Genomic DNA, 55466 nt, shown 5'->3' on the forward strand with positions numbered 1-55466 from the left:
CCGCGCTGGTCGCCGACCCGCGCACGAACGAGCAGCTCGCGTACGACCTGCTGATCGACGTGCTGCACACCGGGTCGCTTGCCGACGCCGCGTCGGTGTTCGGTGCCCGGCAGGCCGGCGTGCGGGTCGTCGTCACCGACACCAGCCGCACCGGGTCCGGCGTCGCGGTCATCGAAGACACCAACACCACGGTGCCGGCCGCGTTCGCCGCACAGCACGCGTGCGACACCGGCACCACCACCATCACCATCGACCCGGACGGCAACCCGCTCAACCTCGGCCGCGACACCCGCCTGTTCACCGCGAAACAACGCCTCGCGCTCGCGCAACGCGACGGCGGATGCGGCTGGACCGGGTGCGACAGACCACCCTCCTCCTGCGAAGCGCACCACATCGACCCGCACTCCCACGGCGGCAGAACCGATGTGGACCGCGGCATCCTGCTGTGCAGGTTCCACCACATGAACCTGCACCACCACGGCTGGCGGATCACCCGTCACGGAACCGGACCCTTCATCCTCCACTCCCCCGACCCCGACATCGAACCCGTCATCCTGCACCAACGCCTCGAACGCCGATACGCGTTCGGCGACCTCCAACCACCACCCACCCGATTCCGAACCACCACACCCGAGGCCGCCGCATGAGATTCCGACCAGCCGCATGAGAGGAGCGCCAGTGCCCCACCGGACCCAACGCGAACGCTCGCGCCTCGGGCACGACCAATTAGGGCAAGCGGGGTGCCCGATCCCACGGCGAGAACGCGCATTCCGGAGCCCGGACGCTGCCCCGGTAGACTCGATGCTCGTGAGTGAACGCGTTCTGGTCAGCCAGCTGAAGGCCCTTGATGACGGCCCCGTCTCCGTGTCGGGATGGGTGGAGACCGTCCGCGATCAGAAGAAGGTGCAGTTCGTCATCCTCCGCGATGAGACCGGCGCCGTGCAGCTGGTGAACCCGGCCACGCGCCCGGCCGAGGACGGGAGCGAGCAGGATGCCGCCGCTCTGGCTCTCACCGACCTCATCTCGAACCTCGCCCACGGCACGTTCCTGACCGTCACCGGCACCCTGAAGCACGACGAGCGCGTCAAGCTCGGCGGCGTCGAGATCAAGATCGGCGCGCTGGAGGTGGCCGCGGCATCCCTCCCGGAGACGCCGATCGCCACCGACTCCAGCCTCGACAAGCGCATGGACTGGCGCTTCATCGACCTGCGCACGCGCCGCAACAACCTGATCTTCCGCATCCAGACGACCCTCGAGCACGCGATGCGCAACTACTGGGTCGAGCGGGACTACATCGAGATCCACACCCCCAAGCTGATGTCGAGCCCGTCCGAGTCGCGCGCCGAGCTGTTCCAGCTCGAGTACTTCGGCGACCAGACGGCCTACCTCGCGCAGAGCCCGCAGCACTTCAAGCAGATGGCTCAGGCGGCCGGCTTCGGCAAGGTGTTCGAGATCGCCGACGCCTTCCGCGCCGACCCGTCGTTCACCAGCCGCCACGCGACCGAGTTCACCTCGATCGACGCCGAGATCAGCTGGATCGACTCCCACGAAGACGTCGCCCGCATGCAGGAGGAACTCCTCGCCACGGCGTTCCAGGCGGTCAAGGACAAGCACGGCGCCGAGATCGAGGAGCTGTTCGGCCTCGAGGTGACGGTTCCGGCTCTGCCGTTCCCCCGCATCCCGCTCGCCGAGGCGCGCGAGATCGTCAAGGCGCGCGGCTACGAGATCCCCCGCACCGACGGCGACCTCGACCCCGAGGGCGAGCGCCAGATCTTCGCGCACGTCAAGGAGACGTACGACCACGACTTCGTGTTCGTCACCGACTACCACCCCGAGATCCGGCCGTTCTACCACATGCGCAACCCCGAGACCGGGATGACGAACAGCTATGACCTGATCTACCGCGGCACCGAGATCACCACCGGTGCACAGCGCGAGCACCGCGTCGAGGTGCTCGAGGCGCAGGCCGTCGAGAAGGGTCTCGACCCGGAGGGGCTCGAGCACTACCTCGACTTCTTCCGGTACGGCGTGCCCCCGCACGGCGGGTTCGGGATGGGCCTGGCGCGACTCCTGATGCTGCTGCTCGGCGAGTCCTCGATCCGTGAGGTCACGTACCTGTTCCGCGGCCCGACGCGCCTCGCGCCGTAGCATCCGCTTCTGCGCCTGTCCGAGACAGGCGGATGGCCCAGAACAGGACGATTCCGCGCGAATCGTCCTGTTCTGGGCCATCGTGCTGTTTCCGGCCGACCGGGTTCAGCATGACGCCCAGGGCCGTCGCCTACGGGCATCCACCCGACGCGAGACGTCCGCGTCAGGGCGCGCCTTGACCCGCCCGGTGGACGCGGGGGTCAGCCGGCGAGCGCGCTGCGCAGCCGCGCGGCGTCCAGCCGCCAGTGGGCGTGCAGGTGCCCGTCGATGAGCACGGCCGGGATCTTCTCCCACCACTGCTCGTAGAGCGCGGGGTCGTCGAGGATGGATGCCTCGATGACCTCGATCTCGTCGGCCCGCGCTTCGGGGAGGTCGGCGAGCACCTGGTCGACGATCTCGTGGGCGACGTCGCACAGGTGACAGTCGGGCTTGCCGATGAGGGTCAGCGTGGTCATGTCACGAGGCGAGGGGGAACCCCGCCGCCGCCCATTCGCCGGTGCCGCCGTCGACGTTCGTGGCGTCGTAGCCGCGCGCCTCGAGGGCCTGCACCACGCGGGCGGAGCGGCCGCCGACCTGGCAGATCACATCGAAGGCGCCGTCGGGCAGCTCGTGCAGGCGTTCGCCGATGACCGACATCGGGAGGTTGACCGCACCCGGGACGTGCCCGGCGGCGAACTCGTCGGCCTCGCGCACGTCGATGAGCGGGACGTCCTCGCGCTCGCGCAGCTGCTGGACCGTGATCGACTTCATGAATCCTCCTGACGGATGCGGCAAACACGAAGCGCCCATCCGGGACGGACAGGCGCTCGGTGTCGGTGCCGCTTACTTCTTGTTGCGGCGCTGGTGGCGAGTCTTGCGAAGCAGCTTGCGGTGCTTCTTCTTCGCCATGCGCTTACGGCGCTTCTTGATGACAGAACCCACGGAAAACCTCACTAAGTCGGGGTCTGGACGCGATGATCGCGCCCGGGATCGGGCAAAACGGAAAAATGCCTCGGAACAGTCTAGCCGACGTCGCTGGCAGGACGTTGCAGCAGTTCCGTGACGGCCGACTCGGGCACCCGGTAGCTGCGCCCGAAGCGCACGGCGGGCAGTTCTCCCGCGTGCACCATGCGATAGACCGTCATCTTCGACACGCGCATCAGCGCGGCGACTTCGGCGACGGTCAGAAAGCGCACGTCTGCGAACTCCGACATCCGGTTCCTCTTCCCCAGTCGATTGACCACACTCTATGGCTCCGCGGGGTGCGTGTAAACCCGAGTGGCTCGTGTGACCCGCACTCAGGAGCCGGCGGCATCCTTCGCCTGCCGCTGGCGGGCGCGTTCGCGCGCCTCGCGCAGCGCCGCGCGCTCTTCCTTGTGCGCGGCGCGCAGCAGCTTCTCGGCCTCGCGGACCTTCTTGCGGGTCTCGCGCACGCGGCGGTCGGATGCCACCTCCGGCGCCTCGGGCAGCGGCCCGCGCGAGGGCGCCGCGGCGGTCCCCACGGCGAGGGCCTCGAGGTGTGCGGCGATCCCGTCGATGATGCGGTCGAGCCCGAAGCGGAACGGATCGCTGCCCGACGAGAGCACCCCTGCGGCGATGGCGCGGTGCAGCGACGGGTATTCGTCGGCGGTCACCAGGCGGGCGAGGAGGCCGTCGGACTCGTGCCCGACCGCGTCGTAGTCGCTGCCGGTCTCGGCCGCGCGGCGGGTCATCCCGGCGACGGCCATCGCGTACCAGTGCGCGTAGCCGGTGAGCATCAGCATCAGCGACAGGCGCTCGTCGTCGTCGAACGGCGTGTCGTCGAAGACCTGGATGCCGGCATCCATCCACGCGGCGGTGCCGGGCGTGGGCGAGATGCCCGCGATCGGGATCTCGATCGCCCACGGGTGGGCGAGATAGGCGGAGAGCAGTGCGTCGTGGAACGCGATGGCGCGCTCGCGCCAGCCCTCCCCCGTGATCGGTCCCGGCGCCCCGACGGCGGCCTCCTGCATGAGCAGGATGAGGTCGTCCTTCGCGCTGATGTACCGGTACAGCGACATCGGCGTGTATCCCAGCCGGCTGGCGACCGCGGCCATCGACACGGCGCCGAGCCCTTCGGCGTCGGCGAGTTCGACGGCCGCCTCCACGATGCGCTCGACGCTCATCTCGCGCTTGGGTCCGCGCTGGGGGCTCGCGGCGACGCCCCAGGCCAGCGCGATTCCGCGCGGCAGGTCGTCGAGATCGGTGTCGCTCATGGTCGCCATCCTAGGCTTGTGTATGTCATAAACAGTATGTTACGGTCATAAACAGTTTCGGTCATAAACAGAGAGGATGCCGAGATGTCCCCTGCCATCGATGTGCACGACCTGCACGTCTCCTACGGCACGCAGAGCGTGCTCGCCGGCCTCGACCTGACCGTCGCGCCGGGTGAGGTGTTCGCCCTCCTCGGCCCCAACGGCGCCGGGAAGACGACCGCCATCTCCGTCCTGACCACGCTCGCCGTGCCGGCATCCGGCACCGCCCGCGTGGCGGGGTTCGATGTGGTGACCGATCCCGTCGAGGTGCGGCGGCGGATCGCGCTGACCGGTCAGAGCACCGCGGTCGACGACTCACTCACCGCGACCGAGAACCTCACGATGCTCGGCCGGCTGTCCGGCCTGTCGTCGCGCGCCGCCCGTGCTCGCGCGAGCGAGCTGCTCGCGCAGTTCGCCCTGACGGATGCCGCCTCCCGGCGGGTCAAGACGTTCTCCGGCGGCATGCGGCGCCGGCTCGACCTCGCCCTGAGCTTCGTGGTGACGCCGGAAGTGCTCTTCCTCGACGAGCCCACGACGGGAGTCGATCCGCGCAGCCGCCTCGACCTGTGGAGCGTCATCCGCACGCTCGCCGACGCCGGCACGACGGTGTTCCTCACCACGCAGTACCTCGAAGAGGCCGACCTGCTCGCCGACCGCGTCGCGATCCTCGACGGCGGACGGATCGTCCAGACGGGCACGCCCGAACACCTGAAGTCCCTCGTCGGCAGCGACACCCTCGTGCTGAGCGGCACCGACGGCGACGCCCTCGGCGAGATCCCCACCGACGGCACCGTCGCCGGCCTCCGCCGCGCGCTCGACGCCATCCCGGCGGCCGAAGCCGGCGCGGCCGTCGCGCTTCGCCGGCCCACCCTCGACGACGTGTTCCTGAACCTCACCGCGTCGCCGGCCGACGCCCGCATCCCCGAGGAGGTCGCATCATGACCATCGCCCTGCCCACGCCCCGCCCGCGGCTGCGCGGCATCACCGCCGAATCGGTGTTCGTGCGGCGCAGTCTCACCCAGTCGCTGCGCGACGGGGAGTCGCTCAGCATGTCGATCATGCTGCCGGTCATGATCATGCTGCTGTTCACCTACGTGTTCGGGGGCGCGCTCGAAGCCGACGGGCGATACGTCGACTACGTCGTGCCCGGCATCATCCTGCTGTGCGCCGGGTTCGGCGCCGCGACCACCGCGACCTACGTCGCCCGCGACATGACCACCGGCATCATCGACCGGTTCCGCACCATGCCGCTGCGCGCGAGCGCCGTCCTGACCGGCCACGTCGTTGCCAGCCTCGTGCGCAACCTCGTCGCCACCGCCGTCGTGATCGGCGTGGCGTTCGCCGTCGGATTCCGCCCGTCCGCCGACGTCGTGTCGTGGGTGCTCGCCCTTCTCCTGATCGCGCTCTACATCCTCGCGATCACGTACCTGTTCGCCGCGATCGGGCTCGCCGCCGGCAGCCCCGAGGCGGCCAGCGGCTACGGCTTCATCGTGATGTTCCTGCCGTACCTGTCGAGCGCATTCGTGCCGGTGGACACCATGCCCGCCTGGCTGCAGTGGGTCGCCGAGAACCAGCCGATCACCCCGATCATCGAGACGATCCGCGGGCTCCTCATGGGCACCCCGCTCGGCACCGAACCCTGGTGGGCGCTGGGGTGGATCGCCGTGATCGTCGCGGTGTCGGCCGTGTGGGGCGCGTGGCTGTTCCGGCGGTCGCGCCGCTGATCCGGTGCGCGACGGGCGTCGTCAGGGACGGCCCGGCAGATTGCGCAGCACGCTGTCGAGAGCGTGCTTCGCGGATGCCGCGGCCCTCCCGACGACGTCTGCCGCGTGCAGGGCCTCTTCGGGAAGGGCTCCGGAGATCTGCTCGGCGAGCGCGGCGTGGTCGGTCTCGAGGAACGGCACCAGCCACGCGTCGATCTCATCGAGCGGGTGCGTGGACAGCGAGTAGAACCGGTGCTGGCCCTCTTCGCGCACCGCGACGAGTCCGGCATCCCGCAGCACGCGCAGGTGCTTGGACACGGTGGGCTGACTGACGCCGAGTTCGCCCACGATCTGCGACACGCTCGATCCGTCGGGGTAGGCCGTCGCGCGGTCCAGCAGCAGACGCAGGATGTCACGACGCGTACCGTCTGCGATCACGTCGAAGATATCCGCCATGAACACAGGTTAGCCGGGGTCCCGCGGCGGCGCACGGCGCCGGGCTAGCATGTCGGGGTGGTGGGGACCGGGGATGACGCACGGAGGCCGGGGCGGGGCGACTCTCCGGCCGGGCGCGCGGTGGCACCCCTGATCGCCGCCCTCGGCGCGATCCGGGGCTGGCTGCGGCGCATGACGACCGCATCGCCGTCCCGGTTCGCGGTGCTCGTGTTCCTCACGCTGATCGCCGCCTTCACGGTGCTGCTGTCCCTCCCGATCGCCGCGGCCGACCACCACCGCACCGATTTCGCCGACGCCCTCTTCACGGCGGTGTCGACGATCTGCGTGACCGGGCTCTCCACCGTCGACATGGGATCGCACTGGTCGCCGTTCGGCCACGTCGTCATCTATCTCGGGGTGAACGTCGGCGCACTGGGTGTGCTGACCCTGGCATCCATCCTCGGACTGGTGATCTCGAAGCGCCTGGGCCTGCGCGCCCGCCTCATCGCGGCCAGCGACTCCAACCCGATGCGGGCGCATGCGGGTCCGGTCAACGAGAGCCAGACCGTGCACCTCGGCGAGGTCGGCGCGCTGCTGGCGACGGTCGCGCTGTCGACCCTCATCATCGAGGCGGCGCTGGCCGTGCTGATGTACCCCGCCCTCCTCGCCGGAGGCGTCGCCCCGCTCACGGCCCTCTGGGAGGCGCCGTACTACGCGGCGATGGCCTTCACCAACACCGGTTTCACGCCGAACACCGAGGGCTTGGCGCCCTTCACGCACGACTACTACTTCCTCGGCCTGCTGATGCTCGGGGTGTTCCTCGGATCGATCGGGTTCCCGGTGATCCGCAACCTGATGATCTTCAAGTGGCGCGTGCGCCGCTGGAGCCTGCACACCAAGCTCACCCTCATCACCACGACGACCCTGTTCCTGGCCGGCGGGCTGGTGTTCCTGCTGCTGGAGGCCGCGAACGCGAAGACCCTCGGCAGCGAGGGCGCGTTCGACACGTTCTTCCAGTCGTTCTTCCTCTCGGCGATGACCCGCTCGGGCGGCTTCTCCACCGTGGACATCGGGCAGCTGCACGGGTCGAGCCTGGTGGTCGGGTCGATGCTGATGTTCGTCGGCGGCGGCTCGGCGTCGACGGCCGGCGGCATCAAGGTGACGACACTGGCCGTGCTGGCACTCGCCGTCGCGAGCGAGGCACGGGGCCGCAGCTCCGTGCACGCGTTCGGTCGCCGCATCCCCAGCGACGTGCAGCGGGTCGCCCTGTCGGTGGTCGCGTGGGGCTCGACCATCGTCGCGGTCTCCACGGTCACGATCGCCCAGCTCACCCAGCTGCCGGTGGAGGACGTGCTCTTCGACGTGATCTCCGCGTTCGGCACCGTCGGCCTGTCGACGGGCGTCACCGCGGAGCTGGACGATCCCGCCAAGTACGTGATGGCCGCGACCATGGTGATGGGCCGCGTTGGTACAGTGACTCTCGCCGCGGCGGTCGCCGCGACATCCCGCAAACGGCTCTTCGAGCTGCCCGTCGAAAGGCCGATCGTTGGTTGAGGAGCTGCGCAAGGACGCACCGGTGCTGGTCCTGGGTCTGGGGCGATTCGGATCGGCGTGCGCCGCCGAGCTGACCGGCCTCGGACGCGAGGTGCTCGCGGTCGACGACAGCATGGAGCGCGTGCAGAAGTGGGCGGACATCGTCACCCACGCCGTGCAGACCGATGCCCGCGACATCGACGCCCTCAAGCAGATCGGCGCACAGGACTTCTCGGTCGCGATCGTCGCGGTGGGCTCCTCGATCGAGGCCTCCGTGCTCATCACCGCGAACCTGGTCGACCTCGGCGTCCCCCAGGTGTGGGCGAAGGCCATGACGCCGTCGCAGGCGAAGATCCTCACCCGCGTCGGAGCGAACCACGTCATCTTCCCCGAGCGGGAGGCCGGCGAGCGCGTCGCGCACCTCATCAGCGAGCGGATGCTGGATTTCATCAAGTTCGACGACGACTACGTGCTCGCCAAGCTGTACCCGCCGCTGTTCATCCGCGACCGGGCGCTGGCGGAGTCGGGCGTGCGCTCGAAGTACAACGTCACAGTGGTCGGCGTGAAGACCCCCGGCAAGCCCTTCCGCTACGCGGAGCCGGGCACGATCGTCACCAACCACGACATCATCGTGGTCTCCGGCACCAACCGCGACATCGACCGCTTCGCGTCGCTGCCGCGCTGACCGGAACCCGGGTCAGGCGCCCTGGGCGAGCTCCCGGGCACGGGCGAGGGCGGCATCCGTCGCATCCGCGAAGACCGCGTCCAGGCGCGCGGCCTCGAGCACGGCGATCGCCCGCTCGGTGGTGCCCTTGGGGCTGGTCACCTGACGGCGCAGCTCGACCGGGTCCTCCCCCGACGCCCGCAGCAGCTCGGCGGCGCCGATGAAGGTCTGCTCGGCCATGAGACGTGCGGCGTCCCGGTCGAACCCCTTGCCGACCGCCGCATCGGTGAGCTTCTCGATGAGCAGGAACACGTAGGCGGGGCCGGAGCCCGAGATCGTCGAGAGCGCGTCGATCTCCGATTCGGGCACCTCGATGACGGTGCCGACAGTTTCGAACACCTCCCGCACGACGGCCAGGTCGGCCGGCGTCGCGGTGGTGCCGGCCGCGAGGCCCGTGACCGCCCGCCCGACGAGTGCGGGGGTGTTGGGCATGGAGCGTACGACGGGGATGCCCGCTCCGAGGATCCCCTCGAACGTCGCGATGGTGACCCCGGCCGCGATCGACACGACGATCGTGCCCGGGCGCAGGTGGGGCGCGATCTCGCGCAGGAGGTCGGGCACCATGGCGGGCTTCACGCCGACGACGACGACGTCGGCGGAGGCCGCGGCATCCTGATTGCCGGTCGGTGCCTGCTCGAGCGCCACGCTCACGATGCCCGGAACTCGGATCCCCTCGGCGCGCGCCGCCGACCGGTTGGTCACCGTGATCTGGGTGCCCAGGCCCGAGCCGGCCACCCCCTTCGCGATGGCACCGCCCATCGAACCGGCACCGAGGAACGCGAGCGGGGGCAGCTTCTGGTCAGGCATGGTCGTCATCCTATGCGGGCATGCGGCGGACACGGACACGCCTGCGGCGGCCGCGTACCCTCGAGGGATGGATGCCCGAGGCCCCGCACCGACGCCCTCTGCCGCACACTCCAGCCACCCGCGACCGGTCGCGATCGTGACCGGCGGATCGCGCGGCATCGGCGCCGCGACGGCCCGGCGACTCGCCCGGGACGGCTGGGACCTGGTGCTGACCTACCGCACGGACGCGGAGGCCGCCCGCCGGGTCGCCGAACTGTGCCGGGAGGCCGGCGCCGACGCGGTGGTCGTCGCAGCCGACCGGACGGGGGCTCCGGATGCCGCGATCGAGGCACCGTTCGACGCGGCGCACGCCGCCTTCGGGCGCCTCGACGCCGTCGTCGACAACGCCGGCACGACCACCCGCTATGCGCCCCTCGCCGACACCCCCGCCGAGGAGATCCGCACCACGATCGACGTCGACTTCACGGCCGTCGTGCTCACCGCCCGTCGCGCCGTGCAGGAGTTCACCGCGACCGGGACGCCGGGCGTGATCGTCGCGGTCTCCTCGGGGGCGGCGACGATCGGCAGCCCCGGCGAGTACACCCACTACGCCGCCGCCAAAGCGGCCGTGGACGCGTTCGCGATGGGACTCGGCAAGGAGGTCGGCCCGCTCGGCATCCGCGTCGTCGCCGTCGCCCCGGGCCTCGTGGACACCGAGCTGCATGCGCGCACGGGCGATCCCGGCCGCACCCAGCGCATGGCGGCCGGCATCCCGCTCGGGCGCGCGGCGACACCGGAGGAGATCGCCGGGACGATCGCGTGGCTCGTGGGGCCCGAGGCGTCGTACGTGACCGCCACCACCCTGCGCGTGGCCGGCGGTCGGTGACCCGGCCGGTCCGTAGACTCGACTGCATGAGCGCATCCGGCGGCACCCGAGCCATCATCGCGGCCTTCCTCGCCAACATCGGCATCGCCCTGGCGAAGCTCGTCGCCTGGCTGATCTCCGGTTCGGCGTCGATGCTCGCCGAGGCGATCCACTCGCTCGCCGACAGCGGCAACCAGCTGCTGCTCATGTTCGGCGGCCGGCAGTCGCGCCGGGCCGCCGACCGCGATCACCCGTTCGGCTACGGCCGGGAACGGTACGTGTACGCGTTCGTCGTGTCGATCATCCTCTTCTCGGTCGGTGGCGTCTTCTCGATCTACGAGGGCGTCGAGAAGATCACCCACCCGCACGAACTCACGAACTACTGGGTGCCGCTGGCCGTCCTCGTCATCGCCATCTGCCTCGAGTCGTTCTCGCTGCGCACAGCCGTCAAAGAGAGCAACCACCACCGCGGCAAGGGCCAGTCCTGGTTCTCGTTCGTCCGGCATGCGAAGGCGCCCGAGCTTCCGGTCGTCCTCCTCGAGGATGTCGCGGCCCTCACCGGTCTCGTCTTCGCCCTGCTCGGCGTCGGCCTGACCTGGCTCACCGGCAACTCGCTGTTCGACGCCCTGGGCACCCTGATGATCGGCCTGCTGCTCGTGATCGTGGCGATCACGCTCGGCATCGAGACCAAGAGCCTGCTGGTCGGCGAGGGCGCGACCCGCGGCGACCACGAACGCATCGTCGACGCCATCACCGACGGCGGCGAGATCCGCAAGCTCATCCACATCAAGACGCTCTATCTCGGGCCGGACGAGCTGATGGTCGCCGCCAAGCTCGGGTTCGCCTCCGACAAGATGCTCGGCGAGGTCGCCCGCGACATCGACGACATCGAGGGCCGCATCCGCGCCGCCGTGCCCGCCGCGCGGGTGATCTACCTCGAGCCGGACGTGTACCGGCCCGCCGACGACCCGGCGCCGCCCACCGACCAGTTCATCGTGCGCTCGACCGACTGAGCAGGAGCATCATGGAGTACTGCATCTTCACGGAGCCGCACGGCGGCGCCTCGTACGGCGACCAGCTCGCGTACGCGCAGGCGGCCGAGCGCCTCGGGTTCGACGGCTACTTCCGCTCCGACCACTACCTCAACCCCGGTCCCGGTGACGGGCTGCCCGGTCCGACCGACGCCTGGACGACGCTGGCCGGCCTCGCGCGTGAAACCCACCGCATCCGGCTCGGCACCCTCGTGTCGCCGGTCACGTTCCGCCACCCCGGCATCCTCGCGATCCAGGTCGCGCAGGTCGACGAGATGTCCGGCGGTCGAGTGGAGCTCGGGCTCGGCGCCGGCTGGTTCGCGCGGGAGCACGCGGCGTACGGCATCCCCTTCCCGGCGAAGCGCTTCGACCTGCTCGAGGAGCAGCTGCAGATCATCACGGGGCTGTGGGAGACTCCGGCGGGCGGGAGCTTCTCGTTCGACGGCGCGCACTACACGCTGACGGATTCCCCGGCGCTGCCGAAGCCGGTGCAGTCGCCCGTGCCGCTCATCATCGGCGGCAGCGGCCCCCGGCGCACACCCGACCTCGTCGCCCGGTTCGCGACCGAGTACAACCTGGGATTCCCGGACGACGCCGACATCCCGGGACTGATCGCGAACGTCCGCGCCGCGTGCGAGCGCGTCGGTCGCGACCCGACGACCCTCCGGCTGTCGCTGGCGATGACGACGTTCGCGGGCCGCACGGCCGCGGACGTGGAGCGCCGTGCCGCCCACGCCGGGACGATGGCGGCCGCCGCCCGTGCCGAATCGAACATCGTCGGGGATGCCGCCGAGATCCGCGACCGCGTCGACATGTACCGGTCGCACGGGATCGAGCGGGTGTACTTCCAGCTGCTCGACCAGCAGGACCCCGACCACGTCGAGTACCTCGGCGAGGTGCTGGCCGGACTCCCCCGCTGACCGCCGGAACCCGCCGGGCAGGATCGGGCGCCGCGGTGCGCGGCCACCGGCGGACGCGTGGCGTAGCGTGATCCCATGATGTGGACCCCCGACGAGCTCCGCCGCATCGGCGAAGCCGACGAGCTGCAGCTCTCATCGACCCGGCCGGACGGCACCGACCGTCCCTTCGTGACGATCTGGGCGGTGACGTCGGGCGGCACCGTCTACGTCCGCTCCGCCTACGGCCCCGACAACCCGTGGTATCGGCGTGCGCTCGCGGCCCGGCGCGGGCGCATCCGCGCCGGTGGAGTGGACCGCGAGGTGACGTTCCAGCCGATGGCCCCGCTCGATCTGCCGCTGCAGCTCGCGGTGGACTCCGCGTACCACCTGAAGTACGCCAAGCACCCGCCGCGCATCGTGAGCACGGTCGTGGGGCTCGTCGCGCAGCAGACGACGATCCGCATCGACCCGCGCTGAGCCCGCGTCAGCGCCGCGGATCGAAGAATTCGCGCAGCAGGGATGCCGCGGCATCCTGCTCGAGACCGCCGACCACTTCGGCGCGGTACGGCAGCCGGCGGTCGCGCAGCACGTCGTACATCGAGCCCGCGGCTCCCGCCTTGTCGTCCCAGGCTCCGAACACGACCCGCCCGACCCGGGCCTGCAGGATCGCGCCGGCGCACATCAGGCACGGCTCGAGGGTCACCGTGAGGGTGCAGCCCTCCAGGTTCCACGAGCCGAGCACGGCCGCCGCACGCCGCAGCGCGAGCACCTCGGCGTGCGCGGTCGGGTCGCCCGTCGTCTCGCGCTCGTTGCGGCCCTCGCCGAGGGTGCGACCGGCGGCATCGGTCACCACGGCGCCCACCGGCACCTCGGCGGCGTCCAGTGCTTGCCGCGCCAGCACGAGGGCGCGGTCCATCGCGGCGAGATCGGCGGTGTCCGGGGTCACATGTCGAGCGTACGGCTCTCCCGGGAAAGCCGGTGCTCCCGGTAATCTGGCGGTATGCGTGTGCACGTCGCCGACCACCCCCTCATCACCCACAAGCTCACGGTGCTGCGCGACAAGCGCACCCCGTCGCCGGTCTTCCGCCAGCTCACCGAAGAGCTGGTCACCCTGCTGGCCTACGAGGCCACCCGCGAGGTGCGCGTGGCCGCGGTGCAGATCGAGACGCCGGTCACGACCACCGTGGGCGTGCAGATCGACGAGCCGCGTCCGCTCGTCGTGCCGATCCTCCGCGCGGGGCTCGGGATGCTCGAGGGCATGACCCGGCTCGTGCCGACCGCCGAGGTGGGGTTCCTCGGCATGGTGCGCGACGAGGAGACCCTCAAGCCCACGACGTACGCGGAACGGCTGCCGGAGGACCTCAGCAACCGGCAGTGCTTCGTGCTCGACCCGATGCTCGCCACCGGCGGTTCGCTGGGCGCGGCGATCGAGTACCTGTTCAAGCGGGGCGCGCAGGATGTCACGGCGATCTGCCTGCTCGCCGCTCCCGAGGGCGTCGCGGCCATCGAGAAGCAGGTCGAGGGGCACAACGTGACCCTGGTGCTCGGCTCGCTGGACGAGCGCCTCAACGAGAACGGCTACATCGTCCCCGGTCTCGGCGACGCCGGCGATCGGCTCTACGGCACGGTCTGACCGGCCGGAGAACCGGCGAGGGCGTCTACTCGGCGGCGCGGCGCCCGGTCTCCTGCTCCCAGAACTCGAGCTGCTGCGTGAGTGCCTTGGCGAGTTCGAACACCTGCTCCGGGGGGATCCGGATGCGGCTGACGACGCGTGCGGGCACGACGGCGACGGCTTCGCCGGTGTCGGGGTGGGTGCCCTCGCGGGGCGGCTGCGCGACCGTGACGAAGTCCATCACGAACGTCGTGGGCGTGTGCCACACGTTGGCGAAGTCCGCGAAGTAGCCGGGGATCTGCTCGGGCGGCAGATCGATCTCGAACTGATTCGGAATCTCTTCGGTCATCGGCGTCCTCTCGTCAGCTCAAGTCTGACAGCGCGAAGGGCGCTTCGGTGCGGGACGCGGCATCTGCATCCACCGCGCCGACGAGTTCGGCGAACGCACTGAGGCGCGCCACCCCGTCGGGCGTCCGGGGAAGATCGTCGAGGAGTCCCGGTGAATAGAGCACGTACGCGGCGTACTTCGCGCGCGACACCGCGACGTTCAGCCGGTTCTGCAGCAGCAGGAACTCGAGGCCCCGCGGGGCGTCCCGCCCGCTCGATGCGGCGAGCGACACGATCGCGACGGCGGCCTCCTGACCCTGGAATCTGTCGACGGTGCCCACGGGCACGGCACCGAACCCGGCCGCGGCGAGCGCCTCCTCGACGAGCACCTGCTGAGCGTTGTACGGGGTGACGACGATGAGGTCGGATGCCTGCAGGGCCCGCGCCGGGAGGGGCTCGCCGTCGACCGCGTCGATCCATCGCCGCCCGACGAGGTCGCGGACGAGCCCGACGACGCGCTCCGCCTCTTCGGGCGACTGGGTCGCATTGCCCTCGTGTCGCACCGGCACGGCGTGCACGCCCGCGTCGATCCCCTCGACGACGCGGAGCGCGGCCGAGGGATGCGACGCGAGCTCTCCGGCGTACGACAGCCGCGAGACCGGACCGGCCACCGCCGGATGCATCCGCCACGACCGGGCGAGGAAGAACCCCCGGTCGGCGGGCATGACCTCGTGGCCGTCCATCACCCAGCCGAGCGCCGACGTGTCGACGGGGGCCGGATGCGTGCCCTGGCTGACCTGCGGCAGCTGCTGCGGGTCGCCGAGGAGCAGGAGCCGCTGGGCGGCGACGGCGACCGCGATGGTCGACGCGAGCGCGAACTGGCCGGCTTCGTCGATGACCACCAGGTCGAGGGAGCCGCGCGGCACCCGACCGGGATGACTGAAGTCCCACGCCGTCCCGCCGACGACGAAGCCCGTGTCGGCGTGTGCCTCGGCGAACGCGGCCAGGCCGTTCTTGGGGAACACCGTGAACGTCGCCTCGGCGTCCTTGGTCGCCTTGCCGACGAGCTCGGCGGGCACTCCCGCATCGATGACCTTGTCGAGCATGTGCTCGACGACGGCGTGCGACTGGGCGACGACTCCGATGCGCCAGCGGTGCTGTTGCACCAGGCGCGCGATGACGTGCGAGCCGACGTAGGTCTTGCCCGTTCCCGGAGGCCCCTGGACGGCGAGGTAGCTGTGCTCGAGCGCACGGAGCCCGGCGACGATCGCCGTGATGGTCTCGGCCTCGTGGTCGAGGACGGCACCGCGCAGGCGCGGCGGGCGGCGGGCGAGGATGTCGGTGGCCGGGTCTTCGGGCAGTGCCGGGAGGGCGTCGACCACGGCATCCGCCCATTCGTCGATCGCCGTCTGCTGCCCGCCCGCGAGGGGCGGGGCCGACGGGGTGAGTGCCAGGGGAAGGGCGTCCCACGTCTGCCCGTCGATCGCCGACTCGGCGACGACGACGCCGTCGTCGTGCACTTCGACGACCTCGACCATGTGCGCGGTGTGGATCCAGCGCGGCATGGGGACGCTGTCGTACGGCGCCGGGAGCTCATACAGGGCGAATGGTCGGCCGCCCTCGGTCAGCTTGGTGCCGGGCGCCAGTTCGCCCTGCAGCTCGATCAGCCGGCGGACGCTGCGCACGCCGGGGTGCCAGTCTTCGACGACGCGCGACCTCGTCGCGTCGGTGACGACGACGTCGCGGGTGTCCTGCCACGTCGAGACCGGCTCGCGCAGGCGCTGGTAATGCGACGCCCAGAACGTCTTCGCCTCGCGCGGGTAGTAGTCGATCGCCGCAGAACCGAGCTCGAGGGCGTCGATCTCCGCCTGCTCGGCCGCCGATGCCGCAGCCTTGGCGAGCAGCGTCGCACGCGGGGACGTCTCGTAGACGGCGAGATCCGGCTCGATGTCGCGGGTGGGCTGCAGGCCGGCTTCGATGGCACGGTCGACGAGCCAGTTGCGCAGCCGCCGGGTGGAGACGCAGTCGTAGCGGTTGTAGTCGGCGAGGTCGTCGAGGATCGCCTGGGCCTCGGCGTCGCGGGCATCCGCCTGCAGCGCACGCGCCTCGACGTACTTCACGATCGAGTCGTCGCCGCGCTGCACGTCGCTCGTGCGCACCTGGTCGCCCATGTACAGCGGTTCGAGCTTCTTGATCGAGTACGACCGCGACCCGATGCGCAGCGCGCGCTTGACCACGGGATAGAGGTCGACGAAGACGCCGTCGCGCAGGAGCTGGTCGAGCAACTGCTCGCCCACGCCGTACCGCCGCCCCATCTCGGTGAGGTGCGCGGTCTCGTACGGCGCGTAATGGTAGATGTGCATGCCCGGGAACTGCGCGCGCCGCAGCCGCACGATCTGGAGGAAGCGTTCGAAGGCAGCCTTCTCGTCGGCGAAGTCGTGCGCCCACAGGGCCGAGTACTGCTCGACGCCGTCGACCCACCCGAACAGGTAGTCGATGCCCCACAGCCGGCCGTCGCCCTCGGTGTAGAGGGGGTCGCCCTCGAAGTCGAAGAAGATGTCGCCGGTGTCGGGGCGCGGCAGCGCCCCGAGCGCCGTGGGGAAGACCACCTCGTACGACGGCACCGGGGGCTCCGCCGGGGCATCCGCCTCGGCGGCCTCGGCCGGGCGGGGCACGCCCGCCGGGCTGACGAGCTGCAGGCGGGCCTGGGTCTGCAGCAGGCCGAAGGTGTCGGCGTTCATGCGGTCGGGAACCGAGGCCGCCGCGGCCAGATCGTCGATGGTGCGCAGTCCTGCCGCCCGCATGCGCTCACGCTGCACGGGCCGCACCCCGGCGACGAGCAGCAGGTCGCGCGATGCCACCACCTCGAGGTCGCACGTGGGGCATCGCCCGCACGCGACGACCCGGAGCTCGCCGCGTTCGTCGCCCCAGGCGATCGGATCGCCCGCGATGCCGGCGGCCACGTCCCGGTCGGCGATCAGCGCCCGCAGGCGTGCGCGCCGCAGCAGGAAGACCGGGCGGAGGTCGGCGAGCGCGTGCGCGGAGACGGTGCCGTCGCCGAGGAGCAGCTCGACGTCGTCGGCCCGGGGCACGCCGAGCCGCTCGAGCTGGTCGGCATATGCCGCGAGCTGCATGAGCGCGGTCACCCGCGCGTGGCGGGCGAGCTTGGTGTCTTGCACGACCCAGCGGCGGTCGGCGTCGCGCACGAGGAAGTCGGCGAAGCCGACGAACTCGCTCGTGGCGAAGGCGGCCTGGTAGACGACCTCCACCGCGTCGTCGGCCAGGGCGGCGATCGTCTGCGCGACGGCGGCCGCGAGCCCCTCGGCGTCGGACGAGCGCGTTTCGGCGATCTCGACGACCGCGGCGCCGAACCGGTCGCGGTACCGCTGCAGCACGCGGCGCTCGTGCTCGGTGCCGAGCTCGGCCGCCCGCTCGAGAGTGGCGTCGAAGGGGTCGTCGACCGGCGCGACGCGCCCCAGCTTGGCGTCGATGGCGCGCAGCCACGCGAACTCGCACTCGGCGGCGGCCTTGAGGTCGCTGGCGCTCCAGATCACGCGGTTCTCGGCTTCGACGTATCTCACGACATCGACAGTAGCCGGGGCATCCGACATCGCCCCGCGGTCAGAGCAGGTGGGTGGGGATGCCGCGCGCGGCGGCGGCCTGGGCGAGCGCCCGGTCGGCGGTCGCGAGCCGGGCGCCGTACCGCTGTGCGGCATAGACGTCGAGGGCGTCGTCGAGGGGCAGCCGGACGGCCGCGCGCAGCTCGGCGATGGCCAGGGCGTCCGCGCCGGTCACCGGCATGATGGTCAGTTCCAGCCGGTCGAAGGCGGCCGCGACGGTCGCGCCGAGTCCGGCGAGCACCGGATGCACCAGCACCGCGGTCGCGGTCACCGCCGTGATCGCGAAGGCGCCGTGGCGCTCCCGGGCGATGAACCGCGATGCGACCGGGTGCAGGCTGTCCGCGCTGTCGAAGTGGGCCGTGAGCACGCGGCCGTCGAGCACGATCACCGCGCCCAGTCCCCCGTCCCGCCGGCGCCGGCCCGCGGATAGACGCTGCGCACGATGCCGGCGGTGTCGCGCACGGCGGCCGCGCGGGCGCCGGAGCGGTCGGCGGCGACCTCCCCCGCCCGCGCCGCGCCCAGTTCGATGAGGCGACGCAGCAGCACCGCGCGATCGGCTGCGTGCTGCGGCCAGACGAGGGCTGCGGCATCCAGCGCGCGAGCGATCTCATCGGTCTCGGTGACGCTGTGGCGGCGCCTGGAGGTCGGCATGTCCACAGCCTAATCCGGCAGGGCACGCGGGCTGGCAGACTTGGATCATGGCACTGCCCTTCGAAAGCGCCTACCGGCACGGCTTCGCACGCGTGGCCGCGTGCACGATCCCGCTCGCGGTCGCCGACCCGGCCGCGAACGCCCAGGCGGTGCTGCAGGCTGCGGCCGAATGCCACGAGGATGCCGTGGCGATCGCCGTGTTCCCCGAACTGTGCCTGACCGGCTACGCGATCGACGACCTCGTGCTGCAGGACGCCGTGCAGGAAGCCGTGGTCGCCGCCGTCGCGCAGCTCGTCGAGGCATCCGCGGAGCTGCTCCCGGTGCTCGTGGTCGGCGCACCACTGCGGCACGGCCATCGTCTCTACAACTGCGCGGTCGTCATCCATCGCGGGGCGCTCCTGGGCGTCGTGCCGAAGTCGGCGCTTCCCACGTACCGCGAGTTCTACGAGCGCCGCTGGTACGCCCCCGGCGACGACCAGCGCGGGCAGGAGATCGCCGTCGGCGACCTTCGGGCCCCGTTCGGCGTCGACCTGCTCTTCTCCGCGCGCGACATCCCGGGGCTGGTCCTGGCCGTCGAGATCTGCGAGGACATGTGGATCCCGGTCCCCCCGTCGTCGCGCGCCGCCCTGCACGGCGCCTCCGTGGTCGCGAACCTGAGCGGCAGCCCCATCACGATCGCACGCGCCGACGACCGGGCGCTGCTGTGCCGGGCGCAGTCGCTGCGCAGCCAGTGCGCGTACCTGTACGCGGCGGCCGGCGGCGGGGAGTCCACGAACGACGTGTCGTGGGACGGCCAGACGATGATCCACGAGCTCGGCTCCCTGCTGGCGGACACCGAGCGCTTCCCGACCGGGCCGCGGCGCTCGGTCGCCGACCTCGATCTGGACCGCATCCGGCAGGACCGCCTGCGCCAGGGCACGTTCGACGACAACCGGCGCACCCAGGCCGATCTCGGCGACGACGTGTTCCGCACGGTCGAGTTCACCGTCGACCCGCCCGCGGCCGACATCGGTCTGCGACACACCCTCGACCGCTACCCCTTCGTGCCGCCCGACCCGTCGCGCCTCGCGCAGGACTGCTACGAGGCGTTCAACATCCAGGTCTCGGCGCTGGTGCAGCGCATGCAGGCCATCGGCGGCCCGAAGGCGGTGATCGGCGTCTCGGGCGGCCTCGACTCCACCCACGCGCTGCTCGTCGTCGCCCGGGCCATGGACCGCATGGGCCGCCCGCGCAGCGACATCCTCGCGTACACGCTGCCCGGCTACGCGACCAGCGACCACACCAAGTCCAACGCGGTGCGGCTGGCCGAGGCGATCGGCGCCTCCATCGAGACGATCCCGATCGAGCCGGTGACCAAGGCCCTGCTGGAGGGGATCCGGCATCCCTTCGCGTCCGGCGAGCCGGTGCACGACGTCACGTTCGAGAACGTCCAGGCCGGCGCGCGCACCGATCTGCTGTTCCGTCTCGCGAACCGGCACGGCGGCATCGTCATCGGCACGTCCGACATGTCCGAGCTCGCCCTCGGCTGGGCCACCTACGGCGTCGGCGACCACATGAGCCACTACGGCGTCAACGTGGGCGTGCCGAAGACCCTGATGCAGCACCTGATCCGCTGGGTGATCGCCGCCGGCGAAGTCGATCGGGCGACCGCCGACGTGCTGCAGTCGGTGCTGGACACCGAGATCAGTCCCGAGCTCGTCCCGCCCGGACCCGACGGCAAGGTGCAGTCGACCGAGGACCTCATCGGTCCGTACGCGCTGCACGACTTCACGCTCTTCCACGTGCTCCGCTACGGGATGCGCCCGTCGAAGATCGCGTTCCTCGCGCAGCACGCGTGGGCGGATCCGGACGCCGGTGCCTGGCCGCCCGGGTTCCCCGCCGACGAGCGGTTCGGCTTCGATCTCGACGAGATCGTGCACTGGCTGCGCGTGTTCCTGAAGCGCTACTTCGGGTTCGCGCAGTTCAAGCGCACGGCGATCCCGAACGGACCCAAGGTGCTGCCCGCGGGGTCTCTGTCACCGCGCGGCGACTGGCGCGCACCGGCGGACGGCAACGCCCGCGCCTGGCTCGCCGAGCTGGATGCCGCCCTGCCCGACCTGCGAGGAACATGACCCGGAGCGCGACCGTCGTCGGCAGCGGACCGAACGGGCTCGCCGCATCGGTCGCCCTCGCCCGCGCCGGCTACCGGGTGCGCGTCATCGAGGCGGCCAGTGCTCCCGGCGGAGGCGTGCGCACCGCATCGCTGACGCTCCCGGGATACCGCCACGACGTGTGCTCCGCGGTGCATCCGGCCGCGCTCAGCTCCCCGTTCTTCCGCGCCTTCGGGCTGGACCGGATCGACTGGATCGTGCCGGAGATCTCGTTCGCGCACCCCCTGGACGGGGGGCGAGCGGCCGTGGCGTGGCGCGACCTGGATCGTACGGCCGACGCCCTCGGCGAGGACGCCGACCGCTGGCGGGCGGTCGTCCGTCCGCTGAACCGGGCGCTGGCGGGGGTCGCCGATTTCACGGGCCATCAGCTGATCCGGATGCCCCGGCATCCGCTGACCGCCCTGCGGTACGGCCTGCGGGCCCTGGAGCTCGGCACCCGGCTCGGGTACGGCACGTTCCGCACGGCGGAGGCGAACGCCCTGTACGCGGGGGTGGTCGCGCACTCGAACACCGCCCAGCCCACCGTCGCCGCCGCGGCATCCGCCCTGTTCCTCCTCGCCCACGCCCATTCGACCGGCTGGGCGTATCCGCGCGGCGGGGCCGGGGCGATCGCCCGGGCGCTGATCGACGACCTCATCGCCCACGGCGGAACCGTCGAGTCGGGGCACCGCATCACCGACCTGTCGGCGCTGGACTGGGGCGATCCGGATGCCGGCGACCTCCTGCTGCTGGACACCTCGCCGCGGCTGGCGCTGACGCTGCCCGACGTTCCCGCCGTGTGGGGCGAGACGGTTCGCGGCTACCGGTACGGGCCCGCCGCGGCGAAGGTCGACTTCGCTCTTTCCGGCCCGGTGCCCTGGGCGAACCCGGACGTCGCGAACGCCCCCACGGTGCACCTCGGCGGCACGCGTGCGGAGGTCGAGACGAGTGAGAACGCGGTCGCCCACGGCAGCGTGAGCGAGCATCCGTACGTGCTGACCGTCCAGCCGTCCGTCGCCGATCCCACCCGCGCCCCCGACGGCCACGCGGTGCTGTGGGCGTACATCCACGTTCCGGCGGGGTCCGGCCTCGACCCGACGGAGCACGTGATCCGGCAAGTCGAGCGGTTCGCCCCGGGCTTTCGCGATCGCATCCTCGCCTCGCACGCCGTGTCCGCTCAGCAGCGCGCGCACGAGAATCCGGCCGCGATCGGCGGCGACATCCTCGGCGGGGCGTTCACCTTCGCGCAGGCGTTCCGTCGCCCGGTCGTGTCGACGACGCCGTGGCGCACGCCCATGCGCGGCGTGTACCTCGCGTCGGCGGCCACCCCGCCGGGCCCCGGGGTGCACGGGATGCCCGGCTGGCTCGCGGCGCGCCGGGCGCTGCGGGATGCCGGCGAGCGCGCCGAGCTCGAGGACCTCTTCGGGTGATGCGATGGACGGGTTCGCCGCGCCGGATTTCGAATTCGCCCGGGAGGTGCTCCAGCGCGGTGTCGCCGCGCTGTTCGCGGTCGCGTTCCTCTCGACCCTGAACCAGTTCCCGGCGCTGCTCGGCGAGCACGGTCTGCTCCCGGCCCCGCGGCTGATCGCGTGGGTGCGCGCCGCACCGCGCCGGCGGTCCCTGCTGCGCCCCACTCTCTTCCGGTACCTGCGCTACACGGACCGGCGGCTGCGGGGGCTGTGCGCCGGCGGCATCGTCGTCAGCGTGCTGCTCGTGGCCGGCATCCCCCAGCTCGGGCCACCGTGGGTTCCGATGGCGTGCTTCCTCGCACTGTGGCTCGGCTACATGTCGATCGTCTCCATCGGCCAGACGTTCTACGGGTTCGGGTGGGAGATGCTGCTGCTGGAGGCCGGGTTCCTCACCGCGTTCCTCGGTTCGCGCAGCCAGCCGCCGCCGGTCGTGGTGATCGTGCTCTTCTGGTGGCTGGTGTTCCGCCTGGAGTTCGGCGCCGGGATGATCAAGATCCGCGGCGGCCGGGAGTGGCGCGACCTCACCGCGCTGATGTTCCATCACGAGACCCAGCCGATGCCGGGTCCGTTCAGCCGGCAGGCGCATCTGCTGCCCGCGTGGTTCCACCGCGGCGAGGTGCTCGGCAACCACTTCGCGCAGCTGGTGGTGCCCTGGTTCCTGTTCGCGCCGATCCTCGGGTACTGGCTGCCCGGGCCCGCACCGGCCCTCGTCGGGGATGCCGCGGCCGCCGTCGTCATCGCCACCCAGCTGTGGCTCATCGTCACGGGCAACTTCGCGTGGCTGAACTGGGCGACCGTGGTGCTCGCGTTCTCCGCGGTTTCGGTGCCCGGCGCGGGGACGCCCGGCATCGGCATCCCGCTGGGGTGGGTGGTCGTCACGAGCGCCGTCGGCGCCCTCTACGCGGTGCTCAGCTGGTGGCCGGCCCGCAACCTGGCAGCGCACCGCCAGCTCATGAACGCGAGCTTCAACCGGTGGCAGCTGGCGAACGCGTACGGCGCGTTCGGCACGGTCACCAAGGTGCGGGTCGAGTACGTGATCGAGGGCACGCGCGATGCGGATCCGGATGCCGCCGCCTGGCAGGAGTACGACTTCAAGGGCAAACCCGGCGATGTGCGGCGGATGCCGCGTCAGTTCGCCCCGTATCACCTGCGACTGGACTGGCTGATGTGGTTCCTGCCGCTCGGGCGGTCGTTGGAGGACTGGTTCACGGTGCTGCTGGTGCGGCTCCTCGAAGCGGACCGGGCGACCCTGCGACTGCTGCGCACCGACCCGTTCGACGGGGAGCGGCCCCGCTGGGTGCGGGTGATCTCCTACCGCTACCGTTTCACCGACCGGGCCGAGTATCGCCGGTCGGGCGCGCGCTGGGAGCGAGACCGGCGTCACGTGCTCGTGCAGCCGATCTCGCTCCCGAAGCGGTGAGGGTCAGGACACCCAGGGAGAGACCGCCCACGTGATGCGGGCGAGGGAGGCCTGTCCGGTCAGCGACGGGTGGAAGTAGTCCGTGGTCGAGATCTCGGACTTCGAGAAGGCGTAGTTCGCGACCGCGCCCTTGTCCCACGTGCAGGTCGTCACGGCCTGGCAGGCGGCCGCGAGCACCGCGTTGAAGTCGTCCACCCGCTGCTGGACGGCGGCGCGGCGCGCGACGTCCGCCGCGCTGGTGCTCGTCGGGTTCGCCAGCATCGACTTGCACACACCCAGGAGCGCCCACACGAACCGGGCGCTGAAGCTGCCCTTCTCGAGGTTGTAGAGCCGCATCAGGCTCGGGATGCTCGCCACGAAGATGTGCGCGGTGCCGGCGTTGCGCAGCGTCGTGAGCGCGGCGGTGACGTTCGCCTGGAACGTCGCGGTCGGGGTCATCGTGCTGACCGACGAGGTGCAGGCGTCGTTGGCGCCCATCTCGATCGTGACGTACTGGGCGCCCTGACTCACCGCCGTCGCAGCCTGCCCGGGAAGAGCGGCGGACGCGGCACCGGACACCGCATCGTTGTACGCGACCAGCCCGGTGTCGCCGGCGAGGCGCAACCGGGTCGCGTGGGACTGGACGGTCGTGTTCGTGCCGGTGGACCAGCTGTTGGCCGGACATGACGACAGCGACGAGCACGTCGTGGCCGCCTGCGTGATCGAGTCGCCGAGAGCGGCCATCTTGGCCGGGTAGCTCGGCGCCGCGGATGCCCCTCCCGCGGTGAACACGAGTGCGACGACGACGACCGCGCTTGCGGCCGCGGCCGCGACGGATCGAGCGAATGATGGACGTGCGCGCATGGTGACCCCCAGAGTCGAGCGCCGACGGGGTCACCGACGATCCCGCCGTTCGGCGGCATCCTACGCCCCCGCATCCGCAAGCGATACGGGGCGTCGCGTTACTTCTCCTCGTCGCGTTTGCGGAAGATGGCCGGGGGGTTCTCGGTGGCGGGGCGTTCGGCGACGACGGGGAACTTGCCGGTGTGTCCTTCGCGGGCGGCGGCGGCTTGCTGGATGCGTCCGCGGAACGTGTACCAGCCGATGATCAGCAGCGGGATGATGACGATCAGGGACGCCAGCACCCACCGCCCGGTGGGGGTGAACGCCATGGTGACGAGCACGAACGCGAGGAACGCGAGGGTCAGCCACGCGGTGAACGGGGCACCGAACAGGCGGAACGCGGGGCGTTGGATGCGGCCCTGGTTCGCCCATCGGTGCAGTTGCATCTGACACAGGATGATGGTCGCCCAGCCGCCGATGATGCCCAGCGCGGACACGTTCAACACGATCTCGAACGCCTGCTGCGGCACGACCGCGTTCAACCCCACCCCGAGCAGGGTGATGCAGGAGGTGAGCAGGATGCCACCGTACGGCACCCCGTTGCGACTCATCCGCATCGTGAACACCGGTGCGGACCCGTTCACCGCCATCGACCGCAGGATACGGCCGGTGGAATACAGGCCCGCGTTCAGGCTCGACATCGCCGCGGTCAGCACCACGAAGTTCATGATCGACGCCGACACCTCCCCCGCCTGCGGGGAGCCGATGTGGGAGAAGAACGTGACGAACGGGGACTCGTCCGCCGAGTAGGTGTTGTACGGCAGCAGCAGCGACAGCAGCAGCACCGAACCGACGTAGAAGATCGCGATCCGGATCACGACCGTGTTCACCGCGCGCGGCATGATCTTCTTCGGCTCCGCGGTCTCCCCCGCCGCGGTGCCGACCAGTTCGATCGCCGCGTACGCGAACACCACCCCGCTGATCGCCAGCAGCGGCGCGAACGCCCCCATCGGGAACCAGCCCCCGTTGTCGGCGATCACCGTCAGCCCGGTCGGACCGACGTCGGTGTGTCCGACGAACAGCAGGAAGATGATCCCGATGATCAGGAACACCACCAGCGCGGCGACCTTGATCAGCGCGAACCAGAACTCCATCTCCCCGAACACCCGCACCGACACCAGGTTCAGCGACAGCACCACGATCAGCGCGACCAGCGCGATCGCCCACTGCGGCACCGCCTGCAGGAACGGCACGTACGGCGCCCAGAACTTCACGTACAACGCCACCGCGGTGACATCCACGATCGACGTGAACGCCCAGTTCAGGAAGTACAGCCAGCCCGCCGTGTACGCCATCTTCTCGCCGTAGAACTCCCGCGCGTACGACACGAACGACCCCGACGACGGACGATGCAGCACCAGCTCGCCCAGCGCACGCAGAATCAAGAACGCGAAGAACCCGCACACCGCATACACCAGCACCAGCGACGGACCCGAGGATGCCAGGCGCCCGCCGGCCCCGAGGAACAGACCCGTGCCGATCGCACCGCCGATCGCGATCATCTGAATCTGACGCGGCCGCAGAGTCTTGTGGTACCCCTCCTCCTCGTTGGAGAAGTCCTGCGCCGCCAGCATGACGTCGCCGACGAGTTCCCGCGAGTTCTCCAGCGCCTGCTCCGGATCGTGATGCGGATCGTTGATGGCCATCGTCGTTCCCTCCTCCGAGGCCGCCGACGTCGGCGGCCTCCCCATCATGGCGCCGGATCGTTGCCGCCACCACCCGCCCCGCGGCTTTTCGCCCGCTTTGAGTATCGCGAGACCGAAATTGAGTAGTGGGCTGCCCGGATCCGTGCAGCGCACCGTCGCATCCGTGTCGATCGCTACGATGGACATCCGATCATCAGGAGGATGCCGTGTCCGACGACCGCCCCACGGAAGAGCCCGAACCGACCGGCGTGCCGGCTCCCCGCACTCCCGAGGAGCCCGTCGCCCCCGACGCGCATCCGACGACGCCGCTGCCGCCGTTCGGCGACCAGCCGACGGAGCCATTCATGCCCGCCGCGGCTCCGGTGCCGCCGCCCGTCCCGCCCGCCGGCTACGTGCCGCCCGCCATGCCCGTCCCGCCGCCCGCGCAGCCCGGGGCACCCACGGCCCCCGACGCCGGCTGGGCAGAGGTGTGGTCGCCCGGGCAGACGCCGGAGTGGCACGACGCCCAGTTCACGACGGGCGGCGTCGCGACCGCCCCGTCGCGCCGGGGACTGGCCGTCACCGCACTGATCATCGGCATCGTGGCGGTCGTGGTGGCCCTCCTCGGGTTCATCCCGATCGTGGGCTTCGCGTTCCTCGGCCTCGGCGGCCTGCTGGGTGTGGTCGCGCTCGTCCTCGGCATCATCGCGGTGTCGTCGAAGAACCGCGAGGGCCGCGGGATGGGCATGACCGGGCTGATCCTCGGCGCGCTCGGCGTGCTGCTGTCGATCGTCGCGATCGTCGCCCAGCTGCTCTTCCTCGCCGCGATCGCGAGCACGGGCGGCACGTCGACTTCGTCCTCCTCTTCATCCCAGGTCGCGCCGACCCCGGAGGCGGGCGCCAGCACGGCCCCCACCCCGCAGGCGTCCCCCACCGCGACCGGCACGTACGACGAGAAGGCCTATCTCGCGGCCGTCAAGCCGCAGCTGCTCGCGCTTTGGCAGACCATCCGCCCGGACGCGACCTCCCTGCCCTTCGACGACGAGTTCCTCATCACGGCCGGTCAGGAGATCCAGTCGAACAGCGGCAGTGCGAGCGACCTGGCATCGATGCGGGACGCCTTCGTGAGCGCGGCGGTCGGCCAGAGCAAGGGTGTGCTGTCCGAGGCCAAGGCGGGCGAGATCTTCGACATCCTCGCGTCCGCGGCGAACGCCCACCTGGCCGGATAAACGCCCCGGGCGGCGTCAGACGGCGTCGACCGTCGCGCGCTGCTCGATGCGGCTCGGCCCGTGCGACCCGGCCGTCACCCGCAACTGCGCGGGCAGCTGCTCACGCATCGCCTCGACATGGCTGATCACGCCCACCGATCTCCCGCCGTGCCGCAGGGTCTCGAGCGTGTTCATCGCGATCTCGAGGGTCTCGGCGTCGAGCGAGCCGAACCCCTCGTCGACGAAGAGGGTGTCGAGCCGGATCCCGCCGGCCCGCGCCGTGACGACGTCGGCGAGACCGAGCGCGAGCGCGAGGGATGCCAGGAAGGTCTCTCCTCCGGAGAGGGACGCCGCGGCGCGCGGCACCCCGGTGAAGGCGTCCATGACTTCGATGCCGAGACCGGAGGCGGCGCCCCGCGCCGCGCGCGCGTCGGTGTGCACGAGCCGGTAGCGACCCGAGGACATGTCGTCGAGGCGCACGTTCGCCTGGGCGACGATCTCTTCGAGCTCGGCCGCGAGCACGAACGCCTCGAGGGTCATGCGGTGGGTGTTCGCGCCGCGGCCGCCGATCGCGTCGGCCAGCGCGGCGATGCTCTCGGCTTCGGCGACGAGCGGCCCGACGGACTCGGCCTGGGTGCTCGCCCGCCGGTGGACGTCGTCGAGGGTCGCCGCGGTGCTCGCCGCACGGGCACGACGTTCGACCGCGTCCCGGTAGTCGCGGTCGGCCGCATCCAGCCGTGCCTGCAGCACGGCCAGGTCGACCGGCTCCTCGGGCAGCATGCGCAGTTCGAGGTCGAGCAGCCGCGCCCGCGTGGCGGCGAGCTTCTGCCCGTGCTCGTCGACCCGGGCGGCGAGGCTCGTGCGCGTCTGCTCGTCGCGCAGTGCTGCCGCGGCAGCATCGGCATCGGCGAAGCCGGACGATTCGATGCGCTGCACGAGGTCGGCGCGGGCCTCCTCCGCGGCCGCGCGGGTGACCGTGAGCGTGCGAAGCGCCGCGATCACCGACGTCGCCGACGTGCGCAAGGCGCTCGTCTCGGCGATGCGTGCGGCGACGCTCGACGCGCTGCCGCGCGCCTCGTCGACACGGCGCTCGGACGCCTGCACGGCCGCCCCCTGCGCGGCATGCTCGGCGCTCAGCGAAGCGATCTGCTCGGACAGCGCGTCGCGACGCTGCATCGCGGCGGTCTGGCGGGCGTCGAGCTGCGCCCGCTCAGCGGTCAGGGCATCACGACGGGCACGCTGCTCGGCAGCCGTGCTCGCCTGGGCACGAAGCGTCGCGAGGCTCTCCTCGAGGTGCGCGACCGTGGCGCCGCCGGAGCGTTCCGCGAGCTCGTTGCGCCGGGTGCGGGCGGCATCCGCGGCCTGCTGCGCCCGCGCCTCCGCCTCGCGTCGCTCGGCGCGATCACCCTCCGCGGCGGCGACCGCGGCGTCGGTGATCGGCTGGGCCGGCGGCTGCGCGGGCCGCGGGTGCTCCACCGCCCCGCACACCGCGCACGGCTCCCCGGGGCGCAGCTCGGCGGCGAGTTCGCCGGCATGGTTCTGCAGGCGCTGCTGCAGCAGGACCACGACGGCGCGACCGGCCGCATCCGCGCGCTCCGCGGCTGCCGCGTACACGCGCTCGGCGCGCTCGACCTGCTGCTGGGCCGCGACGAGCTCGTGCGCGGCGGCGAGCTTGGCCGCCCCCTCCTCGATGCGCAGCAGCAGCCCCGCTTCGGCGCCCGCCGCCTCGGATGCGGCGGTGATCTGCTCGTCGAGTTCGCCCAGCCGGTCGGGGGCGCTCTTCAGCTCCGCTTCGATCTGGTCCCGTTCGGCCCGGAGGTCTCCGATGCGAACGGTCAGCTGCGCGATCTGGTCGCGCGCGGCCGGCAGGCCCTTTTCGAGCTGATCGATCTCCTGCCAGGCCGAGAGCTGCGCGATCCATCGATCGACGTCGCTCTGCAGCTGCGCGTCGGTCGCGTCGGCATCCGGGTATCCGGTCGCCGCCAGCAGCGCACGGGCATCCGTCGATCGGCGCTGGGCCTCGAGCAGCTCGGACGAGCGCCGCGCGTCGACCTCGATCGTGGCGCGAAGCGCCTCGGCGGCCTGTGCGTCGGCGAGTTCGCGCCGCGCGACGGCGATCTCGGCGGCATCCGCTTCGAGCTCGGCCAGGCGCACCCGCTCGGTGCGCAGGTCGGACTGGGCCTCGGCGGTCTGCTTGCCCTCCCCGAGGGTGAGCTCCGCCCAGGTGCGCAGCTTCTGGGCCTGCTCGACCGCGGCCTCGCTGGTCTCGACCAGGTGCCGCGCCCGATCGCACGCAACGGCGAGCGCGGCGACCCTCTCGGCAATTGACGCCGCCTCGGCGCCCAGGGGCTGCGCGCCGGCGAGCTGCTCGCCGTGCGCGAGCAGCAGCTCCAGCGCCACCTTCGCCTTCTCGACGCCGTCGGCCGCCGCCTTGCGTCGGTCGGCGAGCGCGCGCGCATAGTCTTCGTACCGCCGCGTGCCGAACAGCGTGCGCAGCACCGCCTGACGCTCGTCGTTGCCGGCGAGCAGGAACTGCGCGAAGCGCCCCTGCGCGAGCAGGATCACCTGGAGGAACTGCTCGCGGGTGAGCCCGAGCACCTCGCTCAGCAGCAGGCCGACGTCGCGCGGGCCCGACGCCCGGCCGACCCACCGCCCCTGGACGAACTCGTCGAGCTGCGCGCGCGGCTTGACCGGCGTCGTGCCCTCGCCGCGCCGCTTCGGGCGGTCGTACTCCGGCGAGCGGGTGACGCGCAGCCGCCGGTCGCCGATCGAGAACTCGAGCCGCACCTCGGTGGGGTCGTCGGGCGCGCAGTGGTCGCTGCGCAGCCCCTTGTCGGACGATCCGTACCGCGGGACGCGGCCGTACAGCGCGAAGCAGACGCCGTCGAGGATGCTCGACTTGCCCGCGCCCGTGCGCCCGGTGATGAGGAAGACGCCGTCGTCGTCGAAGGCATCGAAATCGACCACCTGGCGATCGCGGAACGGGCCGAATCCCTCGAGCTCGAGTCGATGCAGCCTCATGCCGTCGCCTCCGCGACGACGCGTTCGTCGATGACCTCGCTGAGCACGGCGCGCTCGGCGTCCGTCGCGGCGTGGCCGGCGCGCACGTGCGCCAGGAAGGCGTCGATCAGCTCGAGGTCGCCGCGGGTCTCGCGGACCCGGGCCACGTACGTGCGGGAGTCCGCGGAGGCCCCGCGCACCGGCGAGTGGACCACCATCGCGCAGTGCGGGAACCGCTCCTGCAGGCGCCGCATCGGATCGCGCTGCGGGAGCTCGTCGGTGTACTCCGCGCGCACCCAGGCGTCTTCCTCGCCCTCATACGCGGGATCGGTCAGCAGGGCGTCGAGCGTGTCGTGCAGGGTGCGCAGCGGACGCGGCACGGGCAGCTCGAGCCAGGCGACCTGGGCGAGGCCGGCCTCGTCGAGCTCGACGAGCCAGGACCCGCGCGGCTTGCTCTGCTCGCCGAAGCTGTAGTGCAGCGGCGCACCGGCGTACCGGACCCGGTCGCTCAGCCGCGCGCGCCCGTGGATGTGCCCGAGCGCGACGTAGTCCGGCCCGTCGAACGTCGCCAGCGGAACGACGTCGAGGCCGCCCTGCTGGATGTCGCGCTCGAGGCTCGGCGTGGGCTCGACGCCGGCCGCGAAGCAGTGCGAGATCACGACCGACCGGTGCCCCGGCCGCGTCGCGGCATCCTGCCGCACCCGGTCCATCGCCACCGTGAGCACCTCGGCCTGCGTGCGCACGCCCGGCCACTCGTGGCGCAGCAGGGCCGGCTCGAGGTACGGGATGCCGTAGAAGTCGACGGGCCCGTGCGCGTCGTCGATCGCTATCGGCGTGCCGACGGCCGCCGGGTCGGTGAGCACGTGGATCCCGTCGCGCAGCAGCCGCGCCTGGAACCCGAGCCGCGCGGCGGAATCGTGGTTGCCGCTCGTCGCGATCACCTGCGCCCCGGTCTCGCGGAGGGCGACCAGCGCGTCGGTCAGCAGGGTGTAGCAGTCGGCGGCCGGAACGGCGGAGTCGAACACGTCGCCGGCGACCACGACCACGTCGACGTCGTGCTCGCGCACCTGCGCCACCAGGGCGTCCAGCACGGTGCGCAGCGCAGCCAGGGTGGAATGCCCGTGGAAGGTGCGACCGATGTGCCAGTCGGAGGTGTGCAGGATGCGCATGAGACAACGCTACGAGCCCCTTCCGACATCGGCCGCACGCCAGGCCGGTGCCGGGCATCCTGACCGCGCCGGCGCCCCCCGGATGCGCCAGAATGAGCCGGTGCGCCTCTATCTCGTCCGTCATGGCCAGACCGTCTTCAACGCGCTCGGGCGCACACAGGGCTGGTCGGACTCTCCGCTGACCGACGTCGGCCGCGCGACCGCGGCGCGGGTGGGCGCGAACCTCGTCGGGCTCGGCGAAGCCCCCTCGTTCGACGCCGCCTACGCGGCCGACATGGTGCGGCACGGCGAGACGGCCGCCCTGCTGCTCGGGGCGATGGCCGACGGCGTCCCGCTCGAGCGCACGGCGGGGCTGCGCGAGACGGGCTTCGGCGGCTACGAGGGCATGAAGGTGAAAGCGCTCTGGCGCCGGATGGACGAGCATCTGCGCGACCGCGGAGACGCGCGGAAGGTGTTCGAACTGTCGCTGCGCGAGCGGATCGACCTGTTCCGCGACAGCAACCCCTCGCCGGAGCACGAGGCGGAGGGATACGCGGCGGCATCCACCCGGCTGCTCGGGGTCGCGGCGGGGATCGGCTCCGCCCACGCCGACGCCGAGCGCGTTCTCGCAGTCTCCAGCGGGATGGCGATCCTCGTGCTGCTGGACGCGCTGGGCATCGCCGAGCCGCCGCGGTTCCTGGAGAACGGGTCGGTGACCATCCTGGAGCGCGACGGCGACCGCTGGACGGCGGTCGAGGTCGGCAGCACCCGCTTCGCCGACGGCGCCTGAGCGCTCAGGCGGCGCGCAGGATGCCGGCGCGTTCGGGGTGCTTGTCGAACCACTCCGCGACGTACCAGCACATCGCGATGACCTGACGGTCGCCGCGCGCCTCGAGATCGGCGATCGCGCGGTCGGTGACGACCGCCGCGTAGCCGTGGCCCCGGAAGGTCGGGACGGTGAACGCCCGGGTCATCGACACCGTGCGCCCGTCGTCGCGGTAGTCGAGCACCGCGACCAGGGTGTCTCCGTCGAAGAGCGCGTAGCGCGAGGCATCCGCCTGGTTCTCGAACCGCAGCGTCTTCGGGTCGGGACTCACATCCGTCATACCGCCAGCGTAGGCCGCGCCGGGACGGCCGGGGCCGTAACAGTGCGTCATGGATGCCGTAACATGCGCGGACGATTTGACGTACTTGGACGCGGTCCGACATAATCGGGCACATGACGAACATCGCACGCTCTCTGTCCGCCTGGGAGGCGAACGGGGCTGCCGGCATGATGATGCCGGCACGTGCTGTCATGTGTTGTCGAATGTGCCGCTGATCCGGTGACCCCTGCACGGCGCATCCGCAGGTACTCCCTCCTGCCGAGCGCCCCGAGCGTCTGACGCGAACCGCGTCCGCTCCGCACCAAGGCCCCACCCGGGCCGCCCTGCTCGATCGAACCCACCGCCTCCGGGTTCCGCACATTCCAGGACCACCCATGTCGAACATCGCCATCATCGAACGACCCACCGCCCGTCCCAATCTGCAGCTCGTCCCGGACTACGCCGACGAGACCCCCGCCGCTGCGTCCTCGGACGCCGCCCTGCCCACCGGCGCGACGCCGCGCGGCTTCGCCCTCTACGTCGGCTTCGACGAGGTCAAAGCCGCCGCGTCCGGGGTCTCCCTCGGCCGGATCGTGGAGGAGCTGCGCCGCACGCTCGCGACCATCGCGCCGGATGCCGAGACCTACGCGACCGTCGCCCTGGCCCCGGCCGGTGCCGGCGGCCGGGACGTCGACGTCGTGCGCCGCGCCCTGCGCGAGCCCGCCGCCGTCGCCCGCACCAACCCCGAGCCGGAGCCCGAGGAACAGGGCCGCAACGTCACGGGCGTGCTCGTGGACATCTCCCGCAAGCGCGTCATCATCGACGGCGAGCAGGCCGGCCTCACCTACAAGGAGTTCGAGCTGCTGCAGTACCTCGTGCTGCGCGAAGGCCGCACCATCGAGCGCACCGAGCTGGTCTCGTCGCTGTGGCGCGGCCAGGACGACGAGGACGCCCCCGGCGAGCGCACCATCGACGTGCACGTGCGGCGCCTGCGCGGCAAGCTCGGCGACTTCCAGGAGATCGTGCGCACGGTGCGCGGCGTCGGGTACCGGTTCGACCGGCACGCGGACGTCGTCATCCACTACGGCCACGGCACCCCGTCGCCCGACCGCTTCTGATCCCGCACCGCTCGATGTCGCAGGTCCGCCGTAGGGTGGGCGTGTGATTCCGGATGCCGCATCGGCCAGGCGAGGCACGACGCGCGGGCTCGCCGCGCTCGAGGCCGAGTACCGGCCGCGGCACCCCCTCGATCTGCGGCTGACGCTCGGCATCCAGCGCCACGGGGTGGGCGATCCGACCTTCCAGATCGCCCACGATGTCGTGTGGCGCGCCTCGCGCACGCCGGCGGGCGTCGCGACGCTGGCGCTGCGGCAGTCCGCCGACGGAGTCGTGCGGGCCGCCGCCTGGGGCGCGGGAGCGGAGTGCGCGCTCGATCGCGTCCCCCGGCTGTGCGGCGCAGACGACGACGACGCCGGCTTCGACGGGTCCGCGCATCCGGTCGTGGCCTCGTCGCTGCACCGGCATCCGGGTCTGCGGCTCAGCGCGAACGACGAGGTCTTCGACTCGCTCGTGGCGGCGATCTTCGAGCAGAAGGTCACCGGGCTGCAGGCGTTCGGCGCGTGGCGGCGCATCCTGACCCGCCACGGCGAGCGCGCCCCCGGCCCGACGCCCCGCCCGATGTTCGCCCCGCCGACGGTCGCCGGGTGGCGTGCGATCCCGTCCTGGTCGTGGCATCGGGCCGGACTCGAGCCGCCGCAGTCGCGCACGATCGTCACCGCGGCCGATCGGGCGGCGTCCATCCTGCGGTCCGCGACCGACCCGGTCGCGGCCGACCGGGTGCTGACGGCTCTCTCCGGCATCGGCGCGTGGACCTCTGCCGAGACCCGCATCCGGGCCTTCGGCGACCCCGACGCGGTGAGCGTCGGCGACTACCACCTGGCGCACGAGGTCGGCTTCGCGCTCACCGGGCAGCGCACCGACGACGACGGGATGCTCCGGCTCCTCGCGCCGTGGGCGGGTCAGCGTCAGCGCGCCGTGCGACTCATCCGGCTGAGCGGGGTGCGCGAGGCCCGGCGCGGTCCGCGTCTCGCCCCCGAGAACCACCACGAGCGCTGAGTGCAGCGCCGAAGACGCCGAGCGTTCACCCGAGGCCCCTGGTCGATGTCGGAGGTCCGGAGCAGACTCGGATCATGACGATCCTCAATCCCTATCTCGCCTTCCGCGACAACGCGCGCGAGGCGATGGAGTTCTACAAGTCTGTGCTCGGCGGCGACCTGCAGGTGATGTCGTTCAGCGACATCCCCGGCATGGCCGAGAACCCGTCCGACAACGACAAGGTCATGCACGCACAGCTGACCTCCCCGAACGGCCTCGTGATCATGGGCGCCGACACGCCCGCCTCGATGGAGTACCGGCCGCCGCAGGGCGTGGCGGTGTCGATCAGCGGAGAAGACGAGGCCGAGCTGCAGGGCTACTGGGACGCCCTCGCCGCCGACGGCACGGTCACGATGCCGTATGACACGCCGCCGTGGGGCGGCAAGTTCGGCATGGTCATCGACAAGTTCGGGTTCGCCTGGTACGTCTCTCTGAACGCGTGACCTCCGCGGTGTCCGGCCACGCCGCTACGCTGGCGGCATGGCCGAACTCCGTGTGAAGGCGCCCGACCTCAGCATCAAGCAGACCGGGCCCGCGTCCTACTTTCCGAGCATCGAGAAGAACTACGGCAAGCCCATCCAGTACTGGCTGGAACTGGCCGCCGAACAGCTCGACACGCACAAGCACGGCGAAGTGGTCACGTGGCTGAAGACCGAGTACGGGCTGGGCCACGGGCATGCGAACGCCATCGTCGGATATGCGAAGGCGAACCTGACGTCATGACCTCGCCACAGGATCACCAGGGCACCGGCTGGCCCACCGGACGCCGGGGCTGGATCGTCGGCACGGTCGTGCTGCTCGGGCTGGGCGCGCTCATCGGCGCCGTCCTCGGCAACGTCGGGCTCGGCCTGCTGCTGGGCGTGCTCGTCTCGATCGGCTGGCTGATCGCCTACGAGTCGTGGCGCGGCAAGACGCCGCACCTTCATGACGATGACGACGACGGGGCACGGCTGTGACCCTGCGCATCGCCGTCGCCGGCGGCACCGGGCAGGCCGGTTCGGAGGCGGTCCGGGCGGCCCGCGAACGCGGACACGACGTGGTCGTCCTCGCCCGGGCCACCGGCGTCGACCTCGTTGCAGGAACCGGAGCGCGGGAGGCCCTCGACGGCGTCGACGTGGTGATCGATGCGTCCGGCTCGGGTCCCGGCGACGACCCCACGGAGTTCCATGAGGCCGTGACGAAGACCCTCGTCAGCGTCGGGGCCGCGGTCGGCGTCCGTCACCTGGTCGTCCTCTCGATCGTCGGCTGCGACCGTGCTGCGACGTACCCCCTCTACGCCGGCAAGCTGGCCCAGGAGCGGGAGACCGAAGCGGGAGGCATCCCGTTCACGATCGCCCGTACCACGCAGTTCCACGAGTTCGCGAAGCTCATGTGGCGGGTCGGCAAGCGGGGCCCGCTGCACTTCGCCCCGCAGATGCGCTCGCAGCCGGTCGCCGTCCGCGAGGTCGGCGAGCACCTCGTGGATCTCGCCGAGGGCGCACCGCACGGGCACGCGCCCGAGTTCGCCGGTCCGCGTGAGGAGTCGGTGCTGGAGATGACCCGCGCCTACGCCCGGGCCATCGGCGGCGGCCCGGTGATCCCGATCCGGATGGGCGGCGACTTCGGCCGTGCCCAGCGCGACGGGTCCCTGCTTCCGGGCCCGCACGCCAAGCACGGCCGCCAGACGTATGCGGAGTGGATCAGCGCTCTGAGCTGAACGTTCTGAGCTGACCGCGCTCAGCCGAGTCGTTTCGGCTTCTGCCACTCCTCGCCGAGCACGTGCTGGGCGAGGAACGCGAACACCGTCTCGTACCAGACGACGGCGTGCTGGGGCTTGAGCACCCAGTGGTTCTCGTCGGGGAAGTACAGGAACCGGTGCGGCATCGAGCCGTCCTCCGCCGCGAACTGCGCATTCAGCTCGGACCACAGCCGCAGACCCTCCCCCACGGGCACCCGGTAGTCGCGATCGCCGTGCACCACCAGCATCGGGCTCGTGATGTTCGCGAGGTGCCGGTGGGGCGAGTGCTCCGCCATCGCCTCGGGGGTGAAGATCGACTGCCAGTACGGGGTGAAGTCCGTCGTCGGGCCGAACTGGTCCAGCGCCCAGAGACTGGCGTGAGTGACGATCGCCCGGAAGCGGTCGGTGTGCCCGGCCACCCAGTTGGCCATGTAGCCGCCGAACGAGCCGCCCATGGCGGCCGTGCGGGTCTCGTCGATGTCGTCGCGGGCGACGACGGCATCCGTGATCGACATCAGGTCCGTGTACGGCGCCGCGCCCCACGCGTTCCAGCCGCGTGCGATGAAGTCCAGGCCATAGCCGGTCGACAGCGCGGGGTCCGGCAGCAGCACGGCGTAGCCGCGCGCGACCGCGAGCTGCGGGTTCCAGCGCCAGCTCCACGCGTTCCAGCTGTTCAGGGGTCCGCCGTGGATCCAGAGCAGCAGCGGCGCCGGAGCATCCGCCGCGGCATCCTGCGGCAGCAGCAGCCAGCCCCGGACGCGCGCCCCGTCGGCCGCGGTCGTCTCGACATCCGTCATCCGCGCGGGGACCTCCGGGATCGGAGCGGGCGTGGCGAGTTCGATCACCGTGCCGTTCCGGTCGATGCGCACCGGATGCAGGGGCGTCATCCACGACGCGCGCAGCGCGACCAGCTCGCCCGACGTGCGGTCGACACGCACGTTCGAGTACGTGAAGTCGTCGGCGGTGAGCTGCTGCACCCCGCTGTCGTCCAGCGGGATGCGGAACACCGGCCCGCGGCCGTCCTGGTCGGCGGTGACGATGAGCGCGGTGTCGTCGAGATCGAAGGCGACGGAGCTCGGCCAGCGATCCCAGTCCGCCGCGATCCGGTGCGGATCGGACCCGTCGATGCCGGCGACCCAGAGTTCCTGCTGAGAGGGCGCCGCGGCGTTCTGCAGCGCGGCGCGCACGAACGCGATCGTCCGGCCGTCGTTGCTGACCACCGGCATCTCGGCATCCGCCGCGGGATCGTCGAAGACCGGGGTGTGCCGGCCGGAGGCCACGTCGATCGCGACGATGCGCAGGCGCACGTCGGCGCCGCGCGGCACCTTCAGGGCGGCGACCACCGTCGCGCCGTCCGGGCTGATCGCCACGCCCTCGGTGTCGGCCGAGCGCCCCGGGCGCGGTGTCAGGTCGACCGGCCGCGGCAGGTGCGCGGGGTACGGCTTGGCGGCATCCTCGTCGTCGTCCTTCTCGGCGTCCGGCGCTGCGGGCGAGCCGACGGGATCGGCGAGTCCGCGGACGTCGAGGGCGAGCAGGTGCGGTTCGTCGGGCCCGAGGTCGTGGTCCCAGTACCGGATCGGGTAGCCGTCGTGGAGGATCGCCGCGACCTTGTGCTTCGTGCGGTCCGCGCGCAGCCGGGCGTCTTCTTCGAGGGTGCAGGCGCTCGGCAGCAGGCCGGCGGCGATCACGAGCCGGTCGGATGCCGCCGCGGCGACCGCTCCCGAGATGCCGCCCGCGAGCGCGGTGACCCGGCGCGCCTCGCCGCCGTCGGCGGGAAGCTGCCACAGCTGGGCTGGGTCGTTCTCGCCGGCTTCGCCGTCGGGGCGCGCCGAGACGAAGAGCACGTCGCCGGATGCCGTGAAAGACGCGGCCGACTCGCCCTTGGCGGAACGCGTGAGGCGCACCGCGCCCGGTGATCCGTCGGCGGCGATGCGCCACAGTGCACGGTCGTACCCGGTCTTCTTCGCGTTGAGCGTCGCGACGGTCAGCACCGCGTGCCGTCCGTCCGGAGAGAGCGCCAGCGCTTCGACGCGCGGCAGGGCGATGTAGTCATCCAGGGAGTCGAACGCAGTCGTCACCCTGACACGCTACGCCTCGAGCCGCCGATGTCGGGGGCACCGGGCAGACTGTCGGACATGGCACTTGTCGATCACCTCGGGATGACCGTCGATGACCTGACACGCGCGAAGGAGCAGTTCGATCCGGTGCTCACCGCGCTCGGCTACCGCATCGGGTCCGACGATCCGGCCGGGATCGCCTGGCAGAACGGCACCGAGACCGAGCTGATCCTGCTGCCCGCCCGAGAGGAGGGAACAGGCCCGCACGTTCACGGGCGCGTGGGGTGGCAGCATCTCGCCTTCGACGTCCCCTCACCTGACGAGGTCGATCGGCTGCACGCGATCGCGGTCGACGCCGGCTGGACGGTGGTGCGCGCGCCCAAGCTCTACCCGCGCTTCAATGACCGCTACTACGCGTCGTTCGTGGAGGACGACAACGGGATCCGCATCGAGTTCATGTTCAACCCGCCGCGCGACGCCTGTTGACGACGTCGGTATCCTTCAGTATCGTTGCAAGGCTGTGCCGACCGGCACAGCAGGACGAGAACGCCGAGAGGACGACGCGGATGCCATTGCGCACACTCCGTTTCGATGAGGTGCTGGGTCAGAATCCCGGCGACCTCCTCAAGTCGCACCCTCCGGTGACCGTGGTCTAGAGACATCCGATCTCTCGCGCCCCGCACCGCACAGGTCCGGGGCGCTTCCTTCTCCGCGCGCAGAGGCGGAAGAGCGCCGGCCCCGTGGGCCGCCCTCCCCGCATGCTCCGCGCGAGCGTGCTGCAACGCAAGGAAAGGAACATGGAGAAACTCTCCGCACGGCTGCTGTCGTGGGCGAGCCTGATCGACGAGAAGACCCTCGCGCAGGCCCGCACCGCGGCGCGCATGCCGTTCATCCACCCGCATCTGGCGCTCATGCCCGACGCCCACCTCGGCAAGGGCGTGACCGTGGGGTCGGTCATCCCGACCCTCGGCGCGATCATCCCGGCCGCCGTCGGCGTGGACATCGGATGCGGCATGATCGCCGTCCGCACCCAGTTCGAGAAGTCGCAGCTCACCGGCCGTGACCTCGCCCCGCTGAGCGAGGCCATCGAGCGTGCCGTCCCGCTGTCGGCGGGGCACGCCAACCGCAAGGTGGTCGCCACCGCCGAGCCGCGGATCGCGGAGCTCGAGGAGCGGGCGGAGAAGGCCGGGTTCGACCCGGCCGGCTACGCCGGGAACTGGCGTCTGCAGCTGGGTTCGCTCGGTTCGGGCAACCACTTCATCGAGGTGTCGCACGACGACCTCGACCGGGTGTGGCTGTTCCTGCACTCGGGGTCCCGGGGCATCGGCAACAAGATCGCCACGCACCACATCGGGGTCGCACGACGGCTCGCGAAGCAGTGGTGGATCGACCTGCCCGACCCCGACCTGGCCTACCTCGTCGAGGGCACGGCGGAGTTCACCCGGTATATCCGGGAGCTTCGCTGGGCGCAGCACTTCGCCCTGCTCAACAGGGAGGAGATGATGGATCGGGTGGTGCGGCAGGTGTCCGAGTTCCTCGGCGAGCCGGTGGCCGAGCAGGAGCGCATCAACTGCCACCACAACTTCACCGAGCACGAGAAGCACTTCGGCAAGGAGGTGTGGGTCTCGCGCAAGGGTGCGATCCAGGCCGACCTCGGTCGTCCGGGTCTCATTCCGGGGTCGATGGGCACCGCGTCGTACGTGGTCGAGGGGCTCGGGAACCCGCTGTCGCTGAACTCGTCGCCGCACGGCGCGGGCCGGGAGTACTCCCGGTCGGCGGCACGGCGCACCTTCTCGCACGAGCAGCTGAGGGAGGCGATGACGGGCATCGAGTTCCGTGACACGGACGCCTTCATCGACGAGATCCCGCAGGCGTACAAGCCGATCGACACGGTCATGGCGGACGCCGCCGACCTGGTGACGATCCGGCACACGCTGCGCCAGCTCGTCAACGTGAAGGGCGACTGAACGATACGATCTGCGGCCCGACCCCGTCGGGCCGCAGATCCGGCCCCGGCACGGACGGAGGCGTGTCGTACAGATGGCCGCACGACACGCCTCCGGGATGCCGCCCGGCGTACAGATCACCGCCACCCGTCCCCGCATCCATCCCCCGGTCGTTGAGCGAGCGCAGCGAGACGAAACGCCCCCCGCCTCCCCCGGTCGTTGAGCGAGCATAGCGAGACGAAACGCTCGCCCCGGAACGTGTCGCCCAAGATGTCCTGCAACCCGCTTGCATTATAGATGCTTGTTCGATAGTGTGGAGGTATCAGTTCGAAGATTCCAACGAATCCGGGGGATGCCATGGCCGACACGTCGCACGATGGGCTCTCTCCGGTGCTGTCCGACCTGGACGTCCTGGTCGATGGTCTCGGCGGTGCCCGGGCGCGGGTGGCGGTCGCGTTCGGTGCGGAGACCCGGTTCTACGCGTCGGTGGCCGCCCTGGTGGACCGGCGGGAACGCGAACGCGCCCAGCAGGCCGACACCGGGGCGGTGGTGTCCGCGTCCCAGTTGGCGATGCGGGAGATCTACGCCGAGATCGCCGCCGCGGTGCGCCTGTCCGAGTACCAGGTCGCGTCCCGGGTGAACCAAGCCCACGTGCTGGTGTCCCGATTCGCTACGACGATGACCCGGGTGGATGCCGGGGTGCTGTCCCCGCAGCAAGCGACCACGATCGCGGACGTCGGCGGCGTCATCGACGACCCCGACATCCGCGCCGAGTACGAGCGGTACGCGATCGACCTGGCCGCAGAGCTGACCCCCGCCCAGTTGAAGGACGCCCTCGGGGTGCTGGTGGACCGGCTCGACCCGGACGGCACCCAGGACCGGATCAAGGAAGCGGTCGCCCGCCGCTCAGTACGCAAACGCACCCTGGAGCCCGGGGTGGGGCAGTTGATCATCACCGGCCCCACCGCCCACATCGAAGGCACCTACAACCGGCTCACCGACATCGCCACCGAACTCCACACCCAAAACCAGACCGACACCGCCGCGGCGGCCGAGGCGGCCGCGGAAGACACCGGCGACGACGCCGAAGCAGCAGAGTTTGTTCCGGATGAGCGCACGAGGGCGCAGATCATGGCTGATGTCGCCTTGGACCTGCTGCTCACCTCCGTCCCCGACGGGCACGGCACCACCCCCGAACACCGCGATGCACTCGGCGCCATCCAAGCCACCGTGCACCTGACCATCCCCGCCTCCACCCTGGCCGGCACCACCACCGGCGGCGCGCAGATCCCCGGCGCCGGTCTCGTCGACGACGACACCGCCCGACACCTCGCCGGCGGATCGGACGACTGGTACCGGATCTTCACCGACCCGACCACCGGCACCCCGGTCACCGTCGACAAACGCCGACCCTGCACCGCCATGAAACGTCTCCTGCAAGCCAGGGATGAGACCTGCCGGTTCCCCGGCTGCCGCCGCCCCGCCAAAAAATGCGACATCGACCACACCACCGCCCACGCCGACGGCGGACCCACCGCCCTGTGCAACCTCGCCTGCCTCTGCGAGAGACATCACACCGTCAAGCACCACACCGACTGGCATGTCGAGCAGCTCCCGGGCGGCATCCTGCAGTTCACCTCGCCCACCCGCCGCGGCTACCGCACCCGGCCCCCGGCCGCAGTCCGGTTCACCCCCGACAGACCACCCGGACAATCCAGCCGACCACCCGGGCAATCCGCCAGGCCACACGGGAAGGCATCCCAGCGGGAACTCAGGCGCCCGCTCGAAGATCCCGCCCCCTTCTGAGCCGATCCGGGCCAGCGCTGGACTGGCGGCTGCGATCGAACGCGACGCAATTGACGGATGCTTCCGCAACCGCGGCGATGAGCATCAGCACGCTACGCGACCGTCTCAACCACGCTCGAGGCTCTTCCACTTCCCCACTGACGCGATGACGACGCCTGCGATGGCAGGGACAATCAGTAGCACCAGCAGGCCGAATTCGGGATGCACGCCGAATCGTCCATCGACATGGAAGCCCTCGAAGAGGGGAAGGCCGAGAAAGCTCATCGGGATGAGCGCACCATCGGCCGCGTCACGCGCCGCCTGGGACGCCATGATGAAAGCGGTACCCGCCACTACCAGCCCCGCGGCCCACAGGGCGAGAGATATGGAAGACGCGCTTCGACCCGCTGTCGGAGGTCGCTGGCACGATGGAGGCATGCCCTTCACCGCGAGCTTCGCCACGTCCGCCGACATGGTGGGGCGCGACGCCGAGCTCGATCGGCTCCGCTCGCTGTTCGCGCGGGCGCTCGACGGCACTCCCACGGCGGTCGTCGTCTCCGGCGAGCCCGGCATCGGCAAATCGCGGCTGCTGCGCGAGTTCGCGGCATCGGCGCGGGATGAGGCCGACGTCGTGACCGGCCGCAACGTCGACCTCGGCACCACGCCCACCCCGTACGGCGCGATCCTGGGCCTCCTCCGCGGCCTCGTCGCCGTCCGCGGCGCGAGTGCCGTATGGCAGGCGGCCGGGCCGGGGCGCGCAGCACTGCTGCGACTGCTCCCCGATCTCGCCGACGAGGCGGACGCGGATGCCGACACAGGCCCGGCCAGTCCCGAGCGCCTCCGCGAGGCCTTCGTGACACTCGTCGAGACCCTCGCGCTCGCGCGACCGCTCGTGCTGGTGATCGAAGACATCCAGTGGGCCGACGAGGCCACTTTCACCCTGCTCTCATTCCTGCTCAGCGTCGCCACGCGCGGACGCCTCCTGGTCGTCCTCAGCTGGCGCACCGGCGGATCGCGTCCCCGCGACCCGGCCCGGGTCTTCGTCGGAGAGGCGACGCGTGCGGGCATGGTCGAACGCATCGAGCTCGCCCGACTCGACCCGCATTCGGCACGCCTCCTGTCCATGGCACTCCTCGGAACCGACGACGAAGATGCAGTCGACCGCCTCACCGCGCGCGCCGACGGCGTGCCCCTGTTCGTCGAAGAACTCTCGCGGCAGACCACCGGACCGCTCCCCGAGACGCTGCGCGACACCCTGCTCGGCGGCTACACCATGCTGAGCCCCGACGCCGCGCACGTCGCGCGGGTCGCCTCGGTCTCGGCCGGATGCCCCGACCACGACACCCTCGCGATCGTCTCCGCGCTCGACGGCCCACGGCTCGACGCCGCGATCCGCGAAACGGTGCAGGCCGGCGTCATGCTCGTCGACGGCGACGGCTACGCGTTCCGCCACGCCCTGCTGTGCGACGCGGTCTCCGACGAGCTGCTCCCCGGGGAGCGCGTGCGGCTGCACCGCGCCTACGCCGAGCACCTGCAGTCGGTGCTCGACGCCGACCCCCGCGCCCAGGTGCACGCCGAACTCGCCCGGCACTGGCGCGGCGCCCACGATCAGCGCCGCGCCCTGACGGCTGCGTCGACGGCGATGCGGGCGGCCAAGAACAGGTACGCGTTCGCGGCGGCCGCGCGCTTCGGCGAACTGGCGCTCGAGCTGTGGGATCAGGTCGTCGACCCCGAAGCAGCGGCGGGCACCGACCGCCTCACCCTGATGCTGCAGGTGGCGTCGTCCCTGCGGAACGCCGGGCGCAGCGACCGTGCGCTGGCGACCGTCGACGACGCACTGGCCGATCCGGGCGTCGCCGAGAGTCCGGCGCTGCACGCCCGGTTGCTGCGCGACAAGGCGGTGTACCTCAACAACCTCGGCCGCCCCGGCGCCGTCGACCTGCTCGAAGAAGCCCTCCGGGTGCTCGACGCGCACGCCGTCGACGACGATCGCCTGCGCGCCGTGATCACCAACTACCTCGCCAGCCGTCACATGGTCGCCGGCCGGGTCGACGCCGCGATCGCGACCGCCGACGACGCGTGGTCGCTGGCGGAGCGATCCGGCGACCGGGATGAGATGTCGATCGCACGCAACATGAGGGCCTCCGCCCGGATGCACCGCGGCGACTTCGATGAAGCGCTCGCGGACTTCGCGTCGGCGCGAGAGTACGCGGGCAACACCAACGCGACCCTGCGCTATTACGTCAACTACTCCGACACTCTGACGATGCTCGGCCGCTACCGCGAAGCGGTCGCCGTCGCCGAAGAAGGACTCGATCGCGCCCGCGCCCTCGGCGTGGAGCGTTCGTCGGGGTCGATGCTCGTGCAGAACATGATCGAACCGCTCGTGGAGCTCGGTGAGATCGACCGAGCCGAGGCCCTGCTGACGCGAAGCCTCGACCTGCCCACCTTCCCCGTGATCCGCGCCTACATGACGGCATCCCGCGTGCGCGTGCTCGCCTGGCGCGGCGAGGCGGATGCGGCAGCCGCGCTGCTGCGCGAGACCAGGCCCGTGCACGACGCAGCGGCCACGTTCGAGCGCCAGGTCTGGTACGCCCTGGTCGAAATGGACATCGCCACCGCCGAAGCCGCCGGAGACCACGTCACGGCCCTCCGCGCCGCCGCGCACATGCTCGACGACGACGGCCCCATGACGCTGCACACGGCGCGCATCCTCCTGCAGGGCGCGGCCGACGTCGCGCTGGTGCGCCTGCGCGGCGCCCTCCCCCGCACCGAACTGGACGCGATCGCGGAGCGCATCGAGACCGCGTGGGATGCCCTTCCCGCCGCCTGGTGCGGGCCGCGCTGGCGCACGATCGCACGCTCGCTGCTGCACCCGGATGCCGCCGCCCTCGCTCGGGCTGTCGATGCCGCCGACGCCGGCGACGTCCCCGCACCGATGCGCATCGTGACCCGGCTGGAGCTGTCCCGCACGCTCGCCGCGGACCGCGACCGGCCCGGCGCCGCCTCCGCCCTCGCGGAGGCGACCACGCTCGCGGACGAACTCCACCACGTCCCGCTGCAGCGCGCTGTCGCCGCCTTCGGCGCGGCATCGGGCCTCGCCGCACACGCGGGCGAGGCGTCGACGATCGCCGATGCCGGCTTCACCGCCCGCGAACTCCAGGTGCTGGCGCTGCTGGCCGAGGGGCTCACGAACCGTCAGATCAGCGAGCGGCTCGTGATCAGCGTGAAGACGGTCAGCGTGCACGTCTCGGCCATCCTGCGCAAGCTCGGCGTCGCGTCCCGCACCGAAGCCGCCGTCGCCGCCGTGGGCGCACTCGCCCCCGCGCCGTGACGCCGAACGCCGCGCCCGGGACGCCGCACTGGTTCGGAGCATCCCCCGGCATCAGGTAGACTCGTAGGGTTGCTTGAGCAACGGGGTGTGGCGCAGCTTGGTAGCGCGCTTCGTTCGGGACGAAGAGGCCGCAGGTTCAAATCCTGTCACCCCGACCAGCAGAAGAGGACCGGTCCGCGATGGCCGGTCCTCTGTCGTTTTCCGGTGGATTGTAGCGACTCCGAAGATCGTGTGCAATGGCCGGGTAAGGCACCTGTACTCCGGCTAACCTCGCCGTCGAACGGGAGGCACAGCATGAGTATCGGAACAGGAATCGTTCTCTTCGTCATCGGCGCGATCCTCGAGTGGGCACTGAACATCTCGGTGTCGTGGATCGACCTGCACATGGTCGGATGGATCCTCATGATCGCCGGCGCGATCATCTTCGTGCTCGGGCTCATCTTCATGCTCCGCCGCCGGCGCAGCGTGACGACGAACCGCACGATGGTCGATCCTGAGGGCCAGGCGCGGGTCACGCGACAGTCGACCAGCACCACCCCGGACGACGAACTCTGACGATCAGTCTTCACATCTCGAGACGGGCCCGGCGAACGACGCCGGGCCCGTCGCCGCGTGCCGGGCGGTTCGCAGATCATTCACACCATCGGATTTGGGAGAATGGGGCGTCCGATTCCGCCGACTCCCCCGGAGACTGCATGCGTCCTCTGCGCCTGATCGCCTTCGATCTCGACGACACGCTCGCGCCGTCCAAGGCCGCGATCGACCCGCGCATCGGCTCCCAGCTGATCGCCCTCGCCGAACGGGTGGAGGTCGCGATCATCTCCGGCGGCCAACTGGGCCAGTTCGAGAAGCAGGTCGTCGACCGGCTTCCGTCGGCCGAGGCATCCGTCCTCGACCACATCCACCTGCTGCCCACGTGCGGCACCCAGTACTACCGCATCGAACCCGACGGGGTGCGCACGGTGTACGCGCACTCGCTCTCCGACGACGAGAAGCAGCGCGCCCTGGCCGCCGTCGAGTCCGAGGCGCGGCGCCTGGGCCTGTGGGAGGCCGAGACCTGGGGTCCCGCTCTCGAAGACCGGCGGTCGCAGATCACCTACTCGGCCCTCGGCCAGCAGGCCCCCCTCGACGCGAAGGTCGCGTGGGACCCCACCGGGTCCAAGAAGAACGCACTGCGCGAGGCCGTGCAGTCGCTGCTTCCCGACCTCGAGGTGCGCTCCGGCGGCTCCACCTCGGTCGACATCACCCACCGCGGCATCGACAAGGCGTACGGGATGCAGCAGCTGCGTGAGCAGACCGGCATCCCGCTCGACGACATGCTGTTCGTCGGCGACCGGCTCGACCCGGACGGCAACGACTACCCGGTACTCGCCATGGGCGTCGCCTGTCAGGCCGTTGACGGCTGGCACGCGACGGCCGAGTACCTCGACGCGCTGCTGCCGACGCTCAGCGTGCGGGAGGCGGACGCTCCCGCACGCTGAGGCGGGTCAGCCGGCGTTGGCTGTGGCGATCAGCTGCTCGAGCTGCTCGCGGTTGATCGGTGCGCCGGGGAACGAGACCATGCGGCCGATCGGGAACGACGCCATCATCTTCATCATCCCCTCGTCCCCGCTGCCCATGTCGACGCCGCCGAACATCTCGGCCATGGCCTGCTGCACGATCGGGCCGGCGACGGGGTGCTGGAACAGGTCGGCGACCGACGACTCGAACGACAGCGGAACATCCACCGGGTCGCCCGCGATCTCGACGGAGACCGACGAGCGGATGTCGCGGCTGGATGCGGCGACATCCACGACGTACGTCCCGCCCTCGACGATCCAGCCGTCGACGCGGATGTCCCAGTACGCGAGGTCCTCCCGACGCACCGTCAGCTCGACCGCGACGGTCTCGCCCGGTTCGAGCGACACCGGCGCGAACGCCTTGAGCTCGCGCGGCGCCCGCTGCACGACCGATGAGACCGGCGCGGTGTAGACCTGCACGATCTCGCGACCCGCGACCGCGCCGGTGTTGGTCACCGGGATCGTGACGAGCACGTCGCCCGCAGCGTCGACGGATGCCGTGGCATCCCCGTACGCGAACGTCGTGTACGAGAGCCCGTGCCCGAACGGGAACGTGACCTCGAGGCCCTTCGCGTCGTACCAGCGGTAGCCGACGAGCAGACCCTCGCCGTAGCGGACGTGGCCGAACTCGCCCGGGAAGTTGCCGAACGAGGGGTTGTCCTCGAGGCGCACCGGGATGGTCTCGGTGAGCTTGCCGGAGGGGTTCACGGCGCCGAACAGCACGTCGGCGGTCGCACCGCCGCCGGCCTGGCCGAGCAGCCACGCCTCGACGATCGCCGGAACGGTGCCGGCGAACGGCAGCGCCACGACGCCGCCGTTGGAGAGCACGACGACCGTGCGCGGGTTGGCCCGAACGACGGCATCGATGAGCTCGAGCTGCGCGGCCGGCAGGTCCATGTGCTCACGGTCGAAGCCCTCGGACTCCTCCGACGCCGGAAGACCCGCGAACACCACGGCGACGTCGGCGGCGGATGCCGCGGCGACCGCCTCGGCACGGAGGGCCGAAGCGTCCGCCGAAGCGTCCAGCGTGAAGCCCGGGGCGAACGCGACCTCGGCCTGCGCGTACGCACGGATCTCGTCGAGCGCGTTCTCGAGACGCGTCGGGTTGATCAGCGACGAACCCGCGCCCTGGTACCGCGGCGTGCGGGCGAACTCGCCGATGACCGCCAGCTTCGCGTCGCGCTTCAGCGGGAGGATGCCGCTCTCCGCGCCCTCGACGGGCTCGTTGCGCAGCAGCACGATGCCTCGACCGGCGGCCTCGCGTGCGAGGGCGTGGTGAGCGTCGACATCGAGAGGGCCGGCAGCCGCTGGGCGCTCCTGCGACTTGCGCACGAGGTCGAGCACGCGGTTCGCTGCGACATCCAGCGCCGCCTCGTCGAGCGTGCCGTCCTGCACGGCGGCGACCAGCTGCGCGTCGGTGCGCCCGCCCGACGCGGGCATCTCGAGGTCGAGGCCGGCGGGAAGGCCCACCACGCGGTCGTTGACGGCACCCCAGTCCGAGACGACCAGGCCTTCGAAGCCCCACTCGCCGCGCAGCACCTGGGTGAGCAGCCACGGGTCCTCCGACGCGTACACGCCGTTGATGCGGTTGTAGGAGCACATGACCGTCCACGGCTGGGCATCCTCGACCACGCGCTGGAAGCCGCGCAGGTAGATCTCCCGCAGCGGCCGCGGGTCGATGTCGGAGCTGGCCCGCATGCGGTCGTGCTCCTGGTTGTTGGCCGCGAAGTGCTTCAGCGACGAGCCGACGCCCTGCGACTGGATGCCGCGCACGAGACCCGCGCCCATGACCCCGGACACGATGGGGTCCTCGGACATGTACTCGAAGTTTCGGCCGCACAGCGGCGAGCGCTTGATGTTGATGCCGGGGCCGAGGAGGACCGCGACGTCCTCGATCGCCGATTCGACGCCGAGGGCGGCGCCGACCCGCTCGGCGAGGGCGGCATCCCACGAGGCGGCGAGCCCGACCGCGGGCGGGAAGCAGGTCGCCGGGACGCTGTCGGCGAGGCCCAGGTGGTCGCTGCCTCCGGTCTGCTTGCGCAGTCCGTGCGGGCCGTCGGTGAGCATCACCGACGGGACGCCGACGCGCTCGACGCCCTTGGTGGTCCAGAAGTCGCGGCCGCTGGTGAGGGAGGCCTTCTCTTCGAGGGTGAGATCGCTGGCCGTGATGTCGGTCATCCGGGTTTCCTTACTTGGTGGATTTGATGAAGAAGACGCAGACCGCGCCGAGGATGCTCAGCACCACGCCGATCGGGAACAGGGCCGAGTATCCCGCCATCAGTACGATCGCACCGGCGATGCCCGGAGCGAAGGTCTGCGGCAGCGTGGCGGCGATGTTGACGACGCCGAGGTCCTTGGCGAACGACTTGGCCGAGGGCAGCACCTGGCTCATGAGCGCGGTGTCGACGGCCTGGAACATGCCGAAGCCGAAGCCCATGATCGCGGTCATGATGAGCCAGGAGGTGAACGTCGGCGAAATCCACGGAAGCAGGAGTGCCGCAGCCATCAGGATGGAGGATCCGAAGACGAAGGGCTTGCGGCGTCCGACCTTGTCCGAGAGCGGGCCGGAGAACGCGGTCGCGATGATCGTTCCGACGAGGCCCACGAGTCCGAGAAGCGGGATGACTGTGTTCGGGTCCTTGATGCCGAGGTAGTCGCTCAGGATGTACAGCTGATAGCCGGTGACGCCGAAGTAGCCGGTGTAGAGCAGCAGACGGCCGGTGAAAGCCCAGAAGAAGTCGGGATGCTTGACCGGGTTGACCCAGAAGGTGCGCAGGAAGTCGGCGAAGCTGAACGGCTCCTTGTCGAAGTTGGTGCTGGGGTGGTCGGGGTTGAACACGAGGAACAGGGTCAGGATCACGACCGCGAACACCGCGAAGAAGATGTAGCCGACGACGAGGCTGTTGAACAGCATGGAGCCGACGATCTGGCCGCCGAGCGCACCGACCATCAGGCCGATGCCGGACAGGGTCGCGAAGGTTCCTCGGCGGGCGACCGGGACGCGGTCGGGGAGCACCGCCGAGAGCGGCCCCTGCGCGAAGTTGTAGCAGATCTGCACCAGGCACCAGGCGATGACGATCCCGAGCAGGGAGTTCGCGAAGGCGAGGCCGACGAGCGAGAGTCCCCCGGCGAGGGCGCCGAGGAAGATCCACGGTGCGCGGCGTCCGTACTTGGACCTGGTGCGGTCGGAGATCTGTCCGGCGATGGGCTGCGCGACCAGGGCGCAGAGGGCGCCGATGGTCGCGACGATCGCGAAGTAGGCGACCTTGAGCTTCTCGTCGGGGTAGATGAGCTCGATCTGGTGCGGCAGGAGGATCCCGGGAACCGCACCCCAGATGATGAAGATCGAGAGGTTGGCCGGAAGGATCCAGCCCAGGAGCCGCCGGACGCCCTTGATCGGCGCGGGCGGGTCGACCTCGCCGGAGGCGGTGCGGACGAAGGTGGTCTCGGTGAGCGGCGCCGACGGGGTCGGCTCTGACGTCGATGTCATGGGTTTCCTCTGAGGAAGGAGCTGGAACGCCCGGGCATGAGCGCAGAAAAACCGTACAACACTCGGTTTTGGATGCGCAAGAGGTCTCCGGCGGTCTACGCTCGGAGCATGGCAAAACGAGGATCGTACGCGAAGGGCGTCGCCAAGCGCGAAGAGATCCTCACGCGCGCCCTGGAGGTCGTCGCCGAGCAGGGCTTCCGCAGCGCGTCCGTGCGCGAGATCGCGGATGCCGTGGGCCTCAGCCAAGCAGGACTCCTGCACTACTTCGGCACGAAGGAACAGCTGTTCGTCGAGATCCTGCGCAAGCGCGACGAGGTCGACCTCGTCCGCTTCACACACGACCCGGACTCCCCCGCATTCATCCGCGAGGACTACGCCGCCGTCATCGAGCACAACTCCGAGGTGCCCGGCCTCGTCGAGCTGTTCTCCCGCATGTCCGTGGAGGCCGCCGACCCGGAGCATCCGGCGCACGACTACTTCGTCGCCCGCGGAGAAGCGGTGCGCACCACGTTCGCCGAGGCGCTCCGTCACCGTCAGGAGGCCGGCGAGCTGACCGACGCGATCGACGCCGAGACCCTCGCCCGCATCTTCCAGGCGGTCTCCGACGGACTCCAGGTGCAGTGGCTGCTCGACCGCGACGTCGACATGCCCGGCGCCGTCGGCGCGCTGTTCGACGCCCTCGCGTCACCGCCCCCTCCCCGCCGGCCATGACGCAGCCGTCGCTCGACACCGCCGACATCCGGCGCCGCAACCTGTCGGCGGTGCTCGGGCATGTGATCGAGCAGGGCGCGGCATCCCGCAGCGGGATCGCCGACGCCACCGCGCTGTCCCGGGGCGCGGTGACCTCCCTCGTGGTGGACCTCACCGCCGCCGGGCTCCTGCGCGAGCGCGAGGCCGTGGCCGCCGCCAAGGGCCGCCCACGCGTGCTGCTCGAACCGGCCGCCGATGACCTCTGCCTGATCGCAGCCCTGCTGGATGCCGACCGCGCGACGGTCGTGGCATCCACCCTCGGAGGCGTCGAACTGCTGCGGGTGCAGCGCCGGCACGGCCGCCCGATGGGCGACCCGGACGCGATCGCCGCCGTGCTCGCGGCGACGATCGACGAGGTCGCCGCCGCCGTGCCGCGCCGCATCACCGACCTCGCGATCGTGGTGTGGGCCCCGGTGGCGGGCACGCCGCCGGTCGTCCTCGCCGACACCGACCTGCAGTGGGGGGAAGTCGACCTCATCGCCCTCACCCGGGCCGGGTCGGAGGCCGTGCGCTCCTTCGAGGCGCACGGCGGGTCCGTCGAGCTCATCGCCGACTCGGAGGTCGCCGCGCTCGCCGAGCACGCGTCGGCGGGCCACCCGGACGGAATGCTCTACCTGAAGGCCGACTCGGGCGTCGGCGGTGCGATCGTGCTGGGAGCCCGCACCCCGCGGGTGATCGGCGCCGCGCTCGGCCACCAGCCGATCATCCCCGACGGCGAGCTGTGCGAGTGCGGCCAGCACGGCTGCCTCGTCACCGTCGCCGGCCCCGACGTCCTCCTCGCCGCGACGGGACTCACCGACCTGGCGACCACCGAGGGCCTGGATGCCGCCCTCGCCGAGTTCACCACGCGGGTGCGCGCCGGCGACGCCCGGGCCGTGGCGGCCTGGACGCCGGCCTGCGCCGAAGTGGCGCGGGCCGTGCAGATCAGCGCGACGGCGTTCTGGCCGGAGACCATCGTGCTCGGCGGGTTCTACGCCGGCCTCGCCGCCGATGTGGAGGCCGTGCTGCGGAGCATCCAGCCCCACATCGCCCAGGCCCGGGCGCTCCCCGTGCCTCGCGTCGTCGGGAGCGTGCTCGGGGCGGATGCCGCCCTGCTGGGGGCGCAGCGCGCCGCGCGGGCCCGTGTGATCGCCGATCCCCTTCACTGACATATATTTCAGGACTTGAATTTTTGCGCGAACACGCGCACACTGAAATACCGAACGCCGCTCGCGTTTCGCTCGTTCCGACACTCGACGTTGAGGAGTCCCCCGTGACCACGCAGCCCGCCGGCGATCCCGCCGCCGCCATCGCCCCCACCGGCGTCATCTCCCCGAGCCGCCCCGGCCCCGGCGAGCCCGCCGCCAGTCCGCCGCCCGGCAAGGCCCTTCTTCCCGGCATCCTGATCAACGCGCTCGCCCTGTTCGCCACGTACGGCGGCCTCATCGCGGTGCTGCTGCCGTCGCAGCTGTACCTGCTCGACCCCGCCCACAAGGAGCAGAACCTGACGATCGTGCAGACCGTCTCGTTCGTGTTCACCCTCTTCGCCCAGCCCATCGTGGGTGCGCTCAGCGACCGCACGCGGTCCCGGTTCGGCCGCCGCGCCCCGTGGATGATCTCGGGCGCGATCGTCGGCGCGCTGTTCCTGTTCGGCCTCGGCGCGATGAACACGGTGTTCTGGATCGCGATCTTCTGGGTCGTCATCCAGGTCTCCTTCAACGCCGTGCAGGGCCCGCTCTCCGCGATCACCCCCGACCGCTTCCCCCGCGACAAGCGCGGCGCGGCGAGCGCCATGTTCGGCATCGGCACGCAGATCGGCATGACCCTCGGCGTGATGCTCGCCGGAGCCCTCGGCGCCCACATCGGCATCGGCTACACGACCTTCGGGGTCATCATCGTCGTCGCGACGCTGCTGTTCGTGTTCCTCAACCGGGACTGGTCGTCCAAGGACGCCGCGGTCGAGCCGTGGAGCTGGAGGGCGTTCCTCCAGGGATTCTGGATCAACCCGCGCCGCCACCCCGACTTCTTCTGGGCCTTCACCGCACGGTTCCTCCTCATCCTCGGCTACTTCGTCGTCACCGCGTTCCAGCTGTACATCCTCACCGACTACATCCACCTGTCGCTCGGCGCCGCCCAGGGCGCGGTGGTCACCCTGACCCTCGTCGCCCTGGTGCCCACTCTCCTCGCGATCGTCGTGTCGGGCTGGTGGAGCGACAGGGCGGGCCGCCGCAAGGTGTTCATCTACGCGGCATCCGTCGTCATGGTGGTCTCGCTCGCCTTTCCCCTCTTCATGCCGAACATGACCGGGATGATCGTCATGAGCGTGCTCAACGGCGTCGGCTTCGGCCTGTACATGTCGGTGGATGCCGCCCTCATGACCGAGGTGCTGCCCAACAAGGAGGCCGCTGCGAAGGACCTCGGCATCCTGAACGTCGCCACCAACATCCCGCAGGCGCTGAGCTCGGTGGTCGCGCTCCTCATCGTCAGCTCGTTCGGCGGCTACGCCGCGGTGTTCGTGTTCGGCATGATCTTCGTCGTGCTCGCCGCCCTCGCCCTCATCCCGATCAAGGGCGTCCGCTGACGCCGAACACGGAGGAATCATGACCGACACCCAGACGACGACCCCCACCGCGTACGCGGAGGCGGTGACCACCAAGGGAGCCGTGCGCGGCTTCTGGCGGGGCGAGCCGGGCACGGCGGGGGCATCCGCCGCGTTCCTCGGCATCCCGTTCGCGAAGGCCCCGGTCGGAGCCCTGCGCTTCGCCGAGCCGCAGCCGATGGACCGGTGGGACGACGTGCGCGACGCCCTCGACTTCGGCGCCACCGCGCAGCGCGGCGACCCCGGCGTGACCCTCATCCCGGAGCCGTCGGTGCCCGGCGAGTCGACCCTCAACGTGAACGTGTTCACCCCCGCTCCGGGAGATGAGGATGCCGCCCTGCCCGTGCTGGTGTGGATCCACGGCGGCGGGTACTTCGCCGGCTCCCCGGCCAGCCCGTGGTACGACGGCAAGGCGTTCAACCGCGACGGTGTCGTCACCGTGAGCATCGGATACCGGCTCGGCTTCATCGGCTTCGGGCACGTCGAGGGCGCGCCGGAGAACCGCGGCGTGCGGGACTGGATCGCCGGGCTCGAGTGGGTGCAGGCGAACATCCGCGCCTTCGGCGGCGACCCGGACCGCGTCACGATCGCCGGTCAGTCCGCCGGTGGCGGAGCGGTGCTCACCCTCCTCGGCAGCGAGAAGGCGCAGCACCTCTTCAACGGTGTCTGGGCGCTGTCGGGCGCGACGGCCGACGTCGCCCCGGAGAAGGCGCGCACCCTCACGGCGAAGATCGCGAACGCACTCGGGATCGAGCCCACGCGCGCGGCGTTCGAAGCCGTCTCGGAGGATGCCCTCCTCACGGCGCAGAAGGCGGCGACCGACCTCGGCGCGGATCTGAGCGGGTTCCTCGACGAGGGGCTCGGACTCGGTCCGGCGATCGACGGCGACCTCATCCCCCGCCCGACGATCGAGTCGCTCGCTGCCGGCGTCGGCGCCGACAAGCCGCTCGTGCTCGGCGCCACCGACGACGAGTTCTCGATGGCCCTGGCCGGCCAGGCGAAGAAGCTGCGATGGATCCCGCTGTCGCTACTGCTGGGCAAAATGGGCCTGAAGGGCTCCCGGCGCCGGGCGTATCTCGCCGCGAACCGAGACGTGGTCGCGCGGGGCCACGCCGCGGTCCTCGGCCGGTACATCTCCGACAGGATGTTCAAGACCGCCGTCGTGCGCACCGCGGACGCCCGGGGGGATGCCCCGACCTGGGTGTACCGGTACTCCTATGCCGGCTCGCCCTTCAGGTCGGCGGTGCACTGCATCGATGTGCCGTTCTGGTTCGACTGCTTGGACTCCCCCGTCGGCATCCCCGCCCTGGCCGGCCCGAACCCGCCCCAGGCGCTCGCGGATGCCACGCACGGCGCCGCCGTCGTGCTCATCCGCGAGCGCCGGGCGGAGTGGCCGGCGTGGTCGGAGCGGCCGGGCACCGGACGCGTCTTCGGTGGGGCGGCATCCCGTCCCGACGTCGACTCCGACGCCTACGCCGGGGTGCGTCCGCTGCTGTAGACGGCGCGTCCGGCTGGGGGCTCAGGAGAGGGCGGGGATGACCTCG

At 71.2% G+C, this 55466-nt stretch carries 54 protein-coding genes and 1 tRNA gene (1 of these 55 running past the window's edge); 33 read left to right on the forward strand and 22 right to left on the reverse strand.

What is annotated here, in order from left to right; genetic code table 11:
- A partial coding sequence (locus LK09_RS18215; RefSeq protein ID WP_039402776.1) for an HNH endonuclease signature motif containing protein occupies positions 1–647 on the forward strand: 647 nt, incomplete at its 5' end.
- Positions 648–801: 154 nt separating this feature from the next.
- A complete protein-coding gene (aspS, locus tag LK09_RS18220; RefSeq protein WP_197061106.1) occupies positions 802–2148 on the forward strand; it encodes an aspartate--tRNA(Asn) ligase in 1347 nt (448 codons plus the stop codon).
- A 200-nt stretch (positions 2149–2348) separates the two neighbouring features.
- Here the strand turns inward: aspS and LK09_RS18225 are convergent, their stop codons facing one another.
- The 5 genes from LK09_RS18225 to LK09_RS18240 all read right to left on the reverse strand — a co-directional run bounded on the left by LK09_RS18225 (position 2349) and on the right by LK09_RS18240 (position 4361).
- A complete protein-coding gene (locus tag LK09_RS18225) occupies positions 2349–2603 on the reverse strand; it encodes a glutaredoxin family protein (RefSeq protein WP_039402779.1) in 255 nt (84 codons plus the stop codon).
- A gap of 1 nt (position 2604) precedes the next feature.
- Entirely contained in the window at positions 2605–2898 is a 294-nt protein-coding gene (locus LK09_RS18230) for a rhodanese-like domain-containing protein (protein WP_039402781.1), read from the reverse strand.
- Positions 2899–2970: 72 nt separating this feature from the next.
- Positions 2971–3069 (reverse strand): 30S ribosomal protein bS22, encoded by a 99-nt coding sequence (locus tag LK09_RS21225; RefSeq protein ID WP_003792170.1) that lies wholly within the window; start codon positions 3067–3069, stop codon positions 2971–2973.
- A gap of 80 nt (positions 3070–3149) precedes the next feature.
- A complete protein-coding gene (locus LK09_RS18235; RefSeq protein WP_039402783.1) occupies positions 3150–3341 on the reverse strand; it encodes a helix-turn-helix domain-containing protein in 192 nt (63 codons plus the stop codon).
- An 84-nt stretch (positions 3342–3425) separates the two neighbouring features.
- A complete protein-coding gene (locus LK09_RS18240) occupies positions 3426–4361 on the reverse strand; it encodes a TetR/AcrR family transcriptional regulator (protein ID WP_039402784.1) in 936 nt (311 codons plus the stop codon).
- Between the two features lie 84 nt (positions 4362–4445).
- On the opposite strand from LK09_RS18240, the gene LK09_RS18245 reads away from it, so the two are divergent.
- Positions 4446–5342: an ATP-binding cassette domain-containing protein gene (locus LK09_RS18245; RefSeq protein WP_039402786.1), complete on the forward strand. Its 897-nt coding sequence runs from the start codon at positions 4446–4448 to the stop codon at positions 5340–5342.
- Entirely contained in the window at positions 5339–6124 is a 786-nt protein-coding gene (locus tag LK09_RS18250) for an ABC transporter permease (RefSeq protein WP_039402788.1), read from the forward strand. The genes LK09_RS18245 and LK09_RS18250 overlap by 4 nt, the downstream gene beginning before the upstream one ends.
- Positions 6125–6145: 21 nt before the next feature.
- Here the strand turns inward: LK09_RS18250 and LK09_RS18255 are convergent, their stop codons facing one another.
- A complete protein-coding gene (locus tag LK09_RS18255; protein ID WP_039402904.1) occupies positions 6146–6559 on the reverse strand; it encodes an ArsR/SmtB family transcription factor in 414 nt (137 codons plus the stop codon).
- A 171-nt stretch (positions 6560–6730) separates the two neighbouring features.
- On the opposite strand from LK09_RS18255, the gene LK09_RS18260 reads away from it, so the two are divergent.
- Together LK09_RS18260 and LK09_RS18265 are read left to right on the forward strand one after the other, a co-directional pair.
- Positions 6731–8092, forward strand: a complete 1362-nt coding sequence (locus LK09_RS18260; RefSeq protein WP_082008382.1) for a TrkH family potassium uptake protein — start codon at positions 6731–6733, stop codon at positions 8090–8092.
- Complete coding sequence (locus tag LK09_RS18265; RefSeq protein ID WP_039402792.1) at positions 8085–8756, forward strand: potassium channel family protein; 672 nt, start codon at positions 8085–8087, stop codon at positions 8754–8756. Before LK09_RS18260 ends, LK09_RS18265 begins: the two co-directional genes overlap by 8 nt.
- A gap of 12 nt (positions 8757–8768) precedes the next feature.
- Here LK09_RS18265 and proC read toward each other — a convergent pair whose 3' ends face one another.
- Positions 8769–9602: a pyrroline-5-carboxylate reductase gene (proC, locus tag LK09_RS18270; RefSeq protein ID WP_156138907.1), complete on the reverse strand. Its 834-nt coding sequence runs from the start codon at positions 9600–9602 to the stop codon at positions 8769–8771.
- A 67-nt stretch (positions 9603–9669) separates the two neighbouring features.
- Here proC and LK09_RS18275 point away from each other — a divergent pair, with 67 nt between their 5' ends.
- The 4 genes from LK09_RS18275 (at position 9670) to LK09_RS18290 (ending at position 12853) form a co-directional block, all read left to right on the forward strand.
- Positions 9670–10467 (forward strand): SDR family oxidoreductase, encoded by a 798-nt coding sequence (locus LK09_RS18275; protein ID WP_052226984.1) that lies wholly within the window; start codon positions 9670–9672, stop codon positions 10465–10467.
- Positions 10468–10493: 26 nt separating this feature from the next.
- A complete protein-coding gene (locus tag LK09_RS18280; RefSeq protein ID WP_039402796.1) occupies positions 10494–11459 on the forward strand; it encodes a cation diffusion facilitator family transporter in 966 nt (321 codons plus the stop codon).
- Between the two features lie 11 nt (positions 11460–11470).
- Positions 11471–12397 carry an LLM class F420-dependent oxidoreductase gene (locus tag LK09_RS18285; RefSeq protein WP_039402798.1) on the forward strand — a complete coding sequence of 309 codons (927 nt, stop codon included), beginning with the start codon at positions 11471–11473 and terminating at the stop codon, positions 12395–12397.
- Positions 12398–12472: 75 nt separating this feature from the next.
- Positions 12473–12853, forward strand: coding sequence for a DUF2255 family protein (locus LK09_RS18290; RefSeq protein WP_039402800.1), 381 nt, complete (start codon positions 12473–12475; stop codon positions 12851–12853).
- Positions 12854–12860: 7 nt separating this feature from the next.
- On the opposite strand, the gene LK09_RS18295 is transcribed toward LK09_RS18290, so the two are convergent.
- On the reverse strand, positions 12861–13292 hold the full coding sequence (locus LK09_RS18295) for a nucleoside deaminase (RefSeq protein ID WP_039402908.1): 432 nt from the start codon (positions 13290–13292) through the stop codon (positions 12861–12863).
- 84 nt (positions 13293–13376) lie between these two features.
- Here LK09_RS18295 and upp point away from each other — a divergent pair, with 84 nt between their 5' ends.
- Positions 13377–14009: a uracil phosphoribosyltransferase gene (gene upp / locus LK09_RS18300; protein WP_039402802.1), complete on the forward strand. Its 633-nt coding sequence runs from the start codon at positions 13377–13379 to the stop codon at positions 14007–14009.
- 25 nt (positions 14010–14034) lie between these two features.
- Here the strand turns inward: upp and LK09_RS18305 are convergent, their stop codons facing one another.
- The 4 genes from LK09_RS18305 to LK09_RS18320 are packed head-to-tail and all read right to left on the reverse strand — an operon-like array spanning position 14035 to position 18586.
- A complete protein-coding gene (locus LK09_RS18305; protein ID WP_039402804.1) occupies positions 14035–14337 on the reverse strand; it encodes a DUF3467 domain-containing protein in 303 nt (100 codons plus the stop codon).
- 13 nt (positions 14338–14350) lie between these two features.
- A complete protein-coding gene (locus tag LK09_RS18310) occupies positions 14351–17896 on the reverse strand; it encodes a TM0106 family RecB-like putative nuclease (RefSeq protein WP_039402806.1) in 3546 nt (1181 codons plus the stop codon).
- Between the two features lie 40 nt (positions 17897–17936).
- A complete protein-coding gene (locus LK09_RS18315) occupies positions 17937–18323 on the reverse strand; it encodes a PIN domain-containing protein (protein ID WP_039402808.1) in 387 nt (128 codons plus the stop codon).
- Complete coding sequence (locus tag LK09_RS18320) at positions 18320–18586, reverse strand: hypothetical protein (protein ID WP_156138909.1); 267 nt, start codon at positions 18584–18586, stop codon at positions 18320–18322. Before LK09_RS18320 ends, LK09_RS18315 begins: the two co-directional genes overlap by 4 nt.
- A 47-nt stretch (positions 18587–18633) precedes the next feature.
- On the opposite strand from LK09_RS18320, the gene LK09_RS18325 reads away from it, so the two are divergent.
- Genes LK09_RS18325 through LK09_RS18335 form a run of 3 tightly spaced genes read left to right on the forward strand, consistent with a single transcriptional unit; the run spans position 18634 to position 23604 of the window.
- Positions 18634–20697, forward strand: coding sequence for an NAD(+) synthase (locus LK09_RS18325; RefSeq protein ID WP_039402812.1), 2064 nt, complete (start codon positions 18634–18636; stop codon positions 20695–20697).
- Positions 20694–22145, forward strand: a complete 1452-nt coding sequence (locus LK09_RS18330; protein WP_039402814.1) for a phytoene desaturase family protein — start codon at positions 20694–20696, stop codon at positions 22143–22145. The genes LK09_RS18325 and LK09_RS18330 overlap by 4 nt, the downstream gene beginning before the upstream one ends.
- 4 nt (positions 22146–22149) lie before the next feature.
- Positions 22150–23604: a lipase maturation factor family protein gene (locus tag LK09_RS18335; protein ID WP_039402816.1), complete on the forward strand. Its 1455-nt coding sequence runs from the start codon at positions 22150–22152 to the stop codon at positions 23602–23604.
- A 3-nt stretch (positions 23605–23607) separates the two neighbouring features.
- Here LK09_RS18335 and LK09_RS18340 read toward each other — a convergent pair whose 3' ends face one another.
- On the reverse strand, positions 23608–24447 hold the full coding sequence (locus LK09_RS18340) for an SGNH/GDSL hydrolase family protein (protein WP_039402818.1): 840 nt from the start codon (positions 24445–24447) through the stop codon (positions 23608–23610).
- Between the two features lie 98 nt (positions 24448–24545).
- Positions 24546–26060, reverse strand: a complete 1515-nt coding sequence (locus LK09_RS18345; protein WP_156138910.1) for an amino acid permease — start codon at positions 26058–26060, stop codon at positions 24546–24548.
- Positions 26061–26338: 278 nt separating this feature from the next.
- Between LK09_RS18345 and LK09_RS18350 the strand changes: the two genes are divergently transcribed.
- Positions 26339–27340: a DUF4190 domain-containing protein gene (locus LK09_RS18350; RefSeq protein WP_039402822.1), complete on the forward strand. Its 1002-nt coding sequence runs from the start codon at positions 26339–26341 to the stop codon at positions 27338–27340.
- A gap of 15 nt (positions 27341–27355) precedes the next feature.
- Here the strand turns inward: LK09_RS18350 and LK09_RS18355 are convergent, their stop codons facing one another.
- Together LK09_RS18355 and LK09_RS18360 are read right to left on the reverse strand one after the other, a co-directional pair.
- Complete coding sequence (locus tag LK09_RS18355; RefSeq protein ID WP_039402825.1) at positions 27356–30340, reverse strand: AAA family ATPase; 2985 nt, start codon at positions 30338–30340, stop codon at positions 27356–27358.
- Positions 30337–31488 carry an exonuclease SbcCD subunit D gene (locus LK09_RS18360; protein ID WP_039402827.1) on the reverse strand — a complete coding sequence of 384 codons (1152 nt, stop codon included), beginning with the start codon at positions 31486–31488 and terminating at the stop codon, positions 30337–30339. The genes LK09_RS18355 and LK09_RS18360 overlap by 4 nt, the downstream gene beginning before the upstream one ends.
- Between LK09_RS18360 and LK09_RS20970 the strand changes: the two genes are divergently transcribed.
- Positions 31487–32257: a histidine phosphatase family protein gene (locus tag LK09_RS20970; RefSeq protein ID WP_197061107.1), complete on the forward strand. Its 771-nt coding sequence runs from the start codon at positions 31487–31489 to the stop codon at positions 32255–32257. The two genes, LK09_RS18360 and LK09_RS20970, sit on opposite strands and share 2 nt — an antisense overlap.
- 4 nt (positions 32258–32261) lie before the next feature.
- On the opposite strand, the gene LK09_RS18370 is transcribed toward LK09_RS20970, so the two are convergent.
- Positions 32262–32573: a GNAT family N-acetyltransferase gene (locus LK09_RS18370; protein WP_039402829.1), complete on the reverse strand. Its 312-nt coding sequence runs from the start codon at positions 32571–32573 to the stop codon at positions 32262–32264.
- A gap of 374 nt (positions 32574–32947) precedes the next feature.
- Here LK09_RS18370 and LK09_RS18375 point away from each other — a divergent pair, with 374 nt between their 5' ends.
- The 6 genes from LK09_RS18375 (at position 32948) to LK09_RS18400 (ending at position 36402) form a co-directional block, all read left to right on the forward strand.
- The gene (locus LK09_RS18375; protein ID WP_039402831.1) at positions 32948–33670 is read left to right on the forward strand and encodes a winged helix-turn-helix domain-containing protein; all 723 of its coding nucleotides are present in this window, start codon (positions 32948–32950) and stop codon (positions 33668–33670) included.
- Between the two features lie 43 nt (positions 33671–33713).
- Positions 33714–34667 (forward strand): DNA-3-methyladenine glycosylase family protein, encoded by a 954-nt coding sequence (locus tag LK09_RS18380; RefSeq protein WP_039402833.1) that lies wholly within the window; start codon positions 33714–33716, stop codon positions 34665–34667.
- 74 nt (positions 34668–34741) lie between these two features.
- Positions 34742–35149, forward strand: coding sequence for a VOC family protein (locus LK09_RS18385; RefSeq protein WP_197061108.1), 408 nt, complete (start codon positions 34742–34744; stop codon positions 35147–35149).
- A 37-nt stretch (positions 35150–35186) separates the two neighbouring features.
- On the forward strand, positions 35187–35429 hold the full coding sequence (locus tag LK09_RS18390; protein WP_039402835.1) for a DUF4287 domain-containing protein: 243 nt from the start codon (positions 35187–35189) through the stop codon (positions 35427–35429).
- Entirely contained in the window at positions 35426–35662 is a 237-nt protein-coding gene (locus tag LK09_RS18395; RefSeq protein WP_052226986.1) for a hypothetical protein, read from the forward strand. The genes LK09_RS18390 and LK09_RS18395 overlap by 4 nt, the downstream gene beginning before the upstream one ends.
- A complete protein-coding gene (locus LK09_RS18400) occupies positions 35659–36402 on the forward strand; it encodes an SDR family oxidoreductase (RefSeq protein WP_039402837.1) in 744 nt (247 codons plus the stop codon). Before LK09_RS18395 ends, LK09_RS18400 begins: the two co-directional genes overlap by 4 nt.
- A gap of 20 nt (positions 36403–36422) precedes the next feature.
- Here LK09_RS18400 and LK09_RS18405 read toward each other — a convergent pair whose 3' ends face one another.
- Positions 36423–38501 carry a S9 family peptidase gene (locus LK09_RS18405; protein ID WP_039402839.1) on the reverse strand — a complete coding sequence of 693 codons (2079 nt, stop codon included), beginning with the start codon at positions 38499–38501 and terminating at the stop codon, positions 36423–36425.
- Between the two features lie 57 nt (positions 38502–38558).
- Here LK09_RS18405 and LK09_RS18410 point away from each other — a divergent pair, with 57 nt between their 5' ends.
- From LK09_RS18410 to LK09_RS20975, 3 genes are all read left to right on the forward strand, one after another.
- The gene (locus tag LK09_RS18410; RefSeq protein ID WP_039402842.1) at positions 38559–38966 is read left to right on the forward strand and encodes a VOC family protein; all 408 of its coding nucleotides are present in this window, start codon (positions 38559–38561) and stop codon (positions 38964–38966) included.
- Between the two features lie 311 nt (positions 38967–39277).
- Positions 39278–40447, forward strand: a complete 1170-nt coding sequence (locus tag LK09_RS18415) for an RtcB family protein (protein ID WP_039402844.1) — start codon at positions 39278–39280, stop codon at positions 40445–40447.
- Positions 40448–40783: 336 nt separating this feature from the next.
- Positions 40784–42232 (forward strand): HNH endonuclease signature motif containing protein, encoded by a 1449-nt coding sequence (locus tag LK09_RS20975; protein ID WP_052226987.1) that lies wholly within the window; start codon positions 40784–40786, stop codon positions 42230–42232.
- Positions 42233–42337: 105 nt separating this feature from the next.
- Here LK09_RS20975 and LK09_RS18425 read toward each other — a convergent pair whose 3' ends face one another.
- Positions 42338–42544: a hypothetical protein gene (locus tag LK09_RS18425; RefSeq protein WP_231563150.1), complete on the reverse strand. Its 207-nt coding sequence runs from the start codon at positions 42542–42544 to the stop codon at positions 42338–42340.
- Between the two features lie 103 nt (positions 42545–42647).
- On the opposite strand from LK09_RS18425, the gene LK09_RS18430 reads away from it, so the two are divergent.
- The 4 genes from LK09_RS18430 (at position 42648) to LK09_RS18445 (ending at position 47026) form a co-directional block, all read left to right on the forward strand.
- Positions 42648–45545 (forward strand): LuxR family transcriptional regulator, encoded by a 2898-nt coding sequence (locus tag LK09_RS18430; protein ID WP_039402846.1) that lies wholly within the window; start codon positions 42648–42650, stop codon positions 45543–45545.
- An 81-nt stretch (positions 45546–45626) separates the two neighbouring features.
- Positions 45627–45703: transfer RNA gene (locus tag LK09_RS18435), tRNA-Pro, on the forward strand.
- 136 nt (positions 45704–45839) lie between these two features.
- Entirely contained in the window at positions 45840–46100 is a 261-nt protein-coding gene (locus LK09_RS18440; protein ID WP_039402848.1) for a DUF6458 family protein, read from the forward strand.
- A 140-nt stretch (positions 46101–46240) separates the two neighbouring features.
- On the forward strand, positions 46241–47026 hold the full coding sequence (locus LK09_RS18445) for an HAD-IIB family hydrolase (protein ID WP_039402849.1): 786 nt from the start codon (positions 46241–46243) through the stop codon (positions 47024–47026).
- Between the two features lie 6 nt (positions 47027–47032).
- On the opposite strand, the gene LK09_RS18450 is transcribed toward LK09_RS18445, so the two are convergent.
- Together LK09_RS18450 and LK09_RS18455 are read right to left on the reverse strand one after the other, a co-directional pair.
- Entirely contained in the window at positions 47033–49282 is a 2250-nt protein-coding gene (locus LK09_RS18450; protein ID WP_039402851.1) for a glycoside hydrolase family 3 C-terminal domain-containing protein, read from the reverse strand.
- Positions 49283–49292: 10 nt separating this feature from the next.
- Positions 49293–50594: an MFS transporter gene (locus LK09_RS18455; protein WP_039402853.1), complete on the reverse strand. Its 1302-nt coding sequence runs from the start codon at positions 50592–50594 to the stop codon at positions 49293–49295.
- 108 nt (positions 50595–50702) lie between these two features.
- Between LK09_RS18455 and LK09_RS18460 the strand changes: the two genes are divergently transcribed.
- From LK09_RS18460 to LK09_RS18475, 4 genes are all read left to right on the forward strand, one after another.
- Entirely contained in the window at positions 50703–51305 is a 603-nt protein-coding gene (locus LK09_RS18460; RefSeq protein ID WP_039402855.1) for a TetR/AcrR family transcriptional regulator, read from the forward strand.
- On the forward strand, positions 51302–52492 hold the full coding sequence (locus LK09_RS18465; RefSeq protein ID WP_039402857.1) for an ROK family protein: 1191 nt from the start codon (positions 51302–51304) through the stop codon (positions 52490–52492). The genes LK09_RS18460 and LK09_RS18465 overlap by 4 nt, the downstream gene beginning before the upstream one ends.
- Before the next feature lie 104 nt (positions 52493–52596).
- Positions 52597–53904 carry an MFS transporter gene (locus LK09_RS18470; protein WP_039402859.1) on the forward strand — a complete coding sequence of 436 codons (1308 nt, stop codon included), beginning with the start codon at positions 52597–52599 and terminating at the stop codon, positions 53902–53904.
- Between the two features lie 19 nt (positions 53905–53923).
- Complete coding sequence (locus LK09_RS18475; RefSeq protein ID WP_039402861.1) at positions 53924–55420, forward strand: carboxylesterase/lipase family protein; 1497 nt, start codon at positions 53924–53926, stop codon at positions 55418–55420.
- A 21-nt stretch (positions 55421–55441) separates the two neighbouring features.
- Here LK09_RS18475 and LK09_RS18480 read toward each other — a convergent pair whose 3' ends face one another.
- Positions 55442–55466, reverse strand: the 3' end of a protein-coding gene (locus LK09_RS18480; protein ID WP_039402863.1) for an LLM class F420-dependent oxidoreductase. It continues 962 nt past the right edge of the window; 25 of the gene's 987 nt are visible here — the last part of the coding sequence; its start codon lies off the right edge, out of view — the gene reads right to left on this strand; the stop codon is at positions 55442–55444.

The sequence above is a fragment of the Microbacterium mangrovi genome, from assembly GCF_000802305.1.
Lineage (GTDB): Bacteria > Actinomycetota > Actinomycetes > Actinomycetales > Microbacteriaceae > Microbacterium > Microbacterium mangrovi.

What these genes read in the sequence shown, in the direction of transcription:
- aspS (WP_197061106.1), top strand. Translation starts at nt 802, where the DNA reads ATGCTCGTGAGTGAACGCGTTCTGGTCAGCCAGCTGAAGGCCCTTGAT.
- LK09_RS18225 (WP_039402779.1), bottom strand. Translation starts at nt 2,603, where the DNA reads ATGACCACGCTGACCCTCATCGGCAAGCCCGACTGTCACCTGTGCGAC.
- LK09_RS18230 (WP_039402781.1), bottom strand. Translation starts at nt 2,898, where the DNA reads ATGAAGTCGATCACGGTCCAGCAGCTGCGCGAGCGCGAGGACGTCCCG.
- LK09_RS18235 (WP_039402783.1), bottom strand. Translation starts at nt 3,341, where the DNA reads ATGTCGGAGTTCGCAGACGTGCGCTTTCTGACCGTCGCCGAAGTCGCC.
- LK09_RS18240 (WP_039402784.1), bottom strand. Translation starts at nt 4,361, where the DNA reads ATGAGCGACACCGATCTCGACGACCTGCCGCGCGGAATCGCGCTGGCC.
- LK09_RS18245 (WP_039402786.1), top strand. Translation starts at nt 4,446, where the DNA reads ATGTCCCCTGCCATCGATGTGCACGACCTGCACGTCTCCTACGGCACG.
- LK09_RS18250 (WP_039402788.1), top strand. Translation starts at nt 5,339, where the DNA reads ATGACCATCGCCCTGCCCACGCCCCGCCCGCGGCTGCGCGGCATCACC.
- LK09_RS18255 (WP_039402904.1), bottom strand. Translation starts at nt 6,559, where the DNA reads ATGGCGGATATCTTCGACGTGATCGCAGACGGTACGCGTCGTGACATC.
- LK09_RS18260 (WP_082008382.1), top strand. Translation starts at nt 6,731, where the DNA reads ATGACGACCGCATCGCCGTCCCGGTTCGCGGTGCTCGTGTTCCTCACG.
- proC (WP_156138907.1), bottom strand. Translation starts at nt 9,602, where the DNA reads ATGCCTGACCAGAAGCTGCCCCCGCTCGCGTTCCTCGGTGCCGGTTCG.
- LK09_RS18275 (WP_052226984.1), top strand. Translation starts at nt 9,670, where the DNA reads ATGGATGCCCGAGGCCCCGCACCGACGCCCTCTGCCGCACACTCCAGC.
- LK09_RS18280 (WP_039402796.1), top strand. Translation starts at nt 10,494, where the DNA reads ATGAGCGCATCCGGCGGCACCCGAGCCATCATCGCGGCCTTCCTCGCC.
- LK09_RS18285 (WP_039402798.1), top strand. Translation starts at nt 11,471, where the DNA reads ATGGAGTACTGCATCTTCACGGAGCCGCACGGCGGCGCCTCGTACGGC.
- LK09_RS18290 (WP_039402800.1), top strand. Translation starts at nt 12,473, where the DNA reads ATGATGTGGACCCCCGACGAGCTCCGCCGCATCGGCGAAGCCGACGAG.
- LK09_RS18295 (WP_039402908.1), bottom strand. Translation starts at nt 13,292, where the DNA reads ATGGACCGCGCCCTCGTGCTGGCGCGGCAAGCACTGGACGCCGCCGAG.
- upp (WP_039402802.1), top strand. Translation starts at nt 13,377, where the DNA reads ATGCGTGTGCACGTCGCCGACCACCCCCTCATCACCCACAAGCTCACG.
- LK09_RS18305 (WP_039402804.1), bottom strand. Translation starts at nt 14,337, where the DNA reads ATGACCGAAGAGATTCCGAATCAGTTCGAGATCGATCTGCCGCCCGAG.
- LK09_RS18320 (WP_156138909.1), bottom strand. Translation starts at nt 18,586, where the DNA reads ATGCCGACCTCCAGGCGCCGCCACAGCGTCACCGAGACCGATGAGATC.
- LK09_RS18325 (WP_039402812.1), top strand. Translation starts at nt 18,634, where the DNA reads ATGGCACTGCCCTTCGAAAGCGCCTACCGGCACGGCTTCGCACGCGTG.
- LK09_RS18330 (WP_039402814.1), top strand. Translation starts at nt 20,694, where the DNA reads ATGACCCGGAGCGCGACCGTCGTCGGCAGCGGACCGAACGGGCTCGCC.
- LK09_RS18335 (WP_039402816.1), top strand. Translation starts at nt 22,150, where the DNA reads ATGGACGGGTTCGCCGCGCCGGATTTCGAATTCGCCCGGGAGGTGCTC.
- LK09_RS18340 (WP_039402818.1), bottom strand. Translation starts at nt 24,447, where the DNA reads ATGCGCGCACGTCCATCATTCGCTCGATCCGTCGCGGCCGCGGCCGCA.
- LK09_RS18345 (WP_156138910.1), bottom strand. Translation starts at nt 26,060, where the DNA reads ATGCTGGCGGCGCAGGACTTCTCCAACGAGGAGGAGGGGTACCACAAG.
- LK09_RS18355 (WP_039402825.1), bottom strand. Translation starts at nt 30,340, where the DNA reads ATGAGGCTGCATCGACTCGAGCTCGAGGGATTCGGCCCGTTCCGCGAT.
- LK09_RS20970 (WP_197061107.1), top strand. Translation starts at nt 31,487, where the DNA reads ATGAGACAACGCTACGAGCCCCTTCCGACATCGGCCGCACGCCAGGCC.
- LK09_RS18360 (WP_039402827.1), bottom strand. Translation starts at nt 31,488, where the DNA reads ATGCGCATCCTGCACACCTCCGACTGGCACATCGGTCGCACCTTCCAC.
- LK09_RS18370 (WP_039402829.1), bottom strand. Translation starts at nt 32,573, where the DNA reads ATGACGGATGTGAGTCCCGACCCGAAGACGCTGCGGTTCGAGAACCAG.
- LK09_RS18375 (WP_039402831.1), top strand. Translation starts at nt 32,948, where the DNA reads ATGTCGAACATCGCCATCATCGAACGACCCACCGCCCGTCCCAATCTG.
- LK09_RS18385 (WP_197061108.1), top strand. Translation starts at nt 34,742, where the DNA reads ATGACGATCCTCAATCCCTATCTCGCCTTCCGCGACAACGCGCGCGAG.
- LK09_RS18390 (WP_039402835.1), top strand. Translation starts at nt 35,187, where the DNA reads ATGGCCGAACTCCGTGTGAAGGCGCCCGACCTCAGCATCAAGCAGACC.
- LK09_RS18395 (WP_052226986.1), top strand. Translation starts at nt 35,426, where the DNA reads ATGACCTCGCCACAGGATCACCAGGGCACCGGCTGGCCCACCGGACGC.
- LK09_RS18410 (WP_039402842.1), top strand. Translation starts at nt 38,559, where the DNA reads ATGGCACTTGTCGATCACCTCGGGATGACCGTCGATGACCTGACACGC.
- LK09_RS18415 (WP_039402844.1), top strand. Translation starts at nt 39,278, where the DNA reads ATGGAGAAACTCTCCGCACGGCTGCTGTCGTGGGCGAGCCTGATCGAC.
- LK09_RS20975 (WP_052226987.1), top strand. Translation starts at nt 40,784, where the DNA reads ATGGCCGACACGTCGCACGATGGGCTCTCTCCGGTGCTGTCCGACCTG.
- LK09_RS18425 (WP_231563150.1), bottom strand. Translation starts at nt 42,544, where the DNA reads ATGGCGTCCCAGGCGGCGCGTGACGCGGCCGATGGTGCGCTCATCCCG.
- LK09_RS18430 (WP_039402846.1), top strand. Translation starts at nt 42,648, where the DNA reads ATGCCCTTCACCGCGAGCTTCGCCACGTCCGCCGACATGGTGGGGCGC.
- LK09_RS18440 (WP_039402848.1), top strand. Translation starts at nt 45,840, where the DNA reads ATGAGTATCGGAACAGGAATCGTTCTCTTCGTCATCGGCGCGATCCTC.
- LK09_RS18445 (WP_039402849.1), top strand. Translation starts at nt 46,241, where the DNA reads ATGCGTCCTCTGCGCCTGATCGCCTTCGATCTCGACGACACGCTCGCG.
- LK09_RS18450 (WP_039402851.1), bottom strand. Translation starts at nt 49,282, where the DNA reads ATGACCGACATCACGGCCAGCGATCTCACCCTCGAAGAGAAGGCCTCC.
- LK09_RS18455 (WP_039402853.1), bottom strand. Translation starts at nt 50,594, where the DNA reads ATGACATCGACGTCAGAGCCGACCCCGTCGGCGCCGCTCACCGAGACC.
- LK09_RS18460 (WP_039402855.1), top strand. Translation starts at nt 50,703, where the DNA reads ATGGCAAAACGAGGATCGTACGCGAAGGGCGTCGCCAAGCGCGAAGAG.
- LK09_RS18465 (WP_039402857.1), top strand. Translation starts at nt 51,302, where the DNA reads ATGACGCAGCCGTCGCTCGACACCGCCGACATCCGGCGCCGCAACCTG.
- LK09_RS18475 (WP_039402861.1), top strand. Translation starts at nt 53,924, where the DNA reads ATGACCGACACCCAGACGACGACCCCCACCGCGTACGCGGAGGCGGTG.